General features: G+C 72.5%; 50 protein-coding genes (1 of these 50 running past the window's edge). 29 read left to right on the top strand and 21 right to left on the bottom strand.

The window, feature by feature from the left end:
• Positions 1-97: 97 nt before the first annotated feature.
• The gene (locus ACZ60W_RS20870; protein WP_469756822.1) at positions 98-2491 is read right to left on the bottom strand and encodes an ATP-binding cassette domain-containing protein; all 2394 of its coding nucleotides are present in this window, start codon (positions 2489-2491) and stop codon (positions 98-100) included.
• A 215-nt stretch (positions 2492-2706) separates the two neighbouring features.
• Positions 2707-3063, bottom strand: coding sequence for a VOC family protein (locus tag ACZ60W_RS20875; RefSeq protein WP_366305223.1), 357 nt, complete (start codon positions 3061-3063; stop codon positions 2707-2709).
• Between the two features lie 162 nt (positions 3064-3225).
• Here ACZ60W_RS20875 and ACZ60W_RS20880 point away from each other — a divergent pair, with 162 nt between their 5' ends.
• Entirely contained in the window at positions 3226-4767 is a 1542-nt protein-coding gene (locus ACZ60W_RS20880) for an alpha/beta fold hydrolase (RefSeq protein ID WP_469756823.1), read from the top strand.
• Positions 4768-4863: 96 nt separating this feature from the next.
• On the opposite strand, the gene ACZ60W_RS20885 is transcribed toward ACZ60W_RS20880, so the two are convergent.
• On the bottom strand, positions 4864-6204 hold the full coding sequence (locus ACZ60W_RS20885) for a nucleotide disphospho-sugar-binding domain-containing protein (protein ID WP_469756824.1): 1341 nt from the start codon (positions 6202-6204) through the stop codon (positions 4864-4866).
• Positions 6205-6278: 74 nt separating this feature from the next.
• Positions 6279-7430, bottom strand: a complete 1152-nt coding sequence (locus ACZ60W_RS20890; RefSeq protein WP_469756825.1) for an MFS transporter — start codon at positions 7428-7430, stop codon at positions 6279-6281.
• 125 nt (positions 7431-7555) lie between these two features.
• Between ACZ60W_RS20890 and ACZ60W_RS20895 the strand changes: the two genes are divergently transcribed.
• On the top strand, positions 7556-8824 hold the full coding sequence (locus ACZ60W_RS20895) for an ATP-grasp domain-containing protein (protein ID WP_469756826.1): 1269 nt from the start codon (positions 7556-7558) through the stop codon (positions 8822-8824).
• A gap of 73 nt (positions 8825-8897) precedes the next feature.
• Here the strand turns inward: ACZ60W_RS20895 and ACZ60W_RS20900 are convergent, their stop codons facing one another.
• Entirely contained in the window at positions 8898-9695 is a 798-nt protein-coding gene (locus tag ACZ60W_RS20900) for a phytanoyl-CoA dioxygenase family protein (protein ID WP_469756827.1), read from the bottom strand.
• A gap of 375 nt (positions 9696-10070) precedes the next feature.
• Here ACZ60W_RS20900 and ACZ60W_RS20905 point away from each other — a divergent pair, with 375 nt between their 5' ends.
• From ACZ60W_RS20905 to ACZ60W_RS20945, 9 genes are all read left to right on the top strand, one after another.
• Entirely contained in the window at positions 10071-11387 is a 1317-nt protein-coding gene (locus ACZ60W_RS20905; protein WP_469756889.1) for a formylglycine-generating enzyme family protein, read from the top strand.
• Positions 11387-12799 carry an MBL fold metallo-hydrolase gene (locus ACZ60W_RS20910; RefSeq protein ID WP_469756828.1) on the top strand — a complete coding sequence of 471 codons (1413 nt, stop codon included), beginning with the start codon at positions 11387-11389 and terminating at the stop codon, positions 12797-12799. The genes ACZ60W_RS20905 and ACZ60W_RS20910 overlap by 1 nt, the downstream gene beginning before the upstream one ends.
• Positions 12796-13896 (top strand): alpha/beta hydrolase-fold protein, encoded by a 1101-nt coding sequence (locus tag ACZ60W_RS20915; protein WP_469756829.1) that lies wholly within the window; start codon positions 12796-12798, stop codon positions 13894-13896. Before ACZ60W_RS20910 ends, ACZ60W_RS20915 begins: the two co-directional genes overlap by 4 nt.
• Positions 13884-15731, top strand: coding sequence for an asparagine synthetase B family protein (locus tag ACZ60W_RS20920; protein ID WP_469756830.1), 1848 nt, complete (start codon positions 13884-13886; stop codon positions 15729-15731). The genes ACZ60W_RS20915 and ACZ60W_RS20920 overlap by 13 nt, the downstream gene beginning before the upstream one ends.
• On the top strand, positions 15670-16770 hold the full coding sequence (locus ACZ60W_RS20925; RefSeq protein ID WP_469756831.1) for a hypothetical protein: 1101 nt from the start codon (positions 15670-15672) through the stop codon (positions 16768-16770). The genes ACZ60W_RS20920 and ACZ60W_RS20925 overlap by 62 nt, the downstream gene beginning before the upstream one ends.
• Complete coding sequence (locus ACZ60W_RS20930) at positions 16767-18170, top strand: aldehyde dehydrogenase family protein (RefSeq protein ID WP_469756832.1); 1404 nt, start codon at positions 16767-16769, stop codon at positions 18168-18170. The genes ACZ60W_RS20925 and ACZ60W_RS20930 overlap by 4 nt, the downstream gene beginning before the upstream one ends.
• Positions 18171-18177: 7 nt before the next feature.
• Positions 18178-19305 carry a threonine aldolase family protein gene (locus ACZ60W_RS20935; protein WP_469756833.1) on the top strand — a complete coding sequence of 376 codons (1128 nt, stop codon included), beginning with the start codon at positions 18178-18180 and terminating at the stop codon, positions 19303-19305.
• Positions 19302-19757, top strand: a complete 456-nt coding sequence (locus ACZ60W_RS20940; RefSeq protein WP_469756834.1) for a pyridoxamine 5'-phosphate oxidase family protein — start codon at positions 19302-19304, stop codon at positions 19755-19757. Before ACZ60W_RS20935 ends, ACZ60W_RS20940 begins: the two co-directional genes overlap by 4 nt.
• Before the next feature lie 162 nt (positions 19758-19919).
• A complete protein-coding gene (locus ACZ60W_RS20945) occupies positions 19920-21671 on the top strand; it encodes an FAD-dependent monooxygenase (RefSeq protein ID WP_469756835.1) in 1752 nt (583 codons plus the stop codon).
• Between the two features lie 89 nt (positions 21672-21760).
• On the opposite strand, the gene hemG is transcribed toward ACZ60W_RS20945, so the two are convergent.
• The 3 genes from hemG to ACZ60W_RS20960 form a co-directional block, all read right to left on the bottom strand.
• Positions 21761-23242, bottom strand: a complete 1482-nt coding sequence (hemG, locus tag ACZ60W_RS20950) for a protoporphyrinogen oxidase (RefSeq protein ID WP_469756836.1) — start codon at positions 23240-23242, stop codon at positions 21761-21763.
• 134 nt (positions 23243-23376) lie between these two features.
• Positions 23377-24846 carry an FAD-dependent monooxygenase gene (locus ACZ60W_RS20955; RefSeq protein ID WP_469756837.1) on the bottom strand — a complete coding sequence of 490 codons (1470 nt, stop codon included), beginning with the start codon at positions 24844-24846 and terminating at the stop codon, positions 23377-23379.
• Positions 24847-24875: 29 nt separating this feature from the next.
• Positions 24876-26375: an FAD-dependent monooxygenase gene (locus tag ACZ60W_RS20960; RefSeq protein ID WP_469756838.1), complete on the bottom strand. Its 1500-nt coding sequence runs from the start codon at positions 26373-26375 to the stop codon at positions 24876-24878.
• Between the two features lie 263 nt (positions 26376-26638).
• Between ACZ60W_RS20960 and ACZ60W_RS20965 the strand changes: the two genes are divergently transcribed.
• The 3 genes from ACZ60W_RS20965 (at position 26639) to ACZ60W_RS20975 (ending at position 28654) form a co-directional block, all read left to right on the top strand.
• Positions 26639-27367, top strand: a complete 729-nt coding sequence (locus tag ACZ60W_RS20965) for an SDR family oxidoreductase (protein ID WP_469756839.1) — start codon at positions 26639-26641, stop codon at positions 27365-27367.
• Between the two features lie 49 nt (positions 27368-27416).
• Positions 27417-27686, top strand: a complete 270-nt coding sequence (locus tag ACZ60W_RS20970) for an acyl carrier protein (protein WP_017237251.1) — start codon at positions 27417-27419, stop codon at positions 27684-27686.
• Positions 27687-27775: 89 nt separating this feature from the next.
• Positions 27776-28654: an NmrA/HSCARG family protein gene (locus ACZ60W_RS20975; protein ID WP_469756840.1), complete on the top strand. Its 879-nt coding sequence runs from the start codon at positions 27776-27778 to the stop codon at positions 28652-28654.
• 20 nt (positions 28655-28674) lie between these two features.
• Here the strand turns inward: ACZ60W_RS20975 and ACZ60W_RS20980 are convergent, their stop codons facing one another.
• Together ACZ60W_RS20980 and fabG are read right to left on the bottom strand one after the other, a co-directional pair.
• Positions 28675-29292, bottom strand: a complete 618-nt coding sequence (locus tag ACZ60W_RS20980) for a mycothiol-dependent nitroreductase Rv2466c family protein (protein WP_469756841.1) — start codon at positions 29290-29292, stop codon at positions 28675-28677.
• Positions 29293-29333: 41 nt separating this feature from the next.
• Positions 29334-30119, bottom strand: coding sequence for a 3-oxoacyl-ACP reductase FabG (gene fabG / locus ACZ60W_RS20985; protein ID WP_469756842.1), 786 nt, complete (start codon positions 30117-30119; stop codon positions 29334-29336).
• 219 nt (positions 30120-30338) lie between these two features.
• Between fabG and ACZ60W_RS20990 the strand changes: the two genes are divergently transcribed.
• The 6 genes from ACZ60W_RS20990 to ACZ60W_RS21015 all read left to right on the top strand — a co-directional run bounded on the left by ACZ60W_RS20990 (position 30339) and on the right by ACZ60W_RS21015 (position 37356).
• Entirely contained in the window at positions 30339-31367 is a 1029-nt protein-coding gene (locus ACZ60W_RS20990; RefSeq protein ID WP_469756843.1) for a methyltransferase, read from the top strand.
• Between the two features lie 53 nt (positions 31368-31420).
• Positions 31421-32896 (top strand): FAD-dependent monooxygenase, encoded by a 1476-nt coding sequence (locus ACZ60W_RS20995; protein WP_469756844.1) that lies wholly within the window; start codon positions 31421-31423, stop codon positions 32894-32896.
• A gap of 29 nt (positions 32897-32925) precedes the next feature.
• Positions 32926-33885 carry an aromatase/cyclase gene (locus tag ACZ60W_RS21000; RefSeq protein ID WP_469756845.1) on the top strand — a complete coding sequence of 320 codons (960 nt, stop codon included), beginning with the start codon at positions 32926-32928 and terminating at the stop codon, positions 33883-33885.
• Positions 33882-35024, top strand: a complete 1143-nt coding sequence (locus ACZ60W_RS21005) for an FAD-dependent monooxygenase (RefSeq protein ID WP_469756846.1) — start codon at positions 33882-33884, stop codon at positions 35022-35024. The genes ACZ60W_RS21000 and ACZ60W_RS21005 overlap by 4 nt, the downstream gene beginning before the upstream one ends.
• A 45-nt stretch (positions 35025-35069) precedes the next feature.
• Positions 35070-36554 (top strand): FAD-dependent monooxygenase, encoded by a 1485-nt coding sequence (locus ACZ60W_RS21010; protein ID WP_469756847.1) that lies wholly within the window; start codon positions 35070-35072, stop codon positions 36552-36554.
• A 61-nt stretch (positions 36555-36615) separates the two neighbouring features.
• Positions 36616-37356 (top strand): antibiotic biosynthesis monooxygenase family protein, encoded by a 741-nt coding sequence (locus ACZ60W_RS21015; RefSeq protein WP_469756848.1) that lies wholly within the window; start codon positions 36616-36618, stop codon positions 37354-37356.
• A gap of 75 nt (positions 37357-37431) precedes the next feature.
• On the opposite strand, the gene ACZ60W_RS21020 is transcribed toward ACZ60W_RS21015, so the two are convergent.
• The 6 genes from ACZ60W_RS21020 to ACZ60W_RS21045 form a co-directional block, all read right to left on the bottom strand.
• Entirely contained in the window at positions 37432-39315 is a 1884-nt protein-coding gene (locus tag ACZ60W_RS21020) for a hypothetical protein (protein WP_469756849.1), read from the bottom strand.
• Positions 39312-39647, bottom strand: a complete 336-nt coding sequence (locus ACZ60W_RS21025; RefSeq protein ID WP_469756850.1) for a 4Fe-4S dicluster-binding protein — start codon at positions 39645-39647, stop codon at positions 39312-39314. Before ACZ60W_RS21025 ends, ACZ60W_RS21020 begins: the two co-directional genes overlap by 4 nt.
• Positions 39648-39677: 30 nt before the next feature.
• Positions 39678-40472, bottom strand: coding sequence for a DUF3050 domain-containing protein (locus tag ACZ60W_RS21030; protein WP_469756851.1), 795 nt, complete (start codon positions 40470-40472; stop codon positions 39678-39680).
• A gap of 79 nt (positions 40473-40551) precedes the next feature.
• A complete protein-coding gene (locus tag ACZ60W_RS21035; protein ID WP_469756852.1) occupies positions 40552-42057 on the bottom strand; it encodes a glutamine synthetase family protein in 1506 nt (501 codons plus the stop codon).
• 2 nt (positions 42058-42059) lie between these two features.
• Positions 42060-42296 carry a hypothetical protein gene (locus tag ACZ60W_RS21040; RefSeq protein WP_469756853.1) on the bottom strand — a complete coding sequence of 79 codons (237 nt, stop codon included), beginning with the start codon at positions 42294-42296 and terminating at the stop codon, positions 42060-42062.
• Positions 42263-43714 (bottom strand): amidase, encoded by a 1452-nt coding sequence (locus tag ACZ60W_RS21045; protein ID WP_469756854.1) that lies wholly within the window; start codon positions 43712-43714, stop codon positions 42263-42265. Before ACZ60W_RS21045 ends, ACZ60W_RS21040 begins: the two co-directional genes overlap by 34 nt.
• A gap of 186 nt (positions 43715-43900) precedes the next feature.
• Here ACZ60W_RS21045 and ACZ60W_RS21050 point away from each other — a divergent pair, with 186 nt between their 5' ends.
• The 4 genes from ACZ60W_RS21050 to ACZ60W_RS21065 all read left to right on the top strand — a co-directional run bounded on the left by ACZ60W_RS21050 (position 43901) and on the right by ACZ60W_RS21065 (position 46180).
• On the top strand, positions 43901-44338 hold the full coding sequence (locus ACZ60W_RS21050) for a carboxymuconolactone decarboxylase family protein (protein ID WP_366305285.1): 438 nt from the start codon (positions 43901-43903) through the stop codon (positions 44336-44338).
• Between the two features lie 18 nt (positions 44339-44356).
• Positions 44357-45019, top strand: a complete 663-nt coding sequence (locus tag ACZ60W_RS21055) for a sulfotransferase family protein (protein WP_469756855.1) — start codon at positions 44357-44359, stop codon at positions 45017-45019.
• An 18-nt stretch (positions 45020-45037) separates the two neighbouring features.
• A complete protein-coding gene (locus ACZ60W_RS21060) occupies positions 45038-45634 on the top strand; it encodes a dTDP-4-dehydrorhamnose 3,5-epimerase family protein (protein ID WP_469756856.1) in 597 nt (198 codons plus the stop codon).
• 90 nt (positions 45635-45724) lie between these two features.
• Positions 45725-46180, top strand: coding sequence for a nitroreductase/quinone reductase family protein (locus ACZ60W_RS21065; RefSeq protein WP_469756857.1), 456 nt, complete (start codon positions 45725-45727; stop codon positions 46178-46180).
• A gap of 79 nt (positions 46181-46259) precedes the next feature.
• Here the strand turns inward: ACZ60W_RS21065 and ACZ60W_RS21070 are convergent, their stop codons facing one another.
• Positions 46260-47279, bottom strand: a complete 1020-nt coding sequence (locus tag ACZ60W_RS21070) for a Gfo/Idh/MocA family protein (protein ID WP_469756858.1) — start codon at positions 47277-47279, stop codon at positions 46260-46262.
• A 207-nt stretch (positions 47280-47486) separates the two neighbouring features.
• Here ACZ60W_RS21070 and rfbA point away from each other — a divergent pair, with 207 nt between their 5' ends.
• Together rfbA and ACZ60W_RS21080 are read left to right on the top strand one after the other, a co-directional pair.
• Complete coding sequence (gene rfbA / locus ACZ60W_RS21075) at positions 47487-48356, top strand: glucose-1-phosphate thymidylyltransferase RfbA (protein ID WP_469756859.1); 870 nt, start codon at positions 47487-47489, stop codon at positions 48354-48356.
• A 59-nt stretch (positions 48357-48415) separates the two neighbouring features.
• Positions 48416-49489, top strand: a complete 1074-nt coding sequence (locus ACZ60W_RS21080) for a glycosyltransferase (RefSeq protein WP_469756860.1) — start codon at positions 48416-48418, stop codon at positions 49487-49489.
• Between the two features lie 302 nt (positions 49490-49791).
• On the opposite strand, the gene ACZ60W_RS21085 is transcribed toward ACZ60W_RS21080, so the two are convergent.
• Positions 49792-50973 (bottom strand): glycosyltransferase, encoded by a 1182-nt coding sequence (locus ACZ60W_RS21085; protein ID WP_469756861.1) that lies wholly within the window; start codon positions 50971-50973, stop codon positions 49792-49794.
• A 248-nt stretch (positions 50974-51221) separates the two neighbouring features.
• Here ACZ60W_RS21085 and ACZ60W_RS21090 point away from each other — a divergent pair, with 248 nt between their 5' ends.
• The 3 genes from ACZ60W_RS21090 to ACZ60W_RS21100 all read left to right on the top strand — a co-directional run bounded on the left by ACZ60W_RS21090 (position 51222) and on the right by ACZ60W_RS21100 (position 53210).
• Complete coding sequence (locus ACZ60W_RS21090; RefSeq protein ID WP_469756890.1) at positions 51222-51485, top strand: hypothetical protein; 264 nt, start codon at positions 51222-51224, stop codon at positions 51483-51485.
• Between the two features lie 65 nt (positions 51486-51550).
• A complete protein-coding gene (purB, locus tag ACZ60W_RS21095; RefSeq protein ID WP_469756862.1) occupies positions 51551-52825 on the top strand; it encodes an adenylosuccinate lyase in 1275 nt (424 codons plus the stop codon).
• Positions 52809-53210: a GNAT family N-acetyltransferase gene (locus ACZ60W_RS21100; protein ID WP_366310141.1), complete on the top strand. Its 402-nt coding sequence runs from the start codon at positions 52809-52811 to the stop codon at positions 53208-53210. Before purB ends, ACZ60W_RS21100 begins: the two co-directional genes overlap by 17 nt.
• Positions 53211-53299: 89 nt before the next feature.
• Here the strand turns inward: ACZ60W_RS21100 and ACZ60W_RS21105 are convergent, their stop codons facing one another.
• From ACZ60W_RS21105 to ACZ60W_RS21115, 3 genes are all read right to left on the bottom strand, one after another.
• Positions 53300-55237: a multicopper oxidase family protein gene (locus ACZ60W_RS21105; protein WP_469756863.1), complete on the bottom strand. Its 1938-nt coding sequence runs from the start codon at positions 55235-55237 to the stop codon at positions 53300-53302.
• Positions 55238-55328: 91 nt separating this feature from the next.
• The gene (locus tag ACZ60W_RS21110; protein ID WP_469756864.1) at positions 55329-57113 is read right to left on the bottom strand and encodes an ABC transporter ATP-binding protein; all 1785 of its coding nucleotides are present in this window, start codon (positions 57111-57113) and stop codon (positions 55329-55331) included.
• Between the two features lie 31 nt (positions 57114-57144).
• A protein-coding gene (locus ACZ60W_RS21115) for a ketosynthase chain-length factor (protein WP_469756865.1) crosses the window boundary here: on the bottom strand, positions 57145-57671 show its 3' portion. It continues 694 nt past the right edge of the window; only the last 527 of its 1221 coding nucleotides appear in the window; its start codon lies beyond the right edge, outside the window; the stop codon is at positions 57145-57147.

A 57671-nucleotide genomic window follows, 5' to 3' on the forward strand; every position in this document is an offset into this window, starting at 1 on the left:
GAGAAGCTCGGACGGTCCCCACCACGGTTGTCGTCACGGCGGAAACCGCCACCGCGGTTGTCGCCGCCACGGTCGTCGCGGCGGAAGCCGCCGCGGGCTACGCGCCGACGTACGCGGCGAGGTGCTCGCCCGTGCGGGTCGAGCGGTTCGCGACGAGCTCCGCCGGGGTGCCCTCGAAGACGATCGTGCCGCCCTCCTGGCCGGCGCCCGGGCCGACGTCGACGATCCAGTCGGCGTGCGCCATCACGGCCTGGTGGTGCTCGATGACGATGACCGACTTGCCCGCGTCGACGAGGCGGTCGAGCAGCCCGAGCAGGTTCTCCACGTCGGCGAGGTGGAGGCCGGTGGTGGGCTCGTCGAGCACGTAGACGCCGCCCTTCTCCGCCATGTGCGTGGCCAGCTTGAGCCGCTGGCGCTCGCCGCCCGACAGGGTGGTGAGCGGCCGGCCGATGTCGAGGTAGCCGAGGCCGACGTCGGAGAGCCGCTCCAGGATGCGCAGGGCGGCGGGGATGCGGGTCTCGCCGGCGCCGAAGAAGTCCTTGGCCTCGTCGACCGGCATGGCGAGGACCTCGCTGATGTCGCGGCCGCCGAACCGGTACTCCAGGACCGATGCCTCGAAGCGCCTGCCCTCGCAGTCCTCACAGGTGGTGGCGGCACCCGCCATCATCGCCAGGTCGGTGTAGATGACGCCGGCGCCGTTGCAGGTGGGGCAGCCGCCCTCGGAGTTGGGGCTGAAGAGGGCGGGCTTCACGCCGTTGGCCTTGGCGAAGGCGTTGCGGATCGGGTCGAGCAGTCCGGTGTACGTGGCCGGGTTGCTGCGGCGCGAGCCCTTGATCGGCGCCTGGTCGACGGAGACGACGTTCTCCCGGCGGGCCACCGAGCCGTGGACCAGCGAGCTCTTGCCGGATCCGGCGACCCCGGTGACCACGCACAGCACGCCGAGCGGGATGTCGACGTCGACGTCCTTCAGGTTGTGCGTCGAGGCGCCGCGGACCTCCAGGTGCCCGGTCGGCTTGCGGACGGTGTCCTTGACGGCGGCCCGGTCGTCGAAGTGGCGTCCGGTGACGGTGCCGCTGGCGCGCAGTCCGTCGAGGGAGCCCTCGAACATCACCTGGCCGCCGCCGGAGCCGGCGCGCGGGCCGATGTCGACGATGTGGTCGGCGATGGCGATGGTCTCCGGCTTGTGCTCGACGACCAGGACCGTGTTGCCCTTGTCCCGCAGTTCGAGGAGCAGGTCGTTCATCCGGCTGATGTCGTACGGGTGCAGACCGGTGGTCGGCTCGTCGAAGACGTAGGTGGTGTCGGTGAGCGAGGAGCCGAGGTGGCGGATCATCTTGATGCGCTGGCCCTCGCCGCCGGACAGGGTGCCGGCGGGGCGGTCGAGCGAGAGGTAGCCGAGGCCGATCCGGACGATCGAGTCCAGGGTGTGCAGCAGCTTGGCGATCAGCGGGGCGACCGACGGCTCGTCGAGGCCGCGGACCCAGGCGGCCAGGTCCCTGACCTCCATCGCGCAGACGTCGGCGATGGAGAGGCCGCCGATCTTCGACGACCTGGCCTCCTCGCTGAGCCGCGAACCCCCGCACTCGGGACAGGAGGTGAAGGTGACGGCCCGCTCCACGAACGCCCGGACGTGCGGCTGGAGCGCGTCCTTGTCCTTGGAGAGCATGGACTTCCGGATCTTCGGGATCAGGCCCTCGTAGGTGAGGTTGACGCCGTCGACCTTGACCTTGCGGGCCTCGCCGTGGAGGAACTCCGCCTTCTCGTCGGCGGTGAAGTCGCGGATCGGCTTCTTCGGGTCGAGGACGCCCGAGTCGGTGTAGACCCGGGTGGTCCAGAAGCTGTCCTGCTTCCAGCCGGGGATGGTGAACGCGCCGTCGCCGAGCGCCTTCGAGTCGTCGTACAGCTGGGTCAGGTCGATGTCGGAGGCGGTGCCGCGGCCCTCGCAGCGCGCGCACATGCCGCCGTGGTACACGGCCTTGGTGACGACGAGCTTCTCGCCCTTGCCCTTGTCGACGCTCATGGCGCCGCTGGCGACCCGCTTGGGGACGTTGAAGGCGAACGCGCTGGGCGGACCGATGTGCGGCGTGCCGAGGCGGCTGAAGAGGATGCGCAGCATCGCGTTGGTGTCGGTCGCGGTCCCCACCGTGGAGCGGGGGTCGGCGCCGAGGCGCTGCTGGTCGACGACGATCGCCGTCGTCAGCCCCTCGAGGACGTCGACCTCGGGGCGCGCGATCGTCGGCATGAAGCCCTGGACGAAGGCGCTGTAGGTCTCGTTGATCATCCGCTGCGACTCGGCGGCGATGGTGCCGAACACCAGCGAGCTCTTGCCCGAGCCGGACACCCCGGTGAAGACCGTCAGTCTGCGCTTGGGGAGCTCGACGCTGACGTCCTTGAGGTTGTTCACCCGTGCCCCGTGCACGCGGATCAGGTCGTGACGGTCGGCGACGTGCGGCTCGGTGGAGTCCGCGTCCGTCCCGGTGTCCTTGCTCATGGTCTCTCCATCTCTCCGGATGGGACCGCCCTTGCCCGGCCCCATCCGGCGAGCTTAGGCGGACACGCTCGAATCCCCCTCGAATCCCGCTCGAATTGCCCTCGCGGGGGGCTTGAGGGAAATTCGAGCGGGAATCAGGGGGGATTCGGGCCGTACGGAGGAGGACGCCCGGGGGTCCGGTGGGTTCCGGGCGGACGCGGCGGGGCGGGCCGGTCTCAGCGCTCCTGCAGCAGGCCGAGGACGTTGCCGTCGACGTCGGTGACGGTGGCCACCAGGCGGCCGCCGCCGACCTCGGCCGCGGGGTTCTGCACGACGGCGCCGGCGGCCGTCACCTCCGCCAACTTCGCCTCGATGTCCGGCACGTGCCAGTACGCGACCGGTGAGGCCATGCCCTGCGTCCCCGCCCCCGGGACCAGCCCGATGTGCTGTCCGGCGACGTCGAAGCCGACGTAGAAGTCCTCGTCGGTCTGGGGTTCGACGCCGAGCAGCGCGGTGTACACCGTCTTTGCCGTCGCCAGGTCCTTGACGGGGTGGAGCACCGTCTTGATTCCCTGGGTGGCGGGGTGGGACATGGTCACTCCTAGGTCGGGATCGTGTGACCGCATGCTAGGGAAAAGCCCTGTCGAAACGCTTCTCCGTTCTTGCTCACTCAAGTGGGAATCCAGCCATCTTTGACCGGAATTACAGAGGGCCTTGCCAGGCTGCGAGCGCGTTGCATCCAGAAGGGGAATCACGTGAAGAAGCTCGCATTGGTCACAACGGTGATCGTGACCGGCCTGGTGGGTCCGGCCGTCACCCCGGTGGCGGCGGTGGAGGCGGCCACTCCGGCCGCAAGCGTGGCCTGGTCGCCGTGTCCGGAAAACGATCCGACCCTCGGAGCCATGCTCAAGGGCCTCGAGTGCGGTTCGGTCCAGGTGCCGCTCGACTACGCCAACCCGGAAGGCCGGAAGATCAGTCTGGCACTGACCCGGGCCAAGCACACCGTCGCCGACGCACAGTACAAGGGCGTCGTGATCCTGCACCGCGGCCAGTGGCCCGGTCCGATCTCCCGCGACCTGCCCACCCGTTACGCCAAGGGCACCACCGGCCTCGCGCCGGACGTCGGCGCCGCCTACGACTTCATCGGCTTCGACCCGCGCGGTGTGGGCGCCAGCGAGCCGGCGATCGTCTGCGACCCGACCTACATCAACCCCGGCCATGCCCTGCCGGACCCGGTCCCGGCCTCGCCCGCCGCCGAGCAGGCACTGGTCGACCGGGCCCGCTCGTACGCCCAGAGCTGCGGCCAGCAGTACGGCGACGTGCTGAACCACCTCACCACCAAGGACTCCGCGCGCGACCTGGAGCAGATGCGCATCGCGCTCGGCCAGGAGAAGATCACCTACTTCGGCACCCACTGGGGCACCTACCTCGGCTCCGTCTACGCCTCCATGTACCCCAACCGGGTGCAGCGGATGATCCTCGACAGCGTCGTGAGCCCGAGCGGCGTCGGCTACCTGAACCACCTCGGCAAGAACTTCACCGCCGAGCAGAACGCCGGCATCTTCTTCACCTGGGTCGCCAAGTACGACTCCGTCTACCACCTGGGCACGACCGCCGCCCAGGTCGAGGCGAAGTACTACGCGGCCCAGAACAGCCTCCGCGACGCCCCCATCGACGGCAAGATAGGCCCGGCGGAGTGGGCCGACGTCTTCGAGCCGGTCGTCTACCGCCACTGGATCTGGCTGAACCGCGCGAAGATCCTCTCGGACTTCGTCGTCAACAACGACCCGACCTCGCTGAAGGCCAACTTCTCCGACCCGGGCTTCCCGCACCAGAACCGCCACACGATGACCAACGCGGTCAACTGCACCGACGGCCCCTGGCCGCGTGACTGGAACCTGTACAGCGCGGCCTACTCCGCCCAGTACGCCCTCGGCAGCACCATCCTCACCTGGAACAACGCCTGGTACATGGCGCCGTGCGCCTTCTGGCCGGCGCCCTCCCAGACGCCGCAGCAGGTCGGCAACGCCTCGGTGGACGTCCTCATCGTGCAGCCCGAGTTCGACGCCGCGAGCGGCGTGTTCGGCGCCTACGACACCCACCTGCGCTTCCCCAACTCCCGCTTCGTCATGGAGAAGGGCGGCCACAGCGTCGGTGCGGCCCTGTCGGCCAACGGCAACACCTGCCTCAACGCCTACGTCAGCGACTACCTGAGGGACGGCACCCGGCCCGCCTCGAAGTGGGGCGTCGACGCCACGTGCGCGGCGGCTCCCGACCCGGTTCCGGCCGGCGCCTGACCGGACGGGAGCGGGCCCCGCATGCGCGAGACATGCGGGGCCCGCACCCACCGGACCACACTCCGGGACGGCACTCCCGGAGCGACGCCCATCGGGTCAGCGCGCGGTGGTGGCCGCGTCTGCCCGGTGGGCGTCGACCAACTGCTCCAGCGTCCGCGCCAGTTCGTTCGGCGCGGGCATCGTGAGCACCTCCAGGCGGAGCCGCCGGGCGTTGGCCCGGAGGGTCTCGTCCTCGATGAGCCGGACGATCGCGGCGCGCACGCCGGGGCCGTCCACCTCGGCGGGCTTCATGGCCAGCCCCGCCCCGGTCCGGTCGAGGCACTGGAGCTTGAGCGGCACGTCGAACGCCCGGCTGACGAGCAGCTGGGGGACGCCGTAGCGCAGCGCGCAGCCGAACGACCAGGTGCCCCCGTGGTGCACCATGGCCGCGCAGGTCGGCAGCACGTCGGCGAGGGGCACGGACTCCACCAGGCGCGTGTTGTCCGGCACCCGGCGCAGCTGCTCCTGGGACTCCCGGGGCAGCGTCAGCACCAGCTCCATCTCCAGGTCCCCGACCGAGTCGAGGATCTCCTGGATCTTCTCGACGGGCAGCAGCTGCCGCACCGGACCGTCGTTCACCGCGTCGCCGAAGGTCATCAGGACCCGGGGCGCCCGGGGCGGCTCGGCCAGCCAACGCGGCACCACCGTCGGGCCGTTGTACGGGACGAACTGCATCGGGAGCGTCGTCGGACGGGCGTCGGGACGGAACGCGCCGGGCAGCGGGTCGATCGTGAACTGGCCGTTCACCAGGTCCTCGGAGAACTCCACGCCGTACTTCCCCGCCCAGCCGGACAGCCAGTCGCGCAGCCCGTCCGCGCGGTCCTCCGGGGGCTGCCGCTCCTGGGCGTGCAGGAAGTCCTCCCGCATCCGGCTGTAGACGTCCACCGAGTAGAGCACCCGGGCGTGCGCCGCGCCGACCGCGGCGGCCGCGACCGCCCCCGCGAACGCCTTCGCGCCCCAGAGCACCAGGTCGGGCCGCCATTCGAGGGCGAACCGCACGACGTCGTCCATCATCGTGTCGTTCGACCGCCGGGCCTGCGGGAGCACCAGGTTCTCGAAGACCCGGGTGGCCTGTTCCCAGTCGAGCCGGTCCCGGTCGGGGCGGACGTCGAAGAGCGGGTCGAGACCGCCGCCCTGCTGCGGACCCTGGCCCGCGCCGCCCGCGGCGGGCGCGGCGGCCTTCTTCCGCTGGTCCCGCTGGTCGCGCTGCCTGCGCACCTCCGCGGTCTCGCCCGGACCGACACTGATGCCAGTGAGGCCGGCCCCGGTCACGTCGTCGAGGAGGTCGGGCCAGCCGGCCACGCGTACCTCGTGACCGGCGGTCTGCAGGGACCAGGCCAGGGGAATCAGGTTGAACAGGTGCGTCTTAAACGGAAACGGCACAATGAGGACACGCATGACGGACCGCCTTAGCGTCGGGGCCGGGGGAGTTCATGGGGGTACTCCGCCCTTGCCGGTCCCGATCATCATGCTCAGGCGTCCGGCACGGTTCTTCTCCAGTTTTGCCGGGTGCCACCGGTTGCGGCGGTGACCAGGAACGTGATCACCGCGACCACGAGCGCCGCCGGAACCGGTCCCGCCAGGTCGCACAGGGCCCCCATGACCAGGATCGACACCGCCACGCCCGAGGGCAGCAGGGTGGCCCGCAGCGTCACCACCGACGACAGCTCCTCGGCGGACGCCGCGGCGAGCAGCCGGTTGTTGAAGTGCACGAAGGCAACCTCGAAGAGCACCAGGAACACGGCGTACAGGACGAGCGTCGGCACCGTGCGGCCGATCAGCACCGCGGCGAGCAGCGGCGGCATCGGCAGCACCGCCCAGACGGCCGACGGGACCCGGTCGAGGTACTGCTGCGCGGGCAGCGCGGCGAGCGACCCGGCGAAGATCGCGAGCGCCGACATCGCGACGAACACGCCGACCAGCCGGGTCCCGCCGTCCAGGAGGTGGAGCGGGATCACCGTGACGGCCACCGTGTGGAAGCCCTGCCAGAACGCGACCAGCAGGAAGCGGGCGAACAGCCGCCGCACCACGGGGTCCTCGACCCGCAGCCGGGTGCCGGCCGGGGCCGCCCCCTCGGCCTTCGCGTCGGCCGTCGAGGGCGCCGCCGCCCCCGGCAGCCCCCAGGCCAGCACCGCGGAGAGCGCGAGGGTCACCACGTTCAGCGCGATCAGGCCCCGCAACGACAGGACCGAGCCGGCCGGGCCGGCCAGCGCGGCGCCGACGCTCAGACCGGTCAGCTTGCCGATCTCGGCGATCGTGTTGGCCCGGTCGAGCCGCTCGGACGGCACCGTCCCGCGCAGCACGACGGCGGTGGCCGAGCGGGTGACCGCCTCGAAGAAGCCGCGGACCAGCACGAGTCCGGTGGCGACGGCGAGCAGCGCGGGTCCCGGCGCGGCGAGGGCGGCCGCGGTGAGCAGCAGGCTCGCGGGCTCGGCCAGCCGGATCAGCCGCTCCGGGGCGCGCCGGGCGAGCAGCCGGTTGAGCGGTGCGGCGAGCAGCAGCGCGGGCAGCCAGGGGGCGCTCAGCACGGCGCCGGCGAGCAGTCCGGAACCGGTGACCGACCCCACGTGGGTGGACAGGCTCACCAGCAGCAGAAAACTCCCGCACGTGTTGACGAAGAGCAATGCGGGAGTGAAATGGGGCGACCGAAATGTCGCGGGAAATAACGTCATGAAGCATCCCTCCAGGGCTGGAGGATGGCAGAGCTGAACGGATTTCGGCCAAGGGGAAGTCTGTCTATCTTGAACATATGACAGCAGCCACGCAGGGCGGCCCGTGCATCGTGATGGTCGATGCCTATGCCGCCGTCCGTTCACTCGTTCTCGAATTCCGTGAGCAGGGGTGCTCCGTCGTCCGCGTGCAGAGCACGCGCGACGTGCCGTTCGTGTACCGGTCGGCCCCGCACGTTCCCGGCGACTTCGTCGCCGACCTCGTCCACGACGGCGACGTCGACGCCACGGCCGAGGCGATCGCCCGGTTCGCTCCCCTCGCCGTGATCTCGGGCGGGGAGATCGGCGTCGAGCTCGCGGACCTGCTCGCGGAGCGGCTCGGCCTGCCCGGCAACGGCACCGCCCTCAGCACCGCGCGCCGCGACAAGCACCTCATGATCGAGACCCTGCGCGCCGCCGGACTGCGCGCCGCCCGCCAGCTGTGGGCCACCGACGCGGACGAGCTCGCCGCCTGGCACCGCGAGCTCGGCGGCCGGGTCGTCGTGAAGCCGCCGCGCAGCGCCGGCAGCCAGGGCGTCTCCTTCTGCGACACCCCGGAGGAGTCGGTCGCCGCCTACCGGTCCCTGGCCGACGCCGACGACGTCTTCTCCCAGCCCAACCGGGGCGCCGTCGCCCAGGAGTACCTGGCCGGCACCGAGTACATGGTCAACACCGTCAGCCGCGACGGGGTCCACCACGTCTGCGACGTGTGGCGGACCGGCCGCGTCAGCGCCAACGGGATCGTCGACCTCTGCGACGCGCTCTCCCTGGTCGACTCCGGCAGCCGCGTCGTCGAGCCGCTGAGGGAGTACGGCTTCCAGGTCCTGGACGCGCTCGGCATCCGGCACGGTCCCGCCCACCTGGAGATCCGGATGACCCCCGACGGTCCCTGCCTCGTCGAGGTCGGCGCCCGGATCGCCGGCGGCGGCATCCCGGCCGCCGCCGGGCTCGGCATCGGCGCCTCGCAGCTGGAGTGGACCGTCGAGGCGTATCTGCGGCCCGAGCGGTTCCGCGCCCGCGCCGGCACCCCGTACGAGGTGAAGCGGTACTGCGCGATCGCCGGCATGGTCTCCCCGGTGGAGGGGGTGCTCCGGGAGTACCGGGGGATCGGGGAGATCGAGCGGCTGGAGGGCTTCCACGCCCTGGTGACCCCGGTGAAGCCGGGCCAGGACATCCGCCGGACGGTCGACGACCTCACCTACCCGGTCATCGTGACGCTGCTGCACGACCTCGACGAGGTCGTGCAGCGCGACCTCAACACCATCCGGCACCTCGACGGCGTCGGGTTCTACGCCCTCGACGGCTCCTGACCGCCGTTCGACCGCGGCCCGACCGGCCGCCGACCCCGCCCCCGTTCGACCGCTGCCGATCCGCGGTCGAACATCAGGCGCGGGCGGCGGCCGGTGTGCTGCGCGACCACGCCGGCCGCGGCACCCGGTAGACGAAGCTGACGGCGGTCCGGGGCTCGGACGCCGTCGTGTTGGGCGCCGAGCGGTGCACCACCATGCCGTCGAACATGACCGCCGAGCCGGGCGGCAGGGGCACCGCCTCCGGCGCGGTCCCGGGCAGGTCCGCGTCCGCGATGTGCGGCTCGACGGCCGCCGCCAGCGGGGCCTCGCCCGGCAGCCGCTCGCGGTCCCCGGTGTGCGGCAGCAGCCCCAGCAGGTGCGAGCCGGGCAGGAACTCGAGGCAGCCGTTGCGCGCGGTGGCCGGTTCGAGCGCGATCCAGACCGTCACGATGCCGTGCTCGTCCGCGCCGAAGCCGGGCGGCGCGAAGGCCAGGTCCTGGTGCCACGGCTTCGCCGAGCCCACCACGGGCGGCTTGGCCCACAGGAAGGCGTTGACCAGCGTGCCCGGCCGGCCGCCGGCCGCCCGCGCGACCGGCCCGTCGGCCAGCCCGAGCGAGCGCTGCACCGCCTCGAACTCGGGGACGTGCTCGTGGATGCGGTCGGCCGAGCGGAGCACCCCGGCGAGCGCCCCGCCCCCCTGCTGCCAGGCGGCCCAGCCGCCGATGCCGGGCGCCTCCAGGACGAAGTCGCCGCTGGAGACCGTGCGGTCGCGGGCGAGCTCCTGCAGCCGGCCCACCGCGCCGCGGAGCCGGGCGAGCGCCTCGCCGGTCACCAGCGACGGGAGCCGCGTGAAGCCGTTCTCCCGCAGGCCACGGGATTCGGTGTCAGTCATTCCGCTGTTCCTCTCTCCTCGCGTCGGACGGCCGCGAACGGAGCCGCGACCTATCGCAGAATGCTCTCTTTCGGCGTTCGCGGCCTTTTCCGTTGTAGCGCCTCACCGCCTCTCCCTAAGCTCCTTGGACATGAGGTCGACCGACCGCATGAAGAGAATGACGAAGGGAGTTCACAATGAGCGACGGTACCTTCATGGAGACCCGTGACGCCCAGCAGGAGACCAGCAAGTGGTAATCCGCTGACAAAGCGAAATGCGCCGCCCGTACGGATTCGCATTCCGTACGGGCGGCTCGTCGTCCGTCGTCCCGAGAGAGAGGTTGAGATGGTAGGTAATCGCGTTTCCCACGTCATCGACATTCCCGCCGACTTGTTGGTGATCGACGACTCCACCGACGACCGCTACTGGGCGTCGGTGGACCGGGTCGTCGGCCTCGCGGGGGAGAAGGGCCGGACCCTCGACGGGGTGCCGCTGCTGGCGAGCATCGCCATCACGCACCCGGAGTGGCCGGTGCGGGCCGGCGCCGTGCGGCTGCTCGCCGCCCACCACGCGGACGTCCCCGCGGCGGCCTCCGCCGTGGCCGCCGCGACCCACGACACCGTCGACTGGGTCGCGTTCACGGCCCTCAAGGTCATCACGGAGTACCGCATCGCGGCCGCCGTCCCCGACCTCATCCGCATCTCGGGCTGGCCCAGCAACTTCACCAAGCCGGGCTGGGCGCGCAAGCCCGTCGGCTGCGGCGCGGCGCTCACCAAGCGCGCCCTCATCAGCGTCTTCGGCACCCGCGACTCCGCCGAACTCCGCCGCCTGGAGGACGAGTACTTCTCCGACATGCGGGCCCGGATCGAGGCCGCGCGCAAGCGGCCGCGGCGCAACGACGACGTCGCCCTGATCCCCGGCGGACCGGCGATCATGGGCGCGGTCGAGGAGACCGACGCCTTCCGCATGCTGACCGACGACCTGACGCTGAGCGCCGTGGACGTCCCCACCTTCCTGATCGACCGGACGACGGTGACCAACGCCCGCTACCGGGAGTTCCTCGAAGAGGTCGGCGACTCCGGCGAGTTCGACCACCCCGACCAGCCGGAGGAGCGGTCGCACCGACCCGCCCACTGGCACGACCCGCGGTTCAACGCCCCGGAGTTCCCCGTCGTCGGCATCGACTGGTACGACGGCTACGCCTTCGCGAAGTGGGCCGGCGGCGCGCTGCCCAGCGAGAACCAGTGGGAGAAGGCCGCGCGCGGCACCGACGGCCGCCGCTTCCCGTGGGGCGACGACTGGGACCCGTCCCGGGTCAACTACGTCGAGCGGGCCTTCGGCGAGAACGTCGCCGACCTCGACTCCCTGGAGGCGCTGCTCGTCACCGTCGAGCAGGGCGAGAACCCCTCCCACCCGGTGCTGGCCGCGGACGCCCTCCCGGAGGGCGCGAGCCCGTACGGCGTGCTCCAGACCTCGGGCAACGTCTGGGAGCTGACCCGGACCAACTTCTACACCGGCGAGGACATGGACCCCTTCTTCAAGGGCCGCCACCCGCTGGACTTCATGAACCGCAAGGACGCCTTCCACGTCCTGCGCGGCGGCACCTGGACCTCGCCGCCGGCCTGCCTCACCACCTTCTACCGGGGCAAGGACCTCATCACCGACCGCCACATGGAGGTCGGCTTCCGCTGCGTGTACGAGACGGCCGGCTGATGCGCCTGACCTCGCTCGGCCACGCCGCCGTCCTCGTCGAGACGGGGGCGGAGCGCATCCTCTTCGACCCGTGGCTCACCCAGCGCCTCGACCGCTTCTGGGAGCACCATCCGCCGCTGCCCGACGACCTGGTCCGCCAGGTCCTCGACGAGGGCGTCGACTACGTGGTCCTCAGCCACCACCACTACGACCACCACCACTTCCCCTCGCTGCTCCGGCTCGTGGACGGCGCCGACGTGGACTTCGACGACAGCCCGCGCCAGAGCGCCGGCGTCACCTGCGTCTACCCGGCCGGCCCCGTGCCCCCGCAGCTCACCGCCTCGGGCCTGGGGCACCAGGCGATCGCCTGGACGCTGCGCCGCTTCGGCTTCGAGCGCCTGCACCCGGTGACGCCGGGCGACACCGTCACCCTCGGCGGGGCGACGCTGCGGACCTTCCCCTCGGCCGTGTCGTTCCCCGAGATGAGCGTGCTCGTGGAGACCGCCGACGCGGCCGTCATGCTCTGCGGGGACGCCCTGCTGCACGAGGCGACCGTCGCGGCCTTCGGGCGCGACGACGCCCCGCGCCTCGACGCCGTGTTCGTCCCCGCGCACAGCGTCTCGCCGCCCGGGGTGCTCACCGAGCGCCGGCCGCTGACGGACCCGGACGCGGTCCGGGCCCGCGCGGTGGCGACCTTCGACCGCTACGTCGCGACGCTGCCGGCGACCGTCACCGTGCCCTCCTCGTTCGGCTGGCGCGTCAGCGGCGACGGCGAGCGGGACTACTCCTGGTGCAACCGGACGATGTTCCCCTTCACCCCGACCGAGGCCCTCGCGCGCCTCGGCGAACTCGGCCGCGACGGCCTGCTGTGGGGTCCGGGCCAGGTCGTCGAGGTCACCGACGGCAAGGTCGTGCGGGCCGACGGCCCCGTCGCCCCCGACGCGTACGACTTCGACGAGGTCTACGACGAGGTGCGCCTCCGCCCCGACACCCCGGTGCCGCCGTTCGACGCCTCGCTCGACCGCTACGGCAGCCAGACCAGGCCCGCCGAGGAGCTCCTGCGCGAGGTCCTCGACCGGCTCGTGGCGACCGACTACTGGTACCGGGCGCTCGACGACGGCGCCGGCCGGCACGTCGTCTCGCTGTACGAGGACGCCGACGGGGGCGGCGAGACCGCCTTCCTGCTCGACCCGGTGGCCGGCCGCGTGACCCGCCTCGGCCCCGGCCCGGCCCGTGCCCACGCCACCGGCGGGGAGGGCTGGACCGAGATCGCGGCGAGCACCCTGGAGGCCATGCTCGGCGCGGAGCTGCTGTTCGGCAGCTCCTTCGGCCTGTGGGCCTCCGACGGCGTGCTGCTGTCGGCGGTCTTCCACCACCCGTCCTTCTACACCCGCCACGTGGACCGGGAACTGCGGGAGGAGAACCGCTCATGAACCGCTCCGCCGTCTCCGGGACCGCCGTGACCGGCCCCGCCGCCCCCGGCACCGTCGTCTTCGAGCACTCCGGCGTCAGCCTGCGCGGCAACCCGCTGGGCGACCCGCACCGGCGCCGGACCGAGGTGCACCTGCCGCCGGGGTACGACGGCGTCCGCCGCTTCCCGGTCGTCTACTGGCTCCCCGGATTCGGCGCCCACCCCGGTCTCACCGGCCGGGCGCTCGCCTTCGGCGCCTCCGTCGCCGACCGCCTCCGGCAGGCGATGGAGGACGGCCGGGTGCCGCCCGCGCTGCTCGTCGTGCCGGACTGCACCACCGCCTACGGCGGCTCGCAGTACCTCGACTCGGCCGCCTCGGGGCGGTACGCCGGCCACCTCGCCGAGATCGTCGCCGAGGTCGACCGCCGGTTCGCCACCCGGGCCGAGCCGGCCTGGCGGGCCGTCGGCGGCAAGTCGAGCGGGGGCTACGGAGCCCTCGTCGCGGGCATGACCTCCGACCTGTTCGGGGCGGTCGTCGCCTGTTCGCCCGACGCCGGGTTCGAGCACTGCTACCTGCCGCTGCTGCCCGGCACGCTCGACACCGTGCGGGCGGCCGGCGGCGTCGACGCGCTCCTCGACCGCCGGGCCGGCGGCCCGCACGACGTGCCCTTCATGGTCGCCATGAGCATCATCGCCATGGGCATGTGCTACGCCGAGAAGGCCGGCACGAGCCCGTCGGACGCGCTGCCGTGCGACCCCGACACGGGCGTGTTCCGCGACGACGTGTGGCAGCGGTGGCTCCGGTACGACCCGGTGCGCATGCTGCCCGCACACGCCGGCCGGCTCGCCGCGCTCGGACTGCTCCACCTCGACGTCGGGCAGCGCGACGAGTACGGCATGCACTGGGGAGTCCGCGCCCTGCACGCCGCCCTCGACGCGCACGACGTCCCGCACGTCTACCGCGAGCACGAGGGCGGCCACCACGGCATCGAGCACGTCTTCACCGAGGCCCTGGCCGGCCTCTGGAGGGTGTGGCGCGAACCCGCGCCCGAGCCGCCGGCCGCGCCGAAGAGCGAGACACCGGCGGTGAGTTGGGTGAGTGGCACATGTGCGGTATAGCGGGCTTCATCAGCTTCGACGGACGCCGGGACCCCGCGCGGCTGGACGCCCTGGGGCGGGCGATGACCCGGGCCATGGCGCACCGCGGCGAGGGCTCCCGCGCCCCGTACGTCTCGGAGTGCGGCACCGTCATGCTCTGCGCGACCCGGCTGGCCGTCCGCGACCGCAGCCACGCGGGGGACCAGCCGATGGCCGACCCCACCGGCCGGGTCGTGCTCGTGCACAACGGCGAGGTCTACGGCTCCCGGGCGCCCGCCCCGCCGCTGTGGCCCCGCCGCACCAGCTGCGACACCGAGTTCGCCCTCCAGCAGGTCTGCCGCGAGGACGACCCCGCGGACGCCCTGCGCCCCCTCGACGGGATGTTCGCGCTCGCCTGGCACGACACCTCGACCGGCCGGGTCGTCCTCGCCCGCGACCACTTCGGCGTCAAGCCGCTCTTCTACGCCCTCACCGACGGCGGCCTGCTCTTCGCCTCCGAGCAGCAGGTCCTGCTCCGCACCGGCCTGGTCACCCCCGAGGTGGAGACCGAGGAGTACCTGCTGCGCTCCTGGATCCGGATGGACGCCGCCGACGACCACACCTGGCTGCGCGGCGTCCGTTCCCTCCAGCCCGCCGAGTACCTGGTCGTGGACGGCGGGACGACCCGCACCGCGCGCTACTGGCAGCCCGCCTCGGTGGACGGCCTGGTCGGCCCCGAGGAGATCCGGGCCGCCTTCGACCGGGCGATCCGCCAGCGGGCCGTGTCCGACGTCCCCCGGGCCGCGGTCCTCAGCGGCGGCGTCGACAGCACCGCGATCGCCGCGGGCCTGACCGCCGCCGGCGTCCCCCTCGACGGCTACGTGCTCCGCTACCAGGACGGCATCGGGGGCTCCGGCGACGACGTCGCCCACGCCACCGAGGTCGCCGGCCGGCTCGGCGTGCCGCTGACCGTCTGCGACCTCGACCGGCACGCCGCCGCCGACCTGGTGCCCGTCCTGCCCACCCGGCTGATGCGCCCGCTGCTGCACGGCGCCGAGCTGGCCATGCACCACCTGTACGGCACCATCGCCGGCGACCGGAAGGTGGTCGTCTACTCCGGCCACGGCGCCGACGAGCTCTGGGGATACCAGGACGGCCGCTACTTCCCCGTCGTCGACCCGCTGGCCCCCACGTACATCCACGGCCGCCACTACCTCACCCACCGGCTGCACGCCGACGAACGGCCCGTCTGGGCCCGGCTCGTGAGCTGGATGGCGCACGAGCTCGACGTCGACATGAGCGTCGTCACCGACCGGGTGTGGGCCCGCACCATGGACGAGTACCGGGCGCTGAAGACGGCGTCGCCGCTCAAGCGGGGCCGGCACCACCTGATGCGGCGCTTCCTCGTCTACGTCAACGACATGGTCGACGCGACCTCGTCGACCTTCACCCTGGAGGACCGGCCCGTCTTCCAGGACGTCGCCCTCACCGAGCTGGCCTTCCGCTGCCCCGAGCACCTCAAGGACACCAACAGGCCCGGCAGCCACAAGAGCCTGCTGAAGGACGCGCTCGCCGACCTGATGCCCGCGTCGGTGCGCCACCGCCGCAAGCAGGGCTTCCCCACCCCCACCGACCCGCGCTACGTCCAGCGGCTGACCGAACTCGCCGACGGACTCGGCACCCCCTTCGGACTGCCCCCGCTGCCGGCCGACCTCCGCTCCGAACTGGGCGTCGGCGAATGGATGTTTCTCGCGTCCTCCTCCGCCTGGCTCGACCACCTCGCGGAGTTCAGAACCGAACCGAGGAGTCTTGGCCATGGTGAACCCTCCCGTCCCGCAGTGGCGCTGGCACGTCCTGGACAGCGCCTCCGACCTTGACCCGGTGCCGCCGGTGCTCACCGAGGCGCAGGCCCAGGAAGGCTGCAACTTCACGGTGTGGCGGCCGACCGCGCTGCCCGCCGGCTGCGACACCACCGTCGGCACGATCCGCCGCGAGGCGCCCCCCGGCCGCGTCGAGGCCGAGGGCCGCACCCCCTGGAGCGACGCCAACCCGGCCGGCTACCGCACCGAGATCTCCGGCGGCGGACGGCGGCTGCGCCTCAAGCAGTTCCACTACGACTGGGCGTTCCCCGCCGCCGACCACCCCTGCCTGTGGGGCGGCGAGACCCGGCCCTACGAGATCGGCGAAGGCCGGGTCGCCTGGCTCGGCACCGACTACCTGGGCCACGTCGCCGGCAGCGCCAGGATGGCCCGTACGACCGTCGAACTCTCCGTCCTCGAAGGCGAGTTCACCGACGACGAACTCGTCTCCCTGTTCGCCGCGCTGCGCCCCGCCGTCCCCGAGGCCATGGAGCGCGTCCTCGCCACCCCCTTCGCCGAGCTGAGTTACTGGGCCCGGCACCGCGCCGACATGGTGTCCGTGCCCACCGGCGTCTTCTCCTTCCACCGCCACGGCAAGGAGCACGAGGGCGAGTGGGTCCCCACGGCCGAGGTCACCGCCTTCCTGGCCGGCCAGGGCGTGCCCACGACGGCAGGCGGCTTCCGCGCCGAGAGCGCCGCCACCTTCGGGGACGGCGCCGCCGTCCGCGAACTGGAGGTCGTCTACGCCTCCCCGGGCGGCGGCGAACTGCGCCTCACCGCCCAGCGCACCGGCGGCGGCCGGATGGAGTTCCCGCCCGTCCGCGAGAAGCACCCCGCCGCCGACGAACTCCACGACCTCGGCGGCCGGCCGCTGCACCTCGGCTACCTCGACGCCGAGTACGGCGCCTGCGACGCCTGGTGGCAGCACCCGGACGGCTACGACCTCCGGCTGCTCGGCAGCGCCGGCGCCGGCATGGGCCGCGAGACCTTCCTCGGCCTGGTCGCCGCCCTCGACGCCGGGCTCCGCCTCGCCGGCAACGCCCAGGTGCTCGGATGACCACGCCGGAACGGCCCGTCCTCGACCCCGCCACCGGCCGCGAGCTCACCCGGCTCCCGGACACCGGAGCCGACGGGGTCGAGGACGCCGTTGCCCGCGCCGACGCCGCCTTCCGCGGCGGCTGGGGCGCCACCTCCCCCGGGCACCGCGGCGACCTGCTGCGGGCCCTCGGGGAGCTGCTGCGGGACGACCGCGAGGCCCTCGCCGGCCTGGAGCGCGACAGCGCCGGGAAGCCCACCGCCCGCGCCCTCGGCGAGGTGGACTTCGCCGCCCGCGTCACCGACTGGTTCGCGGCGGCCGCCCGCCACCCGGTGGGGGAGACCCACCCGGCGGGCCCCGGCATGCGCACCTACACCGACCGGGTGCCCGTCGGCGTCTGCGCGGCGATCGCGCCGAACAACTACCCCCTGCTCCTGGCCGTCTGGAAGATCGCCGCCGCCCTCGCCTACGGCAACACCGTCGTCGTCAAGCCCGCGCCCGAGACGCCGCTGTCCCTGCGCCGGTTCGTCGCCCGCGCCGGAGAGCTGCTCCCCGAGGGCGTGCTCGGCGCCGTGTACGGCGGCGCCGACACCGGCCGGAGCCTGTGCGCGCACCCGGCCGTCGGCATGGTGTCCTTCACCGGATCGACCGCCGCCGGCCGCGACGTCGCCCGCCGCTGCGCCGACGGCCTCAAGCCCGTCTCGCTCGAACTCGGCGGCAAGAGTCCCGTCGTGGTCTTCCGCGACGCCGACCTCGACGCCGCCGCCCACGCCGTCGTCACCGGCTTCACCGGCAACACCGGCCAGATGTGCGTGGCCGGCACCCGGCTCGTCGTCGACCGGTCCGTGCACGGCGAGTTCGTCGCCCGGGTGGCCGAACTCGCCGCCGCCCTCCGGGTCGGCCGGCCCGCCGACCCCGCCACCGACCTCGGCCCGCTCGTCAGCCGCGCCGCCGTCGACCGCACGGCCGGAGCGGTCGAGGAGGCGGCGGCGAAGGGCGCGCGGGTGATCCTGCCGCCCGGCGCCGACGGCGTCCGGCACGACCTCGACGGCGGGTTCTACGTCCACCCGGCCGTCGTGGACGACGCCCCCTCCGACAGCCGCGCCTGGCGCGAGGAGATCTTCGGCCCGGTGCTGTCCGTCGCCGCCTTCGACACCGAGGCCGAGGCCCTGCGCCTCGCCCACGACACCGCGTACGGCCTGTCGGCCTCCGTCTGGACCTCCGACGCCGACCGGGTCGAGCACCTCGGCCGGAACCTGCGCGCCGGCATGGTGTGGGTCAACACCTGGGGCGACACCGAGGAGACCGTCAGCGTCTCCGGCATGGGCTCCTCCGGGTACGGCCGCGAACTGGGCCTGCACGCCGTGGAGGGCTACACCCGGCCGCGCGCCGTGTGGGTCGCCCACCGGACGGCGAGGTGACCCGCCGATGACGGCCGCCGCCTCCCCCCGGCTCGACTTCCGCAGTGACACCCGCACCCTGCCGGACGCCCGCATGCGGGCGGCGATGGCGCAGGCGAAGGTCGGCGACGACGTCTACGGCGACGACCCGACCGTCACCCTGCTGGAGGAGACGGTCGCCGGACTCCTCGGCACCGAGGCGGCCCTGCTCATGCCCACGGGCACGATGGCGAACCTCGTCGCCCCGCTCGCCGCGGCCGGACCGCCCGGCTCGCCGCCGCCCCGGCTGATCGCCGGAGCCGACACCCACATGGCGTTCCTCGAAGGGGACGGCCTGCGCCGCTTCGGCGGGGTCGAGCTCGTCACCGTGGCGCAGCGACCCGACGGCCTGCCCGACCCCGACGCCCTCACCGCGCTGCTCGCCGCGGGCCCGGCGGACCGCGGGACGGTGGTGTGCCTGGAGAACACCAGCATGATGCGCTCCGGCAACGCCCTCGACGCCGCGGCGACCCGCTCCGTGGCCGCGCTCGCCCACCGGTACGGCGCCCACTTCCACCTCGACGGCGCCCGCCTCGCCAACGCCGCCGTGGCGCTCGGCGTCCCGCTCGCCGAGCTCGCCGCACCCGCCGACAGCGTGGCCTTCTCCGTCTCCAAGGGCCTCGGCGGACCCGTCGGCGGACTGCTCTGCGGGACCCGGGCGTACATCGGGCACGCCCGGGAGACGCGGACCTGGCTGGGCGGCTCCCTGCACCAGGCGGGGATCGTCGCCGCACCCGCCCTGGTGGCGCTGGGTCGGCTCCCCGAACTGGCCGCCGACCACGAGAAGGCCGCGGTCCTCGCCGCGGGGCTCGCGACGGTGCCCGGGGCGGAGGTGATGCGCCCGCCGCGGCCGACGAACATGGTCATGGCCCGACTCGCCGGACTGGCCGCCCAGGAGTGCGCAACGGGCCTCGCGGAACACGGAGTTCGCGTTCTCCCGCTGCCGAACGGCCATGTCCGCTTCGTCGCGCACCGGTCACACGACATGATCAGTGTGCGCGCGGCCGTCACGGCGCTGGCGGCCGTGGCGGCCGCCCTGCCCGCGGGGCCCGGCCGGCAACCGAACGAGCCGTCCCCGCGCGGGGAGGGCTCCGTGACACCGATGGAGGAACCATGACCGACATGCCACCGCGTGGTCTGGAGGAGCGGCTCAAGGACACCCGCGCCAGGCTGGAGAACGACGTCGACCTCTGGGTCGCGACGTCCGGCGCCGAGGGCGGGGTGCACCTCATCCCCCTCTCCTACCTGTGGGACGGCACCGCCTTCCTCATCTCGACGCCGCGCGCCTCGGTCACCGGCCGCAACCTGCTGGCCGACGGCCGCGTCCGTCTCGGCCTCGGCCCCACCCGCGACGTGGTGATCGTCGACGGCGTCGCGGAGGCCGTGGACACCGAGGAGCTCGGCCAGGAGGCCGGCGACGCCTTCGCGGCCAAGACCGGCTTCGACCCGCGCGAACTGGACCAGCCCTACCAGTACTTCCGCATCCGCCCGCAGCGCACCCAGGCGTGGCGGGAGGCGAACGAGCTGGCGGGCCGCGGCCTCATGCGCGACGGCGCCTGGCTCGGCTGACCCGCGCACGACCCCGCTCCCGCCGCCCGCCGGCCGGTCACACCCCCGTGACCGGCCGGCGGGCGTGCGAGGGGCGGGTCCAGCCGTTCTTGACCGGCCCTGAAGAGCCCTTTGCGAGGCTGCGACGGCAATGCATCCGTCAATATTTCTGGAAGGGCGAACATGGGGACAATCGAGGTTCCGGTCCTGATCGTGGGCGGTGGCGGATGCGGTCTGTCCGCCTCCGTCTTCCTGGCCGACCAGGGCGTCGACCATCTGCTGGTGGAACGGCACCCGGACACGTCGAGGATTCCGAAGGCGCACTATCTCAACCAGCGCACGATGGAGATCTTCCGGCAGCACGGCATCGCCGACGACGTGCTCGCCGAGGCGGCACCGCTGGAGAACTTCGGCAAGGTCCGCTGGCAGACCACCCTCGCGGGCGACGGGCCGATGGACCGGCGCCTGATCCACGAGATGGACGCCTTCGGCGGCGGCGAACTGACCGAGATCTACGAGAAGGTCGGGCCCGTCCTCCCGGCCAAGCTGCCGCAGATGTGGCTGGAGCCGATCCTGCGCCGCCACGCGGAGAACCGCAGCCCCGGCCGCATCCTCTTCCACCACGAGCTGACCACCTTCTCCGACGAGGGCGACCACGTCCGCGCCGAGGTCCGCAACGTCGAGACCGGCGAGGTGACCACCGTCAAGGCGCAGTACCTGATAGGCGCCGACGGCGGCCGCTTCGTCGGTCCCGCGGTCGGCATCACGCTGGACGGCCCGCCCGGACTGGTCAACACCACGACCGCGTACTTCTCCGCCGACCTGTCCGAGTGGTGGGAGGAGGGCACGCTCATCACCCACTTCCTCAGCCCGGAGGACCCCGACCTCTCCAGCAACCTCATCGAGATGGGGCCGAGCTGGGGCAAGGCGTGCGAGCAGTGGGGCCTGCACTTCGCCCCCGGCCCGCCCGGACGCTGGGACGCCGAGACGGTGATCCCGCGCATCCGCGAGCTGCTGCGCCTGCCGGAGCTGGAGGTGGAGGTCCACAAGGTCACCGACTGGATCGTGCACGCCCACCTCGCCGACCGCTACCGGGTGGGCCGCGTGCTGATCGCCGGCGACGCCGCCCACCGCCAGCCGCCGGCCGTGGGCCTCGGCCTCAACACCGGCATCCAGGACGCGCACAACCTGGCCTGGAAGCTGGCCGCGGTGATCAACGGCGGGTCGCCGGACAGCCTCGTGGACACCTACGAGTCGGAGCGCCGCCCGGTGGGCCGGGAGAACGTCGACTGGGCCGTCTCCGCCGCGAGCCACCACCAGGTGGTCATCGACGCCATCGGCGCCGGCCACAACATCCCCGCGGGCCGCCGCCTCCAGCGTCTGGAGGCGTACTTCGACCCGTCCGAGAACGGCGACACCGTGCGGGCGCGCGCCCTGGAGATCTTCCACACCCACCGCGGCGGCTGCCAGTCGCTCGACATGGAGGTGGGCTTCGGGTACGAGGAGGGCGCGCTCGTCCCCGACGGCACCGAGCGGCCCGCCCGGGTGCCGATGCGGAACGTGCACGTCCCGACGTCCCGTCCCGGGCACCGGGTCCCGCACGCCTGGATCAGCAAGGACGGGGAGCTCACCTCCACGGTCGACCTGACGGGCACCTCCGCCTTCGTCCTGATCACCGGTCCGGAGGGGACCGCGTGGACCGAGGCCGCCGAACGCGTGGCGGAGAAGTACTCCGTCCCGGTCGTCACGGCCCGCATCGGCGAGGGCGGCGACTACGACGACGTGGACGGCGGCTGGGAGGCCGTCCGGCAGATCACCGGCGCCGGCGCGCTCCTGGTCCGTCCCGACCAGCACGTCGCCTACCGCGCCACGGAGGCCGTCGAGGACCCGGAGCAGGTCCTCACCGAGGTGTTCGCGGCCCTGCTGGACCGCTGACCCGCCCCCGGAACGACAGAAGGGGCCGTGCCCGACCGGGCACGGCCCCTTCTTCCGTCTCCCGCTCCCGCCCGGAGGCGGGAGACGGATCAGACGCCGACCGCGACGGAGCGGGCGGCGGCCTCCTTCTTCAGGAAGGAGAGGACCTGGTCGGCGGCCTTGCGGGCGCTGGCCATGCAGACGCCGACGCCGACGCCGTCGTACAGGGCGCCGCAGACCGCGAGACCCGGCTGGGTCGCCACGGAGTCGCGGATGCGCTGGACCCGCTCCAGGTGTCCGACCGTGTACTGCGGCAGGGCGTCGTCCCAGCGGACCACCCGGCTCGCCACCGGCACCCCGGTCACGCCGATGGCCTCGGCCAGCTCGGCCGCCGCCACCGCGACCAGGTCGGCGTCCTCGCGGCGCAGCATGTGCTCCTCGCCGAACCGTCCCAGGGCACAGCGGACGATCTCCACCTCGCCGGCCAGGTGCGGCCACTTCACGGTGGTGAAGGTGACCTCCTTGACGAGCTTCCCCTCCACCGCGGGCACCCGGTAGGCGGCGTAGCCGCGGCCCGAGAGGCCCCCGCCGGGGAACGCCGAACGCGGGTAGGCGAGGGTGACGGTCGCGACGCTCGCGTACGGCACCTCGGAGAGCGCCGAGGCCGCCACGGAGGCCCCGGGGACCTGCGCGAGCAGCCGGCCCGCGGGACCGGCCGGCACGGCGACGACGACGGCGTCCGCGTCGATCGCCTCGGCCTCGCCGGCCGAGCCCACGACGAGCCGCCAGCCGTCGGCGGTCCGCGTCAGCTCCCGCACCGAGGCCCCGGTCCGCAGCGAGGCGTCCGGCGCCGCGGCCAGCACCTCCCGCACGAGGGTGGGGGGCAGCGAACCGAAGCCGCCCTCCAGGGTGGCGACGCTCACCGGCGGCGGCTTCTCGCCCTCCGCCAGGACCGGCGTCAGCGAGCCCGCCGCGTCCGCGAGGGACACGTGGTTGCGGGCGGCCATCGCCAGCGGGCTCAGCGTCGCCTCGAACGACAGGTCCTCGGCGCGGCCGGAGAACACCCCCGCGAGGAACGGGTCGACGAGGCGGTCCACGACCTCCTGGCCGAGGCGCCCGCCGACGAAGGACGCGACGGAGACGTCCCCCTCGCGGTCGAAGGAGGGCAGCGCCAGGTCCTGGCGCGCCCGGTCGAGCCCGGCGGCGGACAGCACGCCGGACCGGGCGAGGTCGTCCATGTCGCACGGCACGCCCATGAACTGACGGTCCGGCTGGTGCCGTATCCCGTCCTTGGTGAGGATCGCCGAGGCCGTGACGCCCGCGGACATGATCCGGTCGCCGAGGCCGGCGTCCTTGATCAGTCCGGTGGTCTTGCGGCGGTTGGCGTAGAGCGACTCGGCGCCCTCGTCGACCGCGACGCCCGCAACCTCGGAGACGGAGAGCTTGCCACCGATGCGTGACGATCCCTCCAGGAGCGTCACGCGGACCGGCTCGTTGCGCAGATAGAACGCAGCAGCCAGTCCCGCGATACCACCTCCGACGATGACCACATGAGGCTTGACGCTCGCCTGATCCCGTTCGCTCCCGGCCATTCCACCAGCTCCTTGATGAATGCTGCATACGGTGTCGTAGGGCCCGGCCCCGCGCCGAGGGGGCGGCGCGGGACGGGCTTCGGCAGTCTGACCGGGCGCCTTGGAACCCCGGTCGAGTGCGGCTGGACCGGGGGTCAGACCGTCCCGGTCCCGAACCAGCGGGTGAGGGCGGCGGCGAGGTCGTCGACGCTGCCGGGGGAGGTCCAGGCGACGTGACCGTCGGGGCGGACCAGGACCGCGTCGAGCGCCGGCTCCGGCGCGACGGCCCAGGTGCCGGTGACGACGTCGACCCGGCCTGCCAGGCCCTCGGCGGCGGGCACGGGCGTCCCGTCCGTGGTGACGAGCAGACCGCGCCCGCCGCGCAGCAGGTCGGCCACGCGGGTGCGGGTCCCGTCGGGCAGGTCGATCTCCCGGCCCGGCGGCATCCGCAGGCCGAGCAGCGGGTGGTCGCCCTTGCCCAGGTCGTAGCGGACGCCGAGGTTGCTCAGCATCCCGGCCAGGTGTCCGGCGGCGTCCGGGTGGGAGACCAGCTCGGTCATCAGCGAGCGGACCGGGTCCATGTCCTCGCCGGTGAGCCGCAGTTCGATCGCCGCCCGCGCGTTGCGGGCCAGCTGTTCGCCGATGGGGTGGCGCTCGGCGTGGTAGGTGTCGAGCAGCCCCTCGGGCGCCCGGCCGGTGACCGTCGCGGCCAGCTTCCAGCCGAGGTTGACCGCGTCCTGCACGCCGACGCTGAGGCCCTGGGCCATGGCCGGGGGCTGGACGTGCGCGGAGTCGCCGGCCAGGAGTACCCGGCCGCGCCGGTACGCGGCGGCGGCCCGCGAGGCGTCGGTGAAGCAGCTGATCCAGCGGCACTCGCCGTGGTGCAGGGACTCGCCGGTGAGCCGCTGCCAGGCGTCGGCGAGGTCGGTGAAGGTCAGGGAGTCGCGGTCGCGCGGGGCCGTCCCGGCCTCGTGGACGACGACGCGGGTGACGCCGTTCTCCAGGTCCATCGCCATGATCATGCTGCCGCCGGGCAGGTTCTCGCCGATGCGCCGCTTGCGGGTCTCGATGCCGGTGACGTCGGCGGTGAGGAAGCCCCGTCCGCCGGGCGTGCCGGGGAAGTCGATGCCGGCCAGCTTGCGGACGGAGCTCCGCCCGCCGTCGCAGCCGACCAGGTAGCGGGCGCCGGCCGTGGCGTCGCCCGCGGGCCCCCGCAGGGCCACCTCGACGCCGTCGGCGGTCTCCTCGAAGCCGGTCACCTCGTAGCCCCGCAGGATCGGCACACCGAGCTCGGTGACCCACTCCTCCAGCATCCGCTCGGTGCGGAACTGGGATATCCCCCGGTGCCCGTAGTGGTCCTCGTCCAGTGCGGAGAGGTCGATCGGGACCCCGCCGAAGTGGGCGTCGGCGGGCTCCGTCGCGCCGAGCCGGTCCAGCAGGCCCCGCTGGTCGAAACACTCGGCGGTGCGCTTGGTGAAGCTCGCGCCGCGCGACTCGCGCGCCGGGGCGAGCAGCCGCTCGTAGACCACGACGTCGGCGCCGCCGAGGCGGAGTTCGCCCGCCAGCATCAGCCCGACGGGGCCGGCTCCGACGACGATGACATCCCGGGCTGCATCCCTGGGCATACGTACGCTCCTTCGGTCGAGAGGGCCGGTCAGCGGCCGGCGGGCTGGGGGACGCGGGCGGTGCCGAACCAGCGCCCGAGGGCCTCGGCGAGGCCCCCGGCGCCACCGGGGGAGGTCCAGGCGACGTAGCCGTCGGGGCGGACGAGGACCGCGTCGAGCGCGGGGGCGGGGGCGGCGCCGGGCTCGGCGACCCAGGTGCCGGCGACGACGTCGACGCGGTCGCCGAGCCCCTCGGCGAGCGCCGCCTCCGGGCCGTCGCCCGTGGTGACGAGCAGCCCGCGGCCGGAGCGCAGGAGGTCGCCGATCCGGGCCACGGTGCCGTCCGGCAGGGCGAGTTCGCGGTGCGGCGGCATCCGCAGGCCGAGCAGCGGGTGCGCGCCCTCGCCGAAGGCGTAGCGGATGCCGAGGCCGCTCACGATGCCGGCCGCCTGCTCCGCCGCGTCCTTGTGGGCCAGCAGTTCGCCCATGACCTCGCGGATCGGGTCCATGGCGTCGTCGCCGAGGTAGACCTTCTGCGCGGCCCGCGCGTTGCGGAGCAACTCCGCGCCCACCGGGTGGCGTTCGGCGTGGTAGGTGTCCAGGAGGCCCTCGGGCGCCCAGCCCTGCACCGTCGCCGCCAGCTTCCAGCCGAGGTTCGCGGCGTCCTGCAGGCCGGCGCTGAGCCCCCAGGCGGCCAGCGGCGGGATCTCGTGCGCCGCGTCGCCCGCGAGCAGCACCCGGCCGCGCCGGAACTCCTCCGCCAGCGCGGAGGAGTTGCCGGTGGCCCACACCCACTGCGGCTCGGCGCCGTCGAGGGACTCGCCGGTCAGCCGCAGCCAGGCGGCGGCGACCTCGGCGAAGGTCAGCGCGCCCGGCACGGGGCGGGCGGGCAGTGAGGGGTCGTGGACGACGATGCGGAGCCGGCCGGGGCCCACCGGGGTGCACACCACCATGCAGCCGCCGGGCAGCCGCTCGCCGATGGGACGGGGCCGCAGCGCGATGCCGGTGATCTCCGCGGTGTACATGCCGCGGGTCGCCTCCCAGCCGGGCGCCGCGATGCCCGCGAGGGTCCGGACGGTGCTGTCCGCGCCGTCGCAGCCGACCACGTAGGCGGCGGTCTCCTCGGCGGGGCCGTCGGGACCGTCGTACGCCACGACGACGCCCTCGGGGGTCTCGCGGAGCCCGGTCACCTCACGGCCGCGGAGCACCGGGACGCCGAGCTCGGCCAGCCGGCCGGCCAGCGCCTCCTCGGTCGTGGCCTGCGACAGCCCGAGGACACCGCTGTGGTCCTCGTCGAGCATGCCGAGGTCGAAGCGGACGCCGCCGAAGTGCCCCATCGGGCCCCAGCGGAACGCGCCGAGCCGGTCGAGCACGCCGCGCGCGCCGAGGGTCTCGGCGGCCCGCCGGTTGAACCCGAGGGCACGGGACTCCCCGCTCGGCGCGGGCAGCCTGTCGTAGACGACGACGTCCACACCGCCCAGCCGGAGCTCGCCGGCGAGGAACAGGCCGACCGGCCCGGCACCCACCACGATGACGTCAGCAGTTTTCATCATTAGGTCCCTCTGCGCTGTGGCAATGGTTGGCCAGGGTGAAGCTACTCAGCGCCGTGTTCGACTGCAATGAATGGAATGCGGGCGCACGGACAGGGCGTTCAAGCGCGGAATAGGCGTGCTTGAACGCCGCTGTTGAACACTTGAACGCCGAACTCGAATGGCAATGTCGGAGGTGCTCCCGGCTTTTGCCTCTTACTAACTTCGATGCATGAGCAATTCGGCGCGCCTCACGTGGAACGCCCCTCATGAAAGGAAATGACGTGCCGGACGGGAAGATCGCGCTCATCACGGGCGCCAACAAGGGCATCGGGCTCGCCGTCGCGCGGCAGCTCGGCGAGCGGGGCGTCACCGTGCTCGTCGGCGCCCGGGACGAGGGGCGCGGCAAGCAGGCCGCCGACGCGCTCGTCGCCGACGGCGTCACCGCGGTGCCGCTGCTCCTCGACGTCACGGACCCGGCCTCCGTGGCCGGTGCCGCCGCCGAGATCGAGCGGCGGTACGGACGCCTCGACATCCTGGTCAACAACGCCGGGGTCGCGGGCGGCTTCCACGGCACCGCCGACGAGGCGACCGCGGACGACCTGCGGGAGGTCTACGAGACCAACGTCTTCGGCGTGGTCACCGTGACCCGCGCGCTGCTGCCGCTGCTGCGCCGCTCCCCGGCCGGCCGTGTCGTCAACCTGTCCAGCCACGTGGGGTCGCTGACCCTGAACTCGGATCCGGGCTCGCCGCTCGCGGGCCTCGACATGATCGCCTACCAGTCCTCGAAGACCGCGCTCAACGCGCTGACGGTCGCGTACGCCAAGGCGCTGCGCGGGACGTCGATCAAGGTCAACGCCGCCCTCCCCGGAGTGGTGGCGACGGACATCAACCACCACCGCGGTCACCGCACGCCCGCCGAGGGCGCGGGGATCGCCGTCCGGCTCGCCCTGCTCGACGAGGCCGGCCCGTCGGGCGCCTGCCTGGCGGACGACGGAACCGTGCCGTGGTAGCGCGGTACGGCTCCGACCGAGAGTCACCCACAGAGAAAGAGGAACGGCTGTGCTGCAGATAACGATCGGCGACCTCCAGACCATCATGCGCCAGTGCGCCGGCGAGGCCGAGGACGCGCTGCCGCTCGACCAGGCGCCCGACAGCCCCTTCGACGAGCTCGGGTACGACTCCCTCGCGCTCCTGGAGACGTACAGCCGGATCGAGCGGGACTTCGGCATCGAGCTCAACGAGGACGAGATCGGCCTCATCAACACCGCCGGGGAGCTCGTCGAGTTCGTGAACTCGCTGCTCCAGCTGAAGGTCATGTCGGCGGCCTGATCCCGCGGGGATCGCGGCCGTTCGCGGCCACCACATCGGAACGTCACGCCGGGCGGGGGCCCGGCGGGCGACACACACGGAGGAAGACAGTGGCGGTTGAAGGAACGATCCTGGTGCTCGGCGGTACCGGCCGGCAGGGCGGGGCGGTGGCCCGCGAGCTGCTGGGCCGCGGCCGCACCGTGCACGCCCTGGTCCGCGACCCGGGCAAGGCGGAGGCGCGGTCCCTGGAGGAGGCGGGAGCGGTCCTCGTCCGCGGCGACCTGGACGACCCGGCGTCCCTGCGGGCGGCGATGAAGGACGTCGACGGGGTGTTCAGCGTCCAGACCTTCCGCGGCCCCGGCGGGTGCGAGGCGGAGGTGCGCCAGGGCAGGGCGGTGGCCGACGCGGCGGTCGAGGCCGGCGTGCGGCACTTCGTCTACAGCTCGGTCGGCGGCGCCGACCGGGACACCCGGGTCCCGCACTTCGAGAGCAAGCTGGAGGTCGAGGAGTACCTGCGCACGCTCGACCTGCCGACGACGGTGCTGCGGCCCGTCATGTTCCACGACATCCTCCTCGACATCGCCCCGCGGCCGGTCGCCGGCGAGCTGGTCCTGTCCATGTGGCTGGACCCGGAGACCTCCGTGCAGCTCATCGCGACCAGCGACATCGGGGTGTTCGCCGCGGAGGCCTTCCTGAACCCCGGGGAGTGGATCGGCAAGGTCGTCGAGATCGCCGGCGACGACCTCACCGGACCGCAGATGGCCGCCGCGTTCGAGGCCGCGTCCGGGGTCCCCACCCGCTACCAGCAGCTGCCCATCGAGCCGCTGCGCGCCAACCGCGAGGACCTGGCGAACATGTTCGACTGGTTCGAGCGCGACGGATACCACGCCGACCTGCCCGAACTCCGCCGCATCAGGCCCCACCTGGTCTCCCTGGAGGCATGGCTGAGCGAGAACTGGACCGCCCCCGCGGTGGAGGCGCGACGCTGACGACATGGTGCGCGGAGCCCTCAGGAGAAGATCGGATCGCGGGTACGGGTGCGCTTGAGCTCGAAGAACCCGTCGGTCCCGGCCACCGCCAGGACACCGTCCCAGAGCCGCACGGCGGCCTCGCCGCGCGGCGTCGGGGTCACGACGGGGCCGAAGAACGCCACGTCCCCCACGGCGACGACGGGGGTGCCCACATCGGTGCCGACGCGTCCGATGCCGTCCTGGTGCGAGGCCCGCACCACGGCGTCGTACGCGTCGGACCCGGCCGCCTCGGCGAGGGCCGGGTCCAGGCCGGCGGCGGTCAGCGCCGCCGCGTAGGTGGCCCGCTCCTTGGGCGCCTTCGCGAGGTGGAAGCGGGTGCCGAGTTCGGTGTAGAGCCGGCCGAGGACCTCGGGGCCGTACTCCTTCTCGGCGGCGGCCAGGACCCGGACCGGCTCCATGCGCAGGGCCAGGTCCCGGTGCCAGCGCTCGGGCAGGTCCGGACGCCCCTCGTTGAGCACCGTCAGGCTCATGATGTGCCAGCGGACGTCGAGGGGCCGGTGCCGTGCGACCTCGTGGATCCAGCGCGAGGTCAGCCACGCCCAGGGGCAGGTCGGGTCGAACCAGAAGTCGACCGGGGTCGGGGTGGAGTGCGGCAACGTCGGCTCCTCGGTGTCCTGTCTCGTGTCCGTCGGCTCGGTCAGTAGTTGCCGAGGCCGCCGCAGACGTTCATCGCCTGCGCGGTGACGGGGGCCGCCGCGTCGGAGACGAGGTAGGAGACGAGGCCGGCCACCTCCTCGGCGGTGGAGTAGCGGCCCAGCGGGATCTTCGCCTCGAAGCGCTCCAGGATCTCCGCCTCGGAGGTCTCGAAGTGCGCGGCGTAGCCCTGGCGGACGCGCTGCGCCATCGGCGTCTCGACGTAGCCGGGGCAGACGGCGTTGACCGTGACACCGGTCTTCGCGAGCTCCAGGCCGAGCGCCTTGGTGAAACCGATGACACCGTGCTTGGACGCCGAGTAGGGGGCGCCCAGCACCACACCCTGCTTGCCACCCGTGGAGGCGATGTTGATGATGCGACCCCAGCCGCGCCCGACCGGGTCGCCCTTCTTGAGGACCGCGCGGGTCATCAGGAAGACGCTGTTCAGGTTGGTGTCTATGACGTCGTACCAGAGCTCGTCCGCGATGTCCGCGGTCGCGCCGCCGCCGCTGCGGCCGGCGTTGTTGACCAGGATGTCGATCCGGCCGTAGCGCCCGACGACCTCGTCGACGAGCCGGTCGACGTCGGCCGGCTTGCGGACGTCGGCGGCCAGGCCGTCGGCGTCGTGGCCGTCGGCGCGCAGCTTGGCGACCGTCTCCTGGACGTTCTCGGGGTTGCGCGCGCAGAGGAAGACCTTGTGCCCCTGGCTCGCGAGGTTCTCGGCGATGGCGAGGCCGATGCCGCTCGTCCCGCCGGTGATCAGCGCTACCTGCTGTCCGTTGTCGGCCATTCCGCCTGCTCCTTCTCGGGGTGTATGTGGGGCCGTGTCAATCTGGCAAGCAGGCCCGGAATCCCGGTCGAGGAGCGGTGGAGGTGACCTCCGTTCAACCGCCCGAATTCTCCGGTTGAACGTTCAAGTCAACAAATTCAAAAGTGTCTGGTTGCGGCTCCGAGAAGCGCCGACCTATCGTCGGGAAATCCACGAAAAAGGTGCTCCGGAAGGAAAGTCATGTCCGAAAAGACCGAGGTCCGCGACCAGTCCGACGCGTATGCCCTGCTCAACCTGATCCAGGGCGCCGTCATTACCCAGGCCCTTTCCGTCGCGGCCAAGCTCGGTGTCGCGGACGTCCTCGCCGACGGACCGCTGTCCGCCGGGGACATCGCCGGGCGCGTCGGCTCCGACGCCAAGGCGACCCACCGTGTCCTGCGCGCGCTCGCCGGCCACGGCGTCTTCGCCGTCCGCCCCGACGGCACCTACGAGAACACCCCGCTCTCCGACAAGCTGCGCGAGGACGTCCCGGACTCGATGCGCGGCTTCGCCGTGCTGATGAGCCACCCGATCCTGCACGAGGAGTGGGGCCACCTCGCGGCCACCGTCGAGACCGGCGAGCCCAACCTTCCGAAGCTGCGCGGCATGGGCGCGCTCGACTTCTTCCATGCCACGCCCGAGTACGCGAACGTCTTCTTCCAGGCCTTCGGCGGCCTCTCCCTCTCGGAGACCGGCCCGATCCTGGAGGCCTACGACTTCACCCAGTTCTCCACCGTCGTCGACGTCATCGCCGGCCGCGGCAACCTGCTCGCGGGCATCCTCCAGCAGGCGCCCGACGTCAAGGGCGTGCTGTACGACTCCGAGGTCGCCACCGTCGACTCGCAGTCGCTCTTCGAGGAGGCCGGCGTCGCCGACCGCTACACCATCGAGCACGGCGGCTACCTCGACAAGCTGCCGGCGGGCGCCGACGCCTACGTCTTCAAGCACATCATCCACGACTTCTCCGAGGAGGACGCCGTGACCGCCCTGCGCAACGCGCGCGAGGCGATCGCCCCCGGCGGCAAGCTGCTCGTCATCGAGTACGTGCTCCCCGAGAACAACGAGAACCACCTCGGTCACACCATCGACCTCTGGCTGATGCTGATGCTCGGCGCCCAGGACCGCACGCTCGCCGAGTACACCGAGCTGTTCGCCAAGGCCGGCTTCCAGGTCACGCGCGCCGTCCCCACCAGCGCGCCGATCTCCGTCATCGAGGCGATCGCGGTCTGATTCCGCGCGCCACCGGTCCCCCATCGCAGGGTCGAGGCTCAGGACAGGAAACCATGGAAACCGATGTCATAGTGATCGGCGCGGGTCCCGCGGGGCTGACGCTCGCGGCCGAACTCCGCCTCGGCGGCGCCGACGTCGTCGTCTTCGAGCAGCGGGGGGAGCGGAGCTGGGAGTCGCGCGGCATCGGCTTCACCGCGCGCGCCACCGAGATGTTCCACCAGCGCGGGATCCTCGAACGCCTGGAGAACATCGAGGTCACCCGGCAGGGCCACTTCGGCGGCCTCCCCATCGACTACGGGGTGCTCGAAGGCTCGCACTTCGGCGTGCGCGGCGCACCCCAGTACAAGATCGAGGAGATGCTGGAGAACCGGGCCCTCGAACTCGGCGCCGACCTGCGCCGGGGCTACGAGTTCACCGGCTTCACCGAGGACGAGGACGGCGTCACCGTCACCGTGCGCGGGCCGGAGGGCTTCGAGGAGCACTCCGCCCGCTACCTGGTGGGCTGCGACGGCGGACGCAGCACCGTCCGGCGCCAGGCGGGCTTCGAGTTCGCCGGCTCCGACGCCACCCGCGAGATGTATCTCGCCGACGTCCGCGGCTGCGACATCAAGCCGCGCATGATCGGCGAACTCCGCCCCAACGGCATGGTGATGGCCGCGCCGCTCGAAGAGGGCTTCACCCGCATCATCGTCTGCGAGAACGGCGCGTCGCCCGACCGCGGCCGCGAGGTCACCTTCCCCCAGGTCGCGGACGCCTGGCAGCGGCTGACCGGCGACTCCATCCACCACGGCGAGACCCGCTGGGTCAGCGCCTTCACCGACGCCACCCGCCAGGCCACCGAGTACCGGCGCGGCCGGGTGCTGCTGGCCGGCGACGCCGCCCACATCCACCTGCCCGCCGGCGGGCAGGGGCTGAGCGTCGGCGTGCAGGACGCCTTCAACCTCGGCTGGAAGCTCGCCGCGACCGTCCGGGGCACCGCCCCGGAGGGCCTGCTCGACACCTACCACGCCGAACGCCACCCGGTGGGGGTCCGGCTCCTGCGCAACACCCTGGCCCAGGGCACGCTCAACCTCACCGGCAAGTCGGTCGAGCCGATGCGCGCCGTGATGGCCGAGCTCATCGCCCTCCGGCCGGTGGCCCGCCACCTGTCCGGCATGGTCAGCGGCTTCGACATCCGGTACGCCACCGGCGCGGGGGACCACGCGGGGCACCCGCTGCTCGGCACCCGTCTCGCCGACCGCGAGCTGGAGCTCGCCGACGGAGGCCGGGACCGGACCGCCCGGCTGCTGCACGCCGCCCGCGGCGTCCTCATCACCGCCGACGCCGGCGGCACGGAGGAGAAGACCGCCGCCGGCTGGTCCGACCGCGTCGACGTGGTCCGGGTGAAGCGCTTTCCCGCAGGACCCGAGGAGGGCGGCGCCCCGACCGCGTCGGTGCTCGTCCGCCCCGACGGCTACATCGCCTGGACCGCACCGGACGGGGGCGGTCTCGAGGCCGCGCTGCGCCGCTGGTTCGGCGACGCCCGCTAGAGGCCCCGTCTACCGAGAGGAGAAGAAACGTGACCGAGAACGCGGTACGTGAAACGGAACACGAGATCACCGTCTCCGCCCCCGCCGAACTGGTGTACGCACTGATCGCGGACGTCACCAGGTGGCCGGAGACCTTCCCCCCGACCGTGCACGCCGAGGTCGTCGAGAGGGACGGCGACGAGGAGCTGATCCGGCTCTGGGCGACCGCCAACGGCACCGCCAAGACCTGGACCTCCCGCCGCGTCCACGACGCGGCGAACAAGAGCGTGACGTTCCGCCAGGAGCGCTCGCAGCACCCCGTCGGCGGCATGGGCGGCGCCTGGATCGTGGAGCCCGTCTCCGACGACTCCTGCCGGGTGCGCCTGCTGCACGACTTCCGCGCCGCGACCGACGACCCGGCCGACCTCGACTGGATCAGCCAGGCCGTCGACCGCAACAGCGCCTCGGAGCTCCAGGCCCTCAAGACGAGCGCCGAGGCCGCCGGCCCCGACGACCTCCTCGTCTTCGACGACACCGTCACCGTCGAGGGCAGCGGCAAGGACGTCTACGAGTTCCTCAACGACGCCCAGTTCTGGCGCGAGCGGCTCCCGCACGTCGCCCGGGTCACCCTCGACGAGGACGAGCCCGGCCTCCAGATCCTGGAGATGGACACCCGCACCAAGGACGGCTCGACCCACACCACCAAGTCCGTCCGCGTCTGCAAGGCCGCGACGACCATCGTGTACAAGCAGATCGTCCTGCCCGCGCTGATGACCCTGCACACCGGCCGCTGGCTCATCGAGGACCGGCCCGGCGGCGGAGTCACCGTCACCTCCCGCCACACCGTGCGGATCAACACCGCCACCATCGCCGACGTCCTCGGCGAGGGCGTCACCGTCCAGACCGCGCGGGAGTACGTCCAGACCGCGCTGAGCGGCAACAGCCTCGCCACCCTCCGGCTCGCCAAGGCGTACGCCGAGGGCGTCGGCGGCGGGCGCACGGCGCAGTGAGACCGCCCCGGGCGGACGCGCGGGTCGTCGTCGTCGGCGCGGGCCCCGTCGGGCTCCTGCTGGCGTGCGAGCTGAGGCGGGCCCGGGTCGACACCGTGGTCGTCGAGCGGCTGGCGAGCCCCATGACCGAGTCCCGGGCGAGCCAGCTCAGCACGCGCACCGCGGAGATCCTCCACGAGCACGGCCTCGACGCGCTCCTCGCCGAGGCCGCGCACGAACCGCGCACCCACTTCGGCGGCCTCGGCTTCCCCCTCACCGAGGTCGACAGCGCCTACGGGGGCAACTGGAAGGTGCCCCAGTACCGCACCGAGGCCGCCCTCGGCGCACGCGCCGCGGAGCTCGGAGCCACCGTGCTCCGCGCCCACGAACTCACCGCGCTCACCGAGGAGCACGACCACGTCCGCTGCGCGGTCCGGGGACCCGACGGGCCCCTGACCCTCCGCGCCGCGTACGTGGTGGGCTGCGACGGCGCCACCAGCACCGTCCGCCGCCTCGCCGGCATCCCCGTCACCGCCACGCCGGCGACCAGGGAACTGCTCCGGGCCGACGTCACGGGCCTCACGGTCCGCGACCGCCGGTTCGAACGGCTCCCCGGCGGCTTCGCTGTCGCCATGACCCGGGACGGAGTCACCCGGATCATGGTGCACGCCTTCGGCCCGGAGCCCGCCGCGCGCTCCGGACCGCCCTCCTACGACGAGGTCGTCCACGCCTGGCGGCGGGTGACCGGAGAGGACCTCTCCGGCGGCACCCCCGTCTGGCTCGACGCCTTCGACAACGCCATGGGCCAGGCCGACGCCTACCGCCGGGGACGCGTCCTGCTCGCCGGCGACGCCGCCCACTGGCACCCGCCCGTCGGCGGCCAGGCCCTCAACACCGGGCTCCAGGACGCCGCCGACCTGGGACCCCGGCTCGCCGGGGCCGTGCGCGACGGCGCCGCGCCCGGGCTCCTCGACGGCTACCACGACACCCGGCACCCCGTCGGCGCACGGGTGCTCCGGCACGTCGCGGCCCAGGAGCAGCTGATGCTCGACGGCCCCTGGATCGAGCCGCTGCGCACGGTGCTCTCCGAACTGATCGGCCTCGACCGGGTCCGCGCCCACCTGACCGCGAGGGCCGCCAACCTCGACCACCGGATCTGACAACACACGGGAAGTACGGACACGCATGGAAGGCAGGGAAAGACAGTGACAGCGCAGGACTTCGACACTGACGTGATCATCGTGGGAGCGGGCCCCACCGGTCTGATGCTGGCGGGCGAGCTGCGCCTCGCGGGCATCGAGGCCGTCGTACTGGAGCGGCTCACCGAACCGATGCGCCAGTCGCGCGCACTCGGCTTCTCGGCCCGCACCATGGAGGAGTTCGACCAGCGCGGCCTGCTCGGCGCGTTCGGCGACATGGGCGTCATCCCGTTCGGCCACTTCGGCGGCATGCCGCTCGACTACACCGTCATACCCGGCGGCAACTTCGGCGTCCGCGGCGTGCCGCAGGCCCTCACCGAGGCCATCATCGCCAAGTGGTCGGCCGGCCTCGGCGCGGACATCCGCCGCGGCTGGGAGGTCACCGGACTGACCGAGGGCGCCGACGGCGTCGAGGTCACCGCCGACACCCCGGACGGCCCGCGCACCCTGCGCGCCCGGTACGCCGTCGGCGCCGACGGCGGCCGCAGCGCGATCCGCAAGCTCGCGGGCATCGACTTCCCCGGGCACGAGGCCACCCTCGAGATGCTCATGGCCGACGTCACCGACGTCCAGGTCCGGCTGCGCCCCACCGGCGAGCTCGGCGACGCGGGCATGGTCGTCGTCCTCCCGGTCGGCCCGAACACCACGCGCGTCGTGGTCTTCGAGCGCGGCGCGGGCGTCCGCCCGACCACCGAGCCGCCGACCTTCGCGCAGGTCGCCGACGCCTTCAAGCGGGTCACCGGCGACGACATCAGCACCGGCAAGCCGGTGTGGCTCAGCTACTTCACCGACTCCAGCCGCCAGGCCGCCCAGTACCGCAAGGGCCGGGTCTTCCTCGCCGGCGACGCGGCGCACACCCACATGCCGATCGGCGCGCAGGGCATCAGCGCGGGTCTCGGCGACGCCGTCAACCTCGGCTGGAAGCTCGCCGCGGAGATCAAGGGCACCGCCCCGGAGGGCCTGCTCGACACGTACCACTCCGAGCGCCACACCGTCGCGGCCCGCATCCTGGCCAACACCCTCACCCAGCGGAGCCTGTACCTCGGCGGCCCCGAGATGGACCCGATGCGGGCCGTCTTCGCCGAGCTCCTCGCCTACGAGGACGTGCGCAAGCACCTCGTCGGCATGGTCACCGGCCTCGACATCACCTACGACGCCGGCGCCGGCGACCACCCGCTGCTCGGCCGCCGCCTGCCGGACTTCGCCCTCGACGCCACCGAGGGCGGGGCGACCGCGTACCGCTCCTTGCACGGCGGACGCGCCGTCCTGTTCGACCTGAGCGACGACGCCGCCGTGACCGCCGCGGCCGGGCCGTGGCGCGACCGGGTCGACACCGTCACCGCGGCCGTCCGCCCCGAGGGCGCCCTCGCCGGCGTCGACGCGGTCCTCGTCCGCCCCGACGGCTACACCGCGTGGATCGCCACCGACGGGGCCGCCGGCCTCACCGACGCCCTGGGCCGCTGGTTCGGCGCCCCCGGCGACGACCTCTAGGACAGCCACCCCGGCGCCCCGCCCGCCCGCGGGGCGTCCACCTTTTACCCAAGGAGCGACCATGCCGATCATCAACCCCGAGGCCGGGCACCTGACCGTCCTCAACCTCTTCAAGACCGACTCCCGCGACCGCGTGGACACGCTCGTCACCGAGATGAAGAAGATCGTCGACGTCGCCGCCTACCCGGGCTGGATCTCCAGCACCGTCCACCGCGGCGAGCAGAACCCCGGCACCCTCAACTTCATCCAGTGGCGCGGCATGGACGACCTGGAGTCGCGCTACAACGACAGCGAGTTCAAGCACCACACCGTGCCGGTCTTCCGCGAGATCACCACCTACGTCCGCCTCATGCAGAACGAGGTGGAGTTCACCCAGCGCCACCCCGGGCTCGGCGACGTCACCGAGGTCTCGCCGGAGCGCGACGACTACACGGTCGTCGAGATCCTCGGCGTGAAGCCGGCCCAGCAGGGCGCCCTGGTGAAGGCCCTCGGCAGCGCCCACGACTGGCTCGTGGACGTGCCCGGCTACCGCTCGCAGAGCATCCTGCGCGGCATCCGCTCCCGCAACCTGGACGGCGGAGAGGGCACCCTGGCGACCGTCGGCACCGACAACGACTTCGTCATCGCCTACTCGCAGTGGGCCGACAAGGCCTCCTACGACGCCCACCGCAACCAGGCCGAGGCCGACTGGTCCGCGGCCCGCAGCGCCTTCCAGAGCAAGCAGTACTCCCTGATCACCAGCATCGACTGGAACAGCTACCGTGCCGTCCACACCCGTTCCGCCGAGCCGGCGACGGTCTGATCCCCGGACACCGCACACCACGTGGGGCCCCTGGCGATGCGCCAGGGGCCCCACGTGGTTTCCGGTGCGTCCGGATCAAGCGGCGATCTTGTCCCAGTGCCACTGCGAGTCGAACGACGCCACCTCGATGTGCGCGCCGCCCGCCACCATGGTGGCGGCCAGGCTCGTCGCCCGCGCGATGAACGCGGACACGCGGTCCGCCGCCAGGAGGTCCTGCTCGTCGAAGGGCAGCCCCTCGCAGCGCAGCAGCCGCAGGTCCATGAACCCGTTGAACTTCCGGCCCAGGACCTCCACCGCCTGCGGACTGCGCACCGTGAACCGCACCTTGGCCGCGACGTGGCCGTTGTGGTGCTGGTCGGAGTAGTACGCGATGTCCGGGATCGCCGGCGGCACGAAGTGGTCACGGGCCGCGATCTCCGGCACCTTCGGGAGGTTGCCCACCAGGAAGTGCCACGAGTTGTACTGCATCCGCGAGGAGATCGCCCACGCGGTGTCCGCCAGGTGCGAGGCGGACCCGCCGAAGAGCCGGCCGGACTCCGGCGACGGCACGACGCAGCAGAAGAAGTGCGGGATCTCCCACGCGGCGATCTTCGGGAACTCCTCGGCGCGCAGCGCCTCGATCAGCGCGGGCAGCGAACGCATCCCGCGGCTCATCGCGAAGTCGGCGTCGAACACGGCCGTCGACGCCCGCACGGTCTCGTACACCAGGGACTCCAGGCCCGTGCCGAACTCGCCGTGCGGTTCGGCCAGCCAGCCGGGCGCCGCCTCCAGCTCCGCAGTCAGCTCGGCGAGGGTGGAGCCGGTGACCGGCAGCCGCTCCCGCACCCGCGCGCAGAGCGCGGCCTCCAGCTGCTCCGCGTCGTCCTTGACGGGTCCCGCGACCCGCTCGATCTTGTGCATCAGCGGGCCGTAGATCTCCCGGTAGAGCCGGACGGTGCCCATCAGCTCCCGGCGCCGGGCGGCGAGCGCGTCGGCGAGGGCGCCGAGCGCCGCCACCCCGTGCGAGGCCGGGGCCGGCACCGGGGGCAGCGAGGTGTCGGCCGCGTTGTACGCGGTCCGGGTCCGCTCGAAGAGGAGCGCCACGTGGTCGAGCGTGAGCTGCGTCCCGTTGGCCTCCTCGATCCGTCCGTAGCCCGACGAGCGCACCAGCAGCGTCAGGCAGACGACCAGCAGCACGTCGCTGTCCGACCACAGCTCCAGGGGCACCGCCGCCAGCGTGCTCAGCGCGCAGTCGGGGTGCCCCGGCCGCAGCGTCTTGCCCGTCAGCGTGTTGCGGTCACGGAAGTTGGTGTACTGCCGCTCACCCGCGTACAGGATGAACGGAGCGGTCCGCAGGGCGGCCTCCGTGAGGTTGTCCAGCAGCTCGCGGCGGCCGTCCGAGCCCGCCGCGAGCAGGTACTGGCGGCAGTCGGCGACCGACGCGTGCCACCGGTCGTCGGCCAGCGCCAGCTCGACCTGGTAGTCCGCGAGGTCCTCGGCGGACCACGGCACCCGCAGGACGCCGTCGACCAGCTCGGCCTCGCCGCTCAGCGGGCCCTTCGACGGGACCCGGACGACCAGCCGGCCGCTCTTGTCCAGGCCGACCTCGCCGAGGAACGCCGTCCCCGACGAGCCGGCCCGGTCGGCCGGGCGGGCGTCGCCGCGCCACGAACGGCCGACGAGCACCTTCAGCGCCGTCTCGTCCGCCACGGGCAGCGCCCGCAGCTGGATGTCCGCCGGGACGTGCCCGGCGAGCGTGAGCAGCGTGTCCACGGCGGTGGCCAGGTCCGGGGCGTCGACCGCCCGCTGCCAGGTCTGCCGCAGCAGCGCCGGGAAACCGGTGTCCTTGGGCACCAGGTAGTCGGGCTCGTCCGCGGCCCCGGCCTTCCGGCCGAGCCGGCTCGGGCGCCGGCTCTGCCGGGCCTTGGCCAGCGCCGCCCGGCGGGGGAGCGTCCCGTCCCGCTCGGTGGGGAAGGTCATGCCGCGCCCCCCGCCGTCAGGTCGATGTGCTCCCACATGCGGGCCTCGGTCGCGGTCCACTCCTCGTCGACGTAGATGCAGTCGACGGGGCAGACCATGACGCAGACCGGGCAGCCCGAGCAGAGCTCGGGCACGATCACGACGTTGAGACCGTCGTCGAAGACCGCGCCGAACTCGGACGGGCAGCTGCGCAGGCACGTGTCGCACGTGATGCACTCCGACGTCTCGATGCGACGCGGCGGCTTCTTCCAGTTCTCGTCCCGGGTCCGCGTGGCGATCCGCTCGGCGCGCCCGGCCGTGGCGACGGATGGAGTGTCCTTCACCCTCTCCATGTGTGTGCTCCCCTCACAAGAGTGTTCCCCTCAACGGGTGTGGGCGGTGATCGCGTCGGAGATGCCGTCCCACAGACGGGTCCGGGCCGCGAGCGCGCGGTCGATGGTGTCCTCGCACTCGGTCCACTTGGCGGCGTCGTCGCCGCACAGGTCGGCCAGCATCTGCATGGCCATGGGGGTGTGCTCCTCGGCGTCCACCTGGATGTGGCGGCGCAGGTAGTCCACGAAGGTGGACAGCGTGCCGTGGCCGGCGTCGAGCGCGGCGACCTGGTCGAACATGTCGGGGATCAGGTCCTCGCGGCCGAAGGCGAAGGCCGCGGCCTGGCAGTGCACCGGCGCGTTGTCGATGAAGTCCCAGGTCGTGCCCACGAAGTCGGCCACGGACCGCGGCACGCCCGCCTCGTCGAGGGCGGCCGGGACGGGACGGCCCGCGCGCAGCAGGCCGATGAAGGCGTCGATACGGCTGGTGTCGGCGCCCGCCTGCCGCATGCCGTCGACGTACAGCTCGAAGTGGCTGATGAAGCCCTCGCCCAGCTCGTCGCTCTCCTCGACCAGCACGATGTCGTTGATGAGCCGGCGGCTGCCGGTGGCGGCCGACGGAAGCCACGGCACCTCGACGCAGGTCAGCTGCCGCTGGAGGGACTTGAGCAGGGACATGAAGTCCCACACCGCGAAGACGTGGTGCTCCATGAAGGTGACGACCGCGTCGACCGAGTCCAGCTGGTGGTAGATCGCGTGGCTCAGCACCTTGCGCCGGGCCGGCTCGATCGCGCCCTTGAGCGTCTCGATCGCCGGGTTGGTGCCATCCCATTCGTACCGCGACATGGTGGTTCTCTCCTTCGTGACGGGGTGGAAAGGTCGGTGGTGCGGGTCGGGCGTGCGGGGTGTCTGTGGGGCGGCCGGGTCAGAAGGCGCCGAAGTACTCGCGGTGCTCCCACTCGGTGACCTCGGCCGTGGGGCCGTCGGGCTGTTCGGCGGCGCACCAGGCGGCGAACCGGGCGGCCTCGCTCTCCTTGAGCCTCGCCAGGCACTCCTTCAGCGGGGCGCCGAGCAGCCGTTCGGCGCTGTCGCTCCCGCGGAACGCCTCGACGGCCTCGGGCAGGGTCGCGGGCAGCGGCGGGCGCGGGACGTCGTCGGCGGGCACACCGGAGAGCAGCCCTTCGAGCCCCGCGTGCAGCTGGGAGGCGATGGCCAGGTAGGGGTTGGCGCAGGGCTCGCCGATGCGGTTCTCGACGTGGGTCGAGCTGCCGCCGCTGAGGACCCGGACCATGGCGCTGCGGTCCTCGAACCGCCAGTCGACGGAGGTCGGGGCGAGCGTGAACTCGGGGGAGAGGCGACGGTAGCCGTTCACGGTCGGCACGGACAGCAGGCAGAGCTCGCGGGCCCGGGCGAGCAGACCGCCGATGTAGGCCTGGCCCTCGGCGGAGATGGCGTCCTGGAGGCCGTCGCCCTCGGCGAAGAGGTTGACGTCGGTCTTGGTGCTGCTGACCGACTGGTGGAGGTGCCAGCCGCTGGGGTCGAAGCTCTCCAGGCGCGGCAGGGTCATGAACGAGGCGTGGTGGCCGCGCCGGCGGCACTCCTGCTTGAGCTGGGTGCGCAGCAGCAGCATCGCGTCGGCGGCGTCGAGCGCCAGCATCGGGTTGAAGGTCGTCTCCAGCTGCCCGGGGCCGGACTCGTGCTCGAAGGAGCGCAGCGGCAGGCCGAGCCGGACCAGCATCGCGGCGAGCGGGTCGGCGATGTCGGCGACGGAGTCGTAGGCGCTGTCCAGGTTGAACTGGTAGCCGGGGTTCACCGCCTCGACCTCGGGGGCGGCGCCCTGGAGGCCGAAGCCGTTGCCCGCGTTGCCGACGGGCCCGCCGCCGGTCAGCCGGGTGAGGTACCACTCCAGTTCGAGCCCGACGACGGGCGCCAGGTCGTGGCGCGCGTACGCGGCGCAGACCCGGCGCAGGACGTTGCGCGCGGAGAGCGGGTGCGGGGTGCCGTCGCGCAGGTACTCGTCGCCGAGCACCCAGGCGGTCCTGGCGCCCTCCCGGGGCAGCACCTGGAAGGTGCGCGGGTCGGGGACGAGGACGAAGTCGCCCGCGCCGAGCAGCTCGCCGACGCCCACGCCGGCGTCGGCGAGGAAGTCGACGGCCACCGCGTGACCGGTGTCGAAGAGGAACGGGCCGGCGCTGAAGTCCATGCCGTTGCGCAGCACCGAGCGGAAGACGTCCGCCGGCACCGTCTTGGAGCGGGCGAGGCCGTGCGGGTCGCAGAACACCACCCGGACGAGGTCGACCTCGTCCAGCTGGAGTTCGACCTGCTCGGCCGCGGCGGCCTGGCGGTCGTCCCACAGCCCGAACTCGGCGACGAAGGAGGGGCGTCCGACGCCGCTCTCACCGCCGATCCGGGACCACGATCTGGAGGCCATGATCAGTTGCCTTTCGCTGTGACACCGGGACGGGTCAGGGTGAGGCCGAGCGCCGTGGAGAGCAGCCCGGCGGCCGAGAGGGCGAACAGGTCGTCGTCGTCCGCCGGCTCCGCGGGAGCGGGCGCCGGGACGGGAGCGGGGAAGGGGCGCCCGGCGTCCTTCGGGAGCGCGGCGAGCGCCGTCCCGAAGAGCGCGGCGGCGGAGATCATGAGGTCGTCGTCGAGCGTCCTGGGTGCCATGGTCGTCTTCCTTCCGTCGTGCTGCCGGGGGGAGTCAGGGTCAGGCCGAGCGCGGACTCCAGGAGCCCGGCGGCCGACAGGACGAGGCCGTCGTCGCCGACGCGGCCCACGAGTTGGAGCCCGACCGGCAGCCCGGCCGGCGTGAGGCCGACGGGCAGCGACAGGGCGGGCTGGCCGGTGAGGTTGAAGGGGTACGAGGCCGGGGACCAGGCCAGCCACCGCAGCTCCGCGGGGTCGGCGGCCCACGGCGGGGCGAGGGCGTCGGCGGCGAACGCCTCGATCGGCACGGTGGCCATGACCAGCAGGTCGTAGCGCTCCATCACCGACGCCAGCCGGGTCCGCAGGGCGAGCCGGGTCGCCTCGGCGCGCGCCACGGCGGCGGCGCCGAGCGACCGCCCGTACCGCACGACCGCGAGCCGCCCCTCGTCGCACCACGGGTCGTCCTCCGGCGCCGTGCCGTGCGCGTCGGCGGCCGCGAGGATGTCCACCAGGGCGCCGTACGGGTCCGGGAACGGGACCGCGATCCGTTCCACCCGGTGCCCGAGCGACGCCAGCACGGGCAGGACGCCCTCGGTGACGTCACGGACCGCGCCGGACGTCCCCGGGAACTCGATCCAGCCCACGCGCAGCGGCCCGAGCGGCGCCGGTGCGGCGGGCGGCGCGGTCCCCGAGTCGGGATCGCGGTGGTCGGGGCCCGCGAGCACCGCCGTCATCTCGGCGGCGTCCGCCACGCTCCGGGCCAACGGACCGACGTGGGACAGCCGTTCCGCGCAGGCCGGCACGTACGGGATGCGCCCGTACGACGGCTTGAAGCCGACGACCCCGCAGAACGCCGCGGGGATGCGCACCGACCCGGCGCCGTCGGTGCCGAGCGAGGCGGTGCACAGGCCCGCCGCCACCGCGGCCGCCGAACCGCCGCTGGAGCCACCGGCGGTGCGGTCGAGCGCCCACGGGTTGCGCGTGGGGGAGCCGAGCCGGCCGACGGTGCTCGCGCTCCACCCGTACTCCGACGTCGTCGTCTTCCCCACCACGATCGCGCCCGCCGCCCGCAGCCGCGCCACGGACGGCGCGTCGGCGGCGGTACGGTGGTTGGGCAGCAACGACCCGCGCCGGGTGGGGATCCCCTCGGTCTGGATGAGGTCCTTCACCGACACGGTGACGCCGAGCAGCGGCCGGCCGCGGTAGGCGGCCGGGCCGAGGCGGGCGAGGAGCCGGTCGGCGGCCTCGGCCTCGCGCAGCGCGCGGGCCTCGGCCACCTCGACGTACGCACCGAGCTCAGGGTCCGTCCCACGGATGGCGCCGAGCACGTCCTCGACGTGCCCGGCGACCGTGGAATGACCTTCGAGAAGTAATTGGCGTGTTTCCTGAATGCCGTGACAGATCGGCTGCCGGCTCTTCGTTGCGGTGGACTCTGACACGAGACCACTACAAGTCATCGGCTGAATTCCTGGCAACTTACGGATTGCATCGCGTTGCATCTGCTGCATTCCGCACTTGAACGGGATTTCTTGCGCAGGTGAAGGGCGGAGAGCAGCATGTTTCCGAGGTAATTCAACGTACTGACACGCACTCACACGCTACTTAATCGCACAGGAGAAGACCCGATGAGTCCACGGATGGACAACCCCTCGCTCGTCGTTCCCGGCGCCCTGCAGCCCCTGCTCGACCTGACCGAGGTCATCGGCAAGGTCGGCGTGCCGCAGACGACCCTCGACCTGGTCCGGCTGCTCGTCAGCGAGATCAACGGCCGTGTCTACACGCTCGAGGAGATCGCGGACAAGGCGGACAAGCGCCTGGCCCAGGTCTCGGACTGGCGCAACCAGACCGTCTTCGACGACGCCGAGCGCTCCGCCCTGGCGATGGCCGAGGCCGTGACCCTGATGACCGACCCGGTGGACATGGCCCCGGACGAGGTCTGGGAGGAGTCCGCCAAGTACTACAACGACGAGCAGCTCGGTGCCATCGTCATGCACATCGGCCTGGTCAACTTCTGGAACCGCGTCAACGTGGCCACCAACCAGGAACCCGCGGCCTTTCGCTGAGGAAGGGGGTACGGAACCGTGCTGAAGCTCATCAACGCCGGTCTCGGCAGGACCGGCACGACGTCCCTGAAGGTGGCGCTCGACCGGCTCGGTCTCGGCACCTGCTTCCACATGTTCGACATCGTCGGCGACGGCGAGCGCCTGGAGCAGTGGGCGAAGGTCGTCTGCGACGGCGAGCCCGCCGACTGGCCGGCGCTGTTCGAGGGCTACACCTCCGCCGTGGACGGACCCTGCGCGGTCCGCTACCGGGAGATCGCCGGGGCCTTCCCCGACGCCAAGGTGATCCTCACGGTCCGCGAGGCCGAGGGCTGGTACCGGAGCACGTACGACACGCTCTACCAGTTCGTGCTCAAGAGCGCCGAGCACCCGCCGGAGCCCGGCTCCCGGCAGGCGCGCCTGCTCGACCTCACCAGCACCCTGGTGTGGGACGGCGTCTTCGGCGGCCGGTTCGAGGACAAGGACCACGCCATCGCGGCGTACCACCGTCACAACGACGAGGTCGTGCGCGTCCTCGGCGCGGACAACGTCCTCGTGTACGACGTGAAGCAGGGGTGGGAGCCGCTGTGCGCCTTCCTCGGCGTCGACGTCCCCCAGGAGGAGTTCCCGCACGCCAACGACTCCGCGGCCATGCGGCAGCGGATCGCGGCGGCGGCCGGGGCCGGCCCGGTCTCCGCCGGCTGACTCAGCGAGGAGCATGCGGTGTTGATCACGGAAATGGCGGTTCCCGGCGCGTACCGCGTCGAACCGGAACCGCTCAGCGACCGGCGGGGCTACTTCTTCGAGTCGGTGAAGACCAGCGCCCTGCTGGAGGCCAGCGGCTGGGACTTCGCCGTCCGCCAGGTCAACTACTCGGTGTCGAAGCGGAACACCCTCCGGGGGATCCACGGCACCAAGGTCCCGCCCGGCCAGGCCAAGTTCGTCACGTGTGTCCGGGGGAGCGCGCTCGACATCGCCGTCGACCTCCGCGTGGGCTCGCCGACGTTCGGCCACTACGACGTCACCTACCAGAGCCCGGAGTCGGGGACGGCGGTCTACCTGCCCGACGGGGTCGGCCACGCCTTCCTCGCCCTCACCGACGACACGTGCATGAGCTACCTCTGCTCGCAGGAGTACGTGCCGGGGACGATGATCGACGTCGACGCGCTCGACCCGGAGCTCGCGCTCCCGTGGGACCTGACGGAACCCCCCATCCGTTCGGACAAGGACGCGGTGGCCCCCACCCTGGCCGAGGCCGCGGCCGCCGGCCTGCTGCCGACCTACGAGCAGTGCCTGCCCCGACCTTTCCTCGCTCTCTGAACGCATTCAGGTGGCGGGCGCGGTCGTTGAACGCAAGAATTCGTCTTTGATATCGCGCCCGAGTGGCGCGGGAAATGTGTGGAGGTGGAGATGGCGGAGACCAAGCGCAAGCCGGGAACGCCGGGGGCTTTCTCCCGGTGGATGCAGAAGCGCATGAACGCCCGAATGATCCGCAAGGTGCACGACGGCAAGGCCACGTTCATGGGCATGGACGTGCTGCTCCTGAACACGATCGGCAGCCGCAGCGGCCAGCCGCGGGTGACCCCGGTGGCCTGGTTCGGCGACGGCAAGGACGCCTGGCTGAGCATCGCCTCGGGCGGCGGGACCCAGAACCCGGACTGGTACACCAACCTGATGGCCCATCCGGAGCAGGCCACGGTCGAGCTGCCCGGCAAGCCCGGCGCGGTGAAGGTCACGCCCGTCAAGCTCGCGGGCGAGGAGCGCGAGGAGGCGTGGAAGCTCATCTCCACCGCGCAGCCCCGGATGATCAAGTACCAGAGCAAGTCCGAGCGGCAGTACCCGATCGTCAAGCTGACCCCTCGCTGAGGTCGGCCGCACGAGAGAACGGCAGCCGGTGTCCACGGACACCGGCTGCCGTTCGTCGTGCTCCGGACCCGCCGGCCGCTCAGCGGGCGGCGGCGAGGTCCGCGGTGGCGTGCGCGCGGATGCGGGCCATCAACTCGGCCTGCCGCACGAGGTCCTGGTGGTGCGCCGCGCGCGCCGAGGGGTCGACGACGGCGTCGTGGAAGGTGGAGAACACGCCGAGGAACTGGTCCGAGGCGGGCGCCGCGATGCGGGTCACCCGGTCCCGCTGCTCCAGGACCAGCACGGGACGGGCCTCGCGCGACGGGGTGAAGGCCCACTCCAGCGTCAGCCGGCCCTCCGTCCCCCACAGGTCGTACGTCGAGCGGTAGCTGTGCGACAGGCCGAAGGAGCAGTTCGCGGTGACGCCGGCGTCGTCGCGCAGCAGCGCCACGCCCGAGACGTCCACGCCCAGTCCGGCGGAGAACTCCAGACCGGCCCCCAGCACCCGCGGCGCCGCGGCCAGGTACTCCTGGGCCGCGCGCACCGGATAACAGCCGACCTCCCACAGCGAGCCGCCGCCCAGCTCCGCCTGGTACTTGATGCCGTGGGGATCGGTCGGCGGGATGCCGAACACGCCGTTGAAGGAGCGGAGTTCGCCGATGGACCCGTCGGCGACGAGGCCGCGGGCCAGATCGTGCTGGGGGTGCCGCAGGAAGGCGAAGTTCTCCATGACGAGCAGTCCGCGCTCCTCGGCGAGCGCCACGAGCTCCCGGGCCGTCTCCTCGGTGGAGACCGCCGGCTTCTCGATCAGCACGTGCTTGCCGGCCTTCAGCGCCCTGCGCGCCCATTCGGCGTGCTCGCTGTTCGGCAGCGGGATGTAGACCGCGTCGACTCCGGGCTGTTCGAGCAGCCGGTCGTACCCGGCGACGGCGTCGCAGCCGTACGGGGCCGCGACGCCCTCGGCCTTCTCCCGGGAACGGCTCGCGACCGCCACCAGGCGGAACGGCGACGCCTGGATCGCCGGGAGGGCCCGCCGGACGGCGATGTCGGCGCACCCGATGATGCCGATGCCGATGCCGGGCTTTCGGTCGGATTCCTGAACGGGTGTCAGAGCTTCCATTTTCACAGATCCACCTAAACGACAAGAGGAATTCGCGTGCCTGAACCGGGATGAGGCCAGCATGGAGAGGTGGTGCATTGTTCGTCAATGCCGCCGTCATCGGCTCTTCCCGGACGCGAGCGACGCGACTTCCGGCCGTGCGTTCTCCCGATATAAAGTGCGGGCATCCGCCACATTCGGCACCGAATAGATTGAGGAGGCGCCACGGTGAAGGGCATCATCCTGGCCGGCGGCAACGGTACGAGGCTCCACCCGATCACCCTCGGTGTATCAAAGCAAATGCTTCCGGTCTACGACAAGCCGATGATTTATTACCCGTTGTCGGCCCTGATGCTGGCCGGGATCAGGGACATCGAGATCATCACCACCCCCGAGGACCAGGAGATGTTCCGCCGGCTGCTCGGCGACGGCTCCTGGCTCGGCATCAACCTGACCTACGCGGAGCAGGACAAGCCCCGGGGTCTCGCCGACGCCTTCCTCGTCTCCGCCGACCACATCGGCGACGACTCCGTCGCCCTGGTCCTCGGCGACAACATCTTCCACGGCTACGAGTTCGGCCCCATGCTCCAGCGCGCCTCCCAGGACCTGCACGGCTGCGTCCTCTTCGGCTACCCGGTGCGCGACCCCGAGCGGTACGGCGTCGGCACGCTCGACGACCGGGGACGGCTGATCGCCCTGGAGGAGAAGCCCGCCAAGCCGCAGACCAACCTCGCGATCACCGGGCTCTACCTCTACGACAACCAGGTCGTGGACATCGCCCGCGAACTGAAGCCGTCGGAGCGCGGCGAGCTGGAGATCACCGACCTCAACCGCGTCTACCTGGAGCGGGGCGAGGCGACGCTCATCCCGCTCGGCCGCGGTTTCGTGTGGCTCGACACCGGAACCCACGACGCGCTCATGGAGGCGGGCGACTACGTGCAGGTCCTCGAACACCGGCAGGGCGTCCGCATCGCCTGCCTCGAGGAGATCGCCTGGCGCATGGGGTACATCGACCGCGAGACCTGTTACCGGCTCGGCAGCCGCCTCGCGAAATCGTCCTACGGTCAATACATCATGGAAATGGCCGAGGCGGGCTGAGCTCCGAAAGGGGCCGGGAATCAACTGATCCGCATTCTCACGGAAGAGGTTCGACCTCCATGAAAATACTGTTCACCGTCGGAGGCAGCCAGGCGGCCGTCTTCGGCGTCGCCCCCCTCGCCGCGGCCGCGCGGAACGCGGGCCACGAGATCCTCCTCGCCGCCGACGAGCCGCTGATGGACGCCGCGGCCTCCGTCGGCCTCCCCGCCGTCTGCATCACCCCCGAACGCATGCGGTACGGCCAGGAGTCCATGACCGCCACCGTCCGGCTCGACGCCCTCCTGGACCTGGCCGGCTCCTGGAAGCCCGACCTCGTCGTCGGCGGCCTCTCGCACGTCCCGCGGCTCCTCGCGGCCCGGCTCGGGATCCCCTACGTCCGCCACATCTGGCACATCGCCCCGATGGCGCGCCGCGACCGCACCGCGGTGGCCGAGCTCCAGCCGGAGCTGGAGCGCCTGGGCCTGGCCGAACTGCCGGACCCGGACCTCTTCATCGACCTCTGCCCGCCGCCCATCCGGCCCGAAGGCGCCCCCGCCGCCCGGTCGATGCGCTGGGTCCCCCGGGTGAGCCAGCGCCGCCTGGAGCCGTGGATGTACACCCGCCCCGAGGGCCGCCGCCGGGTGCTGATCACGGCCGGCACCCGCAACCTGATGCTGGACACGCCCGGCAGCTCGCTGCGGAAGCTGGTGGAGGAGCTGGCCGGCACCGGCGCCGAGGTCCTCATCGCGGCGCTGCCCGAGGCCGCCGAGAAGTACGGGGCCGAGCTCGGCGACGTGCGCATCGGCTGGCTCCCCCTCGACGTCGTCGCCCCCACGTGCGACCTGGCGGTCCACCACGGCGGCGCGACCACCGCGATGACCCTGGTCAACTCGGGCGTCCCGCAGGTGATCATCCCCGACAACGGGTACGGCAAGGCCGTCGCCGAGTCGGTGGCCGCCTTCGGCGCCGCGCTCATGGTCGACAAGCACCGGCTCGCCGGCCGCGACGCGGACGAGGTGATCGTCGAGTCCTGCCGCACGATCCTCGACGACCCCGGCTACGCGGAGCGGACCCGGCTCCTCGCCGCGGAGGCCGCGCAGCTGCCGACGCCCTCCGAGGTGCTGCGCGACCTGGAGGCCCTCGTCGCCTCCTGAGGACGGAACCCCACGGAAGGGCCGGACGGTCAGGACGACCGTCCGGCCCTTCCGCGTACCCCGCCGGGCCGGACACGCGCTCCCGGCCCACGTCCCCGCGTCCCCGTACTCCCGCTTCCCCGCGTGCCCGTATCCCCGCGTACCCGTGGAGCCCTGACGCCCCGACGCCCTGAAGCCCTGAAGCCCTGAAGTCCCGAGGCCCCCGCCCCGTGGCGTCCCGACGCCGGGAACGCACGTCGCCCCGGGACCGTCGGAGGGGTTCTCCGGGGTCCCGGGGCGAGGGGCGTCGCCGGGAGGCGTGATCAGCGGGAGACGAGGGACTCCAGCTTGGGCACGATCTCGGCGGGCGTCGGCAGCGTGGAGATCTCCTTGGCGAGGAACTGCGTCCGCTCCGTGTAGCTGGGGTTCTCCAGGAGCTCCTTGCAGGCGGCCGCGATCGTCGCGCCGGGCGCCTGGTCGGGCTGCTCCTGCACCGGCCACAGGGTCTTGCCGGCGCCGAACCCGGTGATCGCCCTGGCGATCGACTCCCGGTGGTAGTTCGGGGGGAACTCCGGGGGGTTCTCCGGGATGATCAGCTGCGGCACGCCGTTGGCCATCAGGGTCGTGGCCGTGGTCGCGCCACCGTGGTGGACCGCCAGGTCACAGGTGGCCGCGGCGACGTCCATCGGGATCCAGCCGACGCGGGCGTCGCCCAGCTGACCGCCGAAGCGTTCGGCGGCACCGGGGGAGGCGGCGATGAGCACCTCGGCCCCCAGCTTGTTCAGCTCGCTGACCAGCAGCGGCATGGACCAGCCCGGGTCACGGAACATCAGGCTGCGGAAGCCCGAGGTCACGAGCACACGGCGCCGGCCCTCCGGCTTCGTGTACATCCAGCGCTCCAGGCGGCGCTGCGGGTTGCTGGGGATCCAGCGGATCGGCTGGGCCGACGGGTCGTGGGACGGCCGCAGCGACGGCGGGGTGGAGTCGAGGAGCAGGTCGGGCTTGAGCAGCCCGTCCACGCCCAGGCGCTCCAGCTCGGGACGGAGCTCCGCCTCCGCACCCGGGTCGATGCCGGTGAGCGGGATGCCCAGGTACTCGACCTGACGGACGTACGGGACCTTGAGGTGCGCGGCGAGCAGCATCGCCGCGTAGCTCTGCGAGCTGCCGACGATGACGTCGGGGGTCCAGTCCTTCGAGAGCGCGAGGAGGGACTCGACGCCGGCCAGGCCCATGCGGGCGAAGCCGCGGCCCTGGCCGAACATCTCCTCGTCACCGAGCTCACGGGGGAACCGCAGACCCTTGCCGGGGTTGGTGATCCGCATGAAGTGCCGGATCGGGTCGACCGTGTAGCAGAACGTGGGAATTCCGATGGCCTCCGCGGTATCCACCCACGGTTCGTGGGCGGCCAGCATGACCTGGTGACCCGCGTTCCGTGCGGCCGTCGCCAGCGGTGCGGCGGCGTAGAAGGTGGCCTGGCTGCCCGTGGTGATGAACAGGATTTTCATGGCACTCCGGATGCTTTTCGTGAGACGCGGCCTGACGTATTTGTGAACAGCACCGATGTTCCACAGCGCGCGCTTTTTCTGTCAAACAGCCTCGAAAAGGCGAGAGCGTTCGATTGCGGATTTCGCGCAGTTGAACACGGTGAACACTCGACCCTGTTGCCGCCGCACCGGGTCCTGACCACCATATGGTCAGGACGTGCAGGCGAGAAAGCCTCTTAAAAAGCGGATACAGAAAGTCGGTGGTCTCCATGAACACGCTGATCTACAACGCCCGAATGGCTCTCCGGGACGTCATGGAAGTCAACATCTACACGCAGGGCAACGACAAGGTGTATCTGACCGTTTTCCCGGACCTGATCTGGGAGGGCACCGAGGAGACCCACACCGAGAAGGTCGTCCACGGCATCGTCGAGCGTCTGCACGACATGGACCTGGCCCTCGCCGGCGGCGACGCCGACGTCACGACCCTCGTGAACTCCGGCGTCGTGGAGATCGTCCGCAAGGTCGCCTGAAAACCCGGTGCGCCGCGCCGTCGCCCCGGCGGGCCCGTGGCCATTCCTGAGGAGGTACGACGGTCGTGATTGCCCGTTATGCATTGCCCGAGATGGCGGAGCTCTGGTCCGACCAGGCCCGCTACACCACCTGGGCCGAGGTCGAGGTCCTGGCCTCGGAGGCCCAGGCGCTGCTCGGGCGGGTTCCCGAGGCCGCGCTGGAGGACATCCGGCGGGCCAGGGTGCCGGCGGCGGCGCGCGTGGCGGAGCTGGAGCGTGAGCGGGACCACGAGATCCTCTCCTTCCTCGCCGCGTTCTGCGAGGACCTGCCGGACGACTCCGCCCGGTGGGTGCACCTCGGGATGACGAGCTATGACCTGGTGGACACGGCCCTCGGCCACACGCTGGCCCGGGCCTGCGACCTCCTGATCGGCGCGGCCGGGCGGCTGCGCGGGGTGCTGGCCGACAAGGCGGTCGAGCACTGGGACACGGCGTGCATCGGGCGCACCCACGGCATGCACGCCGAACCCACCACGTTCGGCCACAAGCTCGCCGGCTTCGCCTTCGCGGTCGACCGCTCGGTACGGCGTCTGGTGGACGCGCGGGAGCAGGTCGCGGTGGGCACGATCTCCGGCTCCGTCGGGACGTACGCGCTGATCGACCCCTTCGTCGAGCAGCACGTGTGCGCGGCGCTCGGCCTCGGCGTGGAGCCGGCGCCGAGCCAGGTCGTGGCCCGTGACCGGCACGCCCAGCTCGTCCAGGCGATCGCCGTCCTCGGCGCCTGCGTCGAGCAGATCGCCGTCGAGGTCCGGCTGCTCTCCCGCAGCGAGGTCCGCGAGGTGGAGGAGCCCCGCACGGCCGCCTACCAGGGGTCGAGCGCCATGCCCCACAAGCGGAACCCGACGACCAGCGAGCGGCTCTCCGGCCTCGCCCGGCTGCTCCGCGGGTACGCCGGGACGATGCTGGAGAACGTGGCGCTCTGGCACGAGCGGGACCTCTCCCACTCGTCGGTCGAACGGGTCGTCCTGCCGGACGCGTTCACCGTCGCGCACTACCAGGTGACCGCCGCGGCGGACCTCGTCCGGGACCTCCAGGTGTTCCCGGACCGGATGCGGTCCGCGATCGACCAGACGGGCGGACTCGCCTACAGCTCCGCGGTCCTCGCCGATCTCCTGGAGAGCAGCGGCAGCGAGCGGGAGAAGACCTACCGCATGATCCAGGACGCCGCGAACGGCGAGGACTTCTTCACCCTGCTCAGGCTGGAGGGGATCGAGACCGACCCCGTCGGGCCCGAGCGCTACCTGGTACACCACGACGTCATCTACAAGCGGTTGGAGAACCTTCGTGAGCTGGAGCATTGAGCGGGAGAACGGCCCCGACCTCGACCTCGGGGACGTTCTGCGGGTCTACCGCGAGTCGGGTCTCGGCGAGCGCCGGCCGATCGAGGAGACCGAGCGCATGGCGGCCATGGTGCGCAACGCCAACCTGGTCGTCACCTGCCGCGTCGACGGCGAGCTGGTGGGCATCGCCCGCAGCGTCTCGGACTTCTCCTACGTGACCTATCTGTCCGACATCGCCGTGGTCCGCGACCACCAGCGTTCGGGCATCGGCCGCGAGCTCATCGACGCCACCCGCAAGGAGGCGCCGACGGCCAAGATCGTCCTGCTCTCCGCGCCCGCGGCGGCCGAGTACTACCCGCACATCGGCTTCACCGCCCACCGGTCGGCCTGGGTCCTGAACCCCTGAGCCGCCCCCGTCCGCCGGTGCCCGCGTCCGTCCCCCGGCGCGGGCACCGGCACGTCCCCGACGGGCCCCGCGCCCGCCGGCCGGCCTCCTCAGTGGTGGCCGCCGCCGTGCAGGTGCGCGGCGGGCGTCACCACGAGGGGACGCATCATGTGCTGCTCGTGCTCCAGCATGTGGCAGTGGTGGACGCCCCGGCCGACGACGGGGAACCGGACGGCCACGGTGACCAGTTCGCCCGGCGTGCCGTTGGGGCCCGGCACGATCTGGCCCGCCGTGCCCACCCGCACGACGTCCTTCTCGCCGAGCTCGTGGGGTTCGAGCGCCGACACCGCCTTGAAGGCGATCGGCCGGGCCGAGCCGCGGGCGATCCGGTCGAAGCCGGTGATGTCGTAGCTCTCCCGGGACATCACCTGGAAGTGCGCCAGGTGGATGTGCATGGGATGCGGCGCGGCGGTGAGGTTGAGGTACTTCCAGATCTCCGTGCCGTCGTGCGCCACGGTGATCGTGTTGCCGTCGTCGTACGTCATCGACGTCCGGCGCAGCGTCGTCACGGTCCCCTCGGCGTCCTGGACCTGGACGACCCCGGCGGCGGGGAGGACGAGGCCGGCCGGGTCGATCTCCTCCATCTCCCACAGCTCCGGCATGTTGCCCGTGCCGGGGCCGACCGTCACGATCCAGCGGTGGCCGTGCTCCTGCGGCAGGTCGTCGTGGGTGAGCCGCCGGAAGGTGGGCGAGAGGGCCGCCGGCAGCGCGAACCGCTTCGAGGGCTTCCGGTCGGCGACGCGGAACTGCATGACGTCGGGTTCCAGGAGGTCGTTGCGCCGGTCGGACGCGCCGGGCGCGACGCCCTGGAGGGTGTTGACCAGCTTCAGCGTCCGTCCGCGGAAGGCGCTGAAGTCGACGAGCACGTCGGCGCGTTCGCCGGGCGAGAGGTTGAGCGCCCCCTCGACCGCCCGCGGCCGGTCGATCAGGCCGTGGTCGGTGCCGATCACCTGGAGCGCGCCCGGCACCGGCACGCCGTCGGCGAGCAGCATCAGCCGGTAGATCCGGGAGTTCGCGGTGTTGACGATCCGGAACCGGTACCAGCGCGGGTCGACCTCCAGATAGGGCCAGATCACCCCGTTGACCAGGGTGTACGGCGCCGCGTGCGGGCGCATCAGCCGCTGCGCGCCGACCATCTCCACCTTGTGGAGCAGCCGGCCGGTCAGCGCGCCCGAGGCGTCCGTCGCGAAGTTGCGGTCCGCGAGCATCAGCGGCACGTCCTGCGCGCCCCGCGGCAGGTCGAGCGCCCGCTCCTCGTCGTTGCGCGAGAGGAACACCCCGGCCAGTCCGGCGTACACGCTGTACCGGCTGAGGTGGTGGGTGTGGTCGTGATACCAGAGGGTGGTCGCGGCCTGGGCGTTCGGGTACGCCGACAGCTGGACGTCCCCGGGGCCGATCAGGTTCTCCATCCAGCCGTCGTTGCCGCCGCCGGTCAGCATGCCGTGCAGGTGCGCGGCGCCCCACGGGGGCATCGCCGCCACCCCGGCGACCTCCTGGCAGCCCTCCGCGCCGGGGTAGTTGGAGAGCGGGTCCGTCATCGGGCCCTTGGCCTGGCCGAAGTCGACGGCGGTCACCGGTATGTCGCCGGTGAGGTGGTTCTCCCAGGCGACCCGGAGCGGCCGGCCGCTGACGGTCTCGATGGTCGGGCCGGGGTAGGCGCCCTCGTAGGTCCACATCGTCACCGGCGGGAGCTCGGAGTGCAGCGTGACGTCGGCGGTGCGCATGCGGACGGTGAGCTCGTCGTGGTCGCCGCGCTGCCGGGGCCGGAGCACCGGCGGCATCCGCAGCGGGTCCCTGAACTTCGTCAGCATCAGCCCGGCGGCCGACGGCTCGGGCGCGCCGGGGGCGGCTACGGCCGCGGCCCCCGGCCTGGTGAAGCCGGGGACCGCGGCGGCCATGGCGGCCAGGCCGGCGACGGAGCCGTAGCGCAGCACCGTGCGCCGGTTCGGTCCGGGAAGGTCGTTTCTTTCGGGATGTGTCGGTTCCATGCGGGGAAGCTAGGAACGTCCGCTCACGTCGCGGTCGAGCCCGGCTGCAACTTTCCGGCCATTCCTCTTCCGCTTGTGTTTGGGTGCCGCCCTACCGCAGCGCCACCGCCATCTCGGTGTCCCGGTTGACGAGGGTCGCGTAGTGACCGCCGAGGGCGAGCAGTTCGTCGTGGGTGCCGCGCTCGGCGACCCGCCCCCGGTCGAGGACGACGATCTCGTCCGCGTCCCGGATGGTGGACAGCCGGTGGGCCACCGTGATGGTGGTGCGGCCGGCGCTCGCCGCGTCGATCGCCTCCTGAACCGCCTGCTCGGTCTGGGTGTCCAGGGCGCTGGTCGCCTCGTCGAGGACCAGGATCGGCGGGTCGCGCAGGATGGCGCGGGCGATCGCGAGCCGCTGCTTCTCCCCGCCCGAGAACCGGTAGCCGCGCTCGCCGACCACCGTGTCGTAGCCGTCCGGCAGCGACACCAGATAGTCGTGGATGTGCGCGATCCGCGCCGCCGCGACCAGCTCCTCGTCGGTCGCCCCCGGCTTCGCGAACCGAAGGTTGTCGGCCACTGTCGCGTGGAAGAGGTACGTCTCCTGGGAGACCACCCCGACCGTCGCGGAGAGCGTCGCGAACGACAGGTCGCGCACGTCGACCCCGTCGATCGTGACCGTGCCCGACGTCGGGTCGTACAGCCGCGGGATCAGGTAGCTCAGCGTGGTCTTGCCCGAGCCGGTCTCCCCGACGATGGCGAGGCTGCGCCCCGCGGGCACCGTCACGTCGATCCCGTCGAGCGTCGGCCGCTCCGCGGAGGCGTACGAGAAGCCGATGCCGCTCATCCGCACCTCGCCCCGCAGCTCCGTCGGCTCGACCGGCTTCTCCGGCTCGGCGACGTCGACCGGCAGGTCGAGGTACTCGAAGATCCGGCCGAACAGCTCCAGCGAGCTCTGCAGGTCGATCCCGATGGTCAGCAGCCGCTGCGCCGGGCGGAACAGGGCCTGCTGGAGCGTGGTGAAGGCGACCAGCGCGCCGATCGAGATGGCCATGTGGCCGCCGGTCCCGGTCAGTCCCGCGACCCAGTAGATGACCGCGGGCATCGAGGCCATGACGACCCAGATCGTCGACTGGTACCAGAGGCCGGCCGTGCTCGCCCGGACCTCGATCTCGGTGAGCTTGCGGGACTGCGCCGCGAAGTTGTCCGTCAGCGACCGCGACCGGCCCATGGTGTGCCCCAGCATGACCCCGCTGACCGACAGGGACTCCTGCACGATCGACGACAGGTCGGCGAACTGCCGCTGGCGGTCGCGGGTGATGACCCGGCGCTCGTCGCCGACGTGCCGGCTGACCCAGACGAACGCCGGCAGGATGACCAGCGACGCGATCGTCAGCCGCCAGTCGAGCAGCGCCATGGCGGTGGTCGTGGCGATCACGATGGTCACGTCCGACACCAGCGCCGTCGCCGTGGTCGTGACGGTGACCTGCATCCCCCCGATGTCGTGGGCGATGCGGGACTGCACCTCGCCGGTGCGGGTCCGGGTGAAGAAGGCCAGCGACATGCGCTGGAGATGCGCGTAGACACCCGTGCGCAGGTCGTGCATGACGAGCTGGCCGATCTTGGCGGACACGTGCGTCTGCCAGACGTTGAACGTGCTGGTGGCGATCGACACGACGATCATGCCGAGCGCGAGTACGGACAGCAGCCCGGTCCGGCCCTGCGGCAGCGCCACGTCCATGATCTCGCGGATCAGGAACGGGTTGACGAGGGAGACCAGGGACGAGCCCACGACCAGCGACGCGACGAACAGCAGGCTCCTCCGGTACGGGCGGAAGAGCCCGAGGATGCGGCGTTTCTGGACGGGGAGATGAGCGGTGGCCGACCCGGTGGTGCTCACCCTGGTCTCCTTCTCTTTCGGCTCTCTTCGGTCAGTTCCAGTCGACGGAGCGGACGACGACGGCGGAGTTGAACCCGCCGCGGCCCCGCGCCAGGACGAGCGCCGTGGCCACGGGGGCCGGCCGCGCCTCGGTGACCAGGTCCAGGTCGTAGTCGGGGGAGAGGGTGACGTTCGCCGTCGGAGGGATCACCCCGTCCCGCATGGCCAGGAAGGCGGTGGCGACGTCCAGGGGCGCGGCCCCCGAACCCAGCCGGCCCGTCATGGTCTTGGGCGCCGTGACGGGGACCCCCCGCGGCCCGAAGACCTCGGTGATCGCCGCCGCCTCGATCCGGTCCAGCTCGCGCGTGCCCGCCGCGTCCGCGAAGACGACGTCGATGTCGCCCGCGGTCAGACCGGCGTCGGCCAGCGCGACCTCGACGGCCTTGCGCAGGGTCGGCTCCCGGCCGCTGTCCGGCGCCGGGTCGAACGTCGAGCCGTAGCCGAGGATCTCCCCGTAGACCCGGGTCGCGCCGCGCCGGCGGGCGGCCTCGGCGTCCTCCAGGATCAGCAGGGCGCCGC

The sequence above is a fragment of the Streptomyces sp. NPDC104202 genome, assembly GCF_055584185.1.

Excerpts from the sequence above, each read along its gene's own strand:
- ACZ60W_RS21090 (WP_469756890.1), top strand. The coding sequence starts at position 51,222 with ATGAACACGCTGATCTACAACGCCCGAATGGCTCTCCGGGACGTCATG.
- ACZ60W_RS21040 (WP_469756853.1), bottom strand. The coding sequence starts at position 42,296 with ATGGCACCCAGGACGCTCGACGACGACCTCATGATCTCCGCCGCCGCG.
- ACZ60W_RS20900 (WP_469756827.1), bottom strand. The coding sequence starts at position 9,695 with ATGACTGACACCGAATCCCGTGGCCTGCGGGAGAACGGCTTCACGCGG.
- ACZ60W_RS20920 (WP_469756830.1), top strand. The coding sequence starts at position 13,884 with ATGTGCGGTATAGCGGGCTTCATCAGCTTCGACGGACGCCGGGACCCC.
- ACZ60W_RS21050 (WP_366305285.1), top strand. The coding sequence starts at position 43,901 with ATGAGTCCACGGATGGACAACCCCTCGCTCGTCGTTCCCGGCGCCCTG.
- ACZ60W_RS20895 (WP_469756826.1), top strand. The coding sequence starts at position 7,556 with ATGACAGCAGCCACGCAGGGCGGCCCGTGCATCGTGATGGTCGATGCC.
- ACZ60W_RS21085 (WP_469756861.1), bottom strand. The coding sequence starts at position 50,973 with ATGAAAATCCTGTTCATCACCACGGGCAGCCAGGCCACCTTCTACGCC.
- ACZ60W_RS20990 (WP_469756843.1), top strand. The coding sequence starts at position 30,339 with ATGTCCGAAAAGACCGAGGTCCGCGACCAGTCCGACGCGTATGCCCTG.
- ACZ60W_RS20875 (WP_366305223.1), bottom strand. The coding sequence starts at position 3,063 with ATGTCCCACCCCGCCACCCAGGGAATCAAGACGGTGCTCCACCCCGTC.
- ACZ60W_RS21015 (WP_469756848.1), top strand. The coding sequence starts at position 36,616 with ATGCCGATCATCAACCCCGAGGCCGGGCACCTGACCGTCCTCAACCTC.
- ACZ60W_RS20930 (WP_469756832.1), top strand. The coding sequence starts at position 16,767 with ATGACCACGCCGGAACGGCCCGTCCTCGACCCCGCCACCGGCCGCGAG.
- ACZ60W_RS21070 (WP_469756858.1), bottom strand. The coding sequence starts at position 47,279 with ATGGAAGCTCTGACACCCGTTCAGGAATCCGACCGAAAGCCCGGCATC.
- ACZ60W_RS20910 (WP_469756828.1), top strand. The coding sequence starts at position 11,387 with ATGCGCCTGACCTCGCTCGGCCACGCCGCCGTCCTCGTCGAGACGGGG.
- ACZ60W_RS20935 (WP_469756833.1), top strand. The coding sequence starts at position 18,178 with ATGACGGCCGCCGCCTCCCCCCGGCTCGACTTCCGCAGTGACACCCGC.
- ACZ60W_RS21035 (WP_469756852.1), bottom strand. The coding sequence starts at position 42,057 with ATGGCCTCCAGATCGTGGTCCCGGATCGGCGGTGAGAGCGGCGTCGGA.
- fabG (WP_469756842.1), bottom strand. The coding sequence starts at position 30,119 with ATGGCCGACAACGGACAGCAGGTAGCGCTGATCACCGGCGGGACGAGC.
- hemG (WP_469756836.1), bottom strand. The coding sequence starts at position 23,242 with ATGGCCGGGAGCGAACGGGATCAGGCGAGCGTCAAGCCTCATGTGGTC.
- ACZ60W_RS20885 (WP_469756824.1), bottom strand. The coding sequence starts at position 6,204 with ATGCGTGTCCTCATTGTGCCGTTTCCGTTTAAGACGCACCTGTTCAAC.
- ACZ60W_RS20945 (WP_469756835.1), top strand. The coding sequence starts at position 19,920 with ATGGGGACAATCGAGGTTCCGGTCCTGATCGTGGGCGGTGGCGGATGC.
- ACZ60W_RS21065 (WP_469756857.1), top strand. The coding sequence starts at position 45,725 with ATGGCGGAGACCAAGCGCAAGCCGGGAACGCCGGGGGCTTTCTCCCGG.
- ACZ60W_RS20995 (WP_469756844.1), top strand. The coding sequence starts at position 31,421 with ATGGAAACCGATGTCATAGTGATCGGCGCGGGTCCCGCGGGGCTGACG.
- ACZ60W_RS20870 (WP_469756822.1), bottom strand. The coding sequence starts at position 2,491 with ATGAGCAAGGACACCGGGACGGACGCGGACTCCACCGAGCCGCACGTC.
- ACZ60W_RS20960 (WP_469756838.1), bottom strand. The coding sequence starts at position 26,375 with ATGAAAACTGCTGACGTCATCGTGGTGGGTGCCGGGCCGGTCGGCCTG.
- ACZ60W_RS21025 (WP_469756850.1), bottom strand. The coding sequence starts at position 39,647 with ATGGAGAGGGTGAAGGACACTCCATCCGTCGCCACGGCCGGGCGCGCC.
- ACZ60W_RS21105 (WP_469756863.1), bottom strand. The coding sequence starts at position 55,237 with ATGGAACCGACACATCCCGAAAGAAACGACCTTCCCGGACCGAACCGG.
- ACZ60W_RS20940 (WP_469756834.1), top strand. The coding sequence starts at position 19,302 with ATGACCGACATGCCACCGCGTGGTCTGGAGGAGCGGCTCAAGGACACC.
- ACZ60W_RS20955 (WP_469756837.1), bottom strand. The coding sequence starts at position 24,846 with ATGCCCAGGGATGCAGCCCGGGATGTCATCGTCGTCGGAGCCGGCCCC.
- ACZ60W_RS21030 (WP_469756851.1), bottom strand. The coding sequence starts at position 40,472 with ATGTCGCGGTACGAATGGGATGGCACCAACCCGGCGATCGAGACGCTC.
- ACZ60W_RS21080 (WP_469756860.1), top strand. The coding sequence starts at position 48,416 with ATGAAAATACTGTTCACCGTCGGAGGCAGCCAGGCGGCCGTCTTCGGC.
- ACZ60W_RS21020 (WP_469756849.1), bottom strand. The coding sequence starts at position 39,315 with ATGACCTTCCCCACCGAGCGGGACGGGACGCTCCCCCGCCGGGCGGCG.
- ACZ60W_RS20915 (WP_469756829.1), top strand. The coding sequence starts at position 12,796 with ATGAACCGCTCCGCCGTCTCCGGGACCGCCGTGACCGGCCCCGCCGCC.
- ACZ60W_RS20925 (WP_469756831.1), top strand. The coding sequence starts at position 15,670 with ATGGTGAACCCTCCCGTCCCGCAGTGGCGCTGGCACGTCCTGGACAGC.